39 protein-coding genes, 1 pseudogene and 1 riboswitch (1 of these 41 only partly in view) are annotated in these 44,201 nt (G+C 72.5%); of the genes and pseudogenes, 17 read left to right on the forward strand and 23 right to left on the reverse strand.

Translation table 11 applies throughout. The annotated features are described in order from the left end of the window. Positions 1-390: the final stretch of an 8-amino-7-oxononanoate synthase gene (locus ACZ4QV_RS36480; protein ID WP_361158683.1), read on the forward strand. The gene continues 867 nt to the left of window position 1, outside the view; only the last 390 of its 1,257 coding nucleotides appear in the window; its start codon lies beyond the left edge, outside the window; the stop codon is at positions 388-390. Positions 391-413: 23 nt separating this feature from the next. Here the strand turns inward: ACZ4QV_RS36480 and ACZ4QV_RS36485 are convergent, their stop codons facing one another. Further along, complete coding sequence (locus ACZ4QV_RS36485) at positions 414-665, reverse strand: DUF397 domain-containing protein (protein WP_361158680.1); 252 nt, start codon at positions 663-665, stop codon at positions 414-416. Between the two features lie 9 nt (positions 666-674). Continuing rightward, on the reverse strand, positions 675-1,568 hold the full coding sequence (locus ACZ4QV_RS36490) for a helix-turn-helix domain-containing protein (protein ID WP_361158677.1): 894 nt from the start codon (positions 1,566-1,568) through the stop codon (positions 675-677). A 310-nt stretch (positions 1,569-1,878) separates the two neighbouring features. Here ACZ4QV_RS36490 and ACZ4QV_RS36495 point away from each other — a divergent pair, with 310 nt between their 5' ends. After that, a complete protein-coding gene (locus ACZ4QV_RS36495; protein WP_467764031.1) occupies positions 1,879-2,307 on the forward strand; it encodes an ATP-binding protein in 429 nt (142 codons plus the stop codon). A 27-nt stretch (positions 2,308-2,334) separates the two neighbouring features. On the opposite strand, the gene ACZ4QV_RS36500 is transcribed toward ACZ4QV_RS36495, so the two are convergent. The 5 genes from ACZ4QV_RS36500 to ACZ4QV_RS36520 all read right to left on the reverse strand — a co-directional run bounded on the left by ACZ4QV_RS36500 (position 2,335) and on the right by ACZ4QV_RS36520 (position 5,914). Next, positions 2,335-2,934 carry a hypothetical protein gene (locus ACZ4QV_RS36500; protein ID WP_467764032.1) on the reverse strand — a complete coding sequence of 200 codons (600 nt, stop codon included), beginning with the start codon at positions 2,932-2,934 and terminating at the stop codon, positions 2,335-2,337. 177 nt (positions 2,935-3,111) lie between these two features. After that, positions 3,112-3,720: a DUF6328 family protein gene (locus tag ACZ4QV_RS36505; RefSeq protein WP_361158668.1), complete on the reverse strand. Its 609-nt coding sequence runs from the start codon at positions 3,718-3,720 to the stop codon at positions 3,112-3,114. Positions 3,721-3,852: 132 nt separating this feature from the next. Continuing rightward, positions 3,853-4,326, reverse strand: coding sequence for a C40 family peptidase (locus ACZ4QV_RS36510; protein WP_467764033.1), 474 nt, complete (start codon positions 4,324-4,326; stop codon positions 3,853-3,855). A 3-nt stretch (positions 4,327-4,329) separates the two neighbouring features. Beyond that, positions 4,330-4,494, reverse strand: a riboswitch (cyclic di-AMP (ydaO/yuaA leader). A 471-nt stretch (positions 4,495-4,965) separates the two neighbouring features. Next, positions 4,966-5,271, reverse strand: coding sequence for a hypothetical protein (locus tag ACZ4QV_RS36515; protein ID WP_361158663.1), 306 nt, complete (start codon positions 5,269-5,271; stop codon positions 4,966-4,968). A gap of 7 nt (positions 5,272-5,278) precedes the next feature. Continuing rightward, positions 5,279-5,914, reverse strand: a complete 636-nt coding sequence (locus ACZ4QV_RS36520; protein WP_361158660.1) for an ATP-dependent Clp protease proteolytic subunit — start codon at positions 5,912-5,914, stop codon at positions 5,279-5,281. A 481-nt stretch (positions 5,915-6,395) separates the two neighbouring features. Here ACZ4QV_RS36520 and ACZ4QV_RS36525 point away from each other — a divergent pair, with 481 nt between their 5' ends. The 8 genes from ACZ4QV_RS36525 to ACZ4QV_RS36560 all read left to right on the forward strand — a co-directional run bounded on the left by ACZ4QV_RS36525 (position 6,396) and on the right by ACZ4QV_RS36560 (position 12,341). Beyond that, positions 6,396-6,698, forward strand: a complete 303-nt coding sequence (locus tag ACZ4QV_RS36525) for a hypothetical protein (RefSeq protein WP_361158657.1) — start codon at positions 6,396-6,398, stop codon at positions 6,696-6,698. Between the two features lie 177 nt (positions 6,699-6,875). Continuing rightward, complete coding sequence (locus ACZ4QV_RS36530) at positions 6,876-7,229, forward strand: type II toxin-antitoxin system Phd/YefM family antitoxin (protein WP_361158654.1); 354 nt, start codon at positions 6,876-6,878, stop codon at positions 7,227-7,229. 370 nt (positions 7,230-7,599) lie between these two features. Beyond that, positions 7,600-7,902 (forward strand): urease subunit gamma, encoded by a 303-nt coding sequence (locus tag ACZ4QV_RS36535; RefSeq protein WP_030017664.1) that lies wholly within the window; start codon positions 7,600-7,602, stop codon positions 7,900-7,902. 17 nt (positions 7,903-7,919) lie between these two features. Continuing rightward, complete coding sequence (locus ACZ4QV_RS36540) at positions 7,920-8,231, forward strand: urease subunit beta (RefSeq protein WP_361158651.1); 312 nt, start codon at positions 7,920-7,922, stop codon at positions 8,229-8,231. Continuing rightward, positions 8,224-9,945: an urease subunit alpha gene (locus ACZ4QV_RS36545; protein ID WP_467764034.1), complete on the forward strand. Its 1,722-nt coding sequence runs from the start codon at positions 8,224-8,226 to the stop codon at positions 9,943-9,945. The genes ACZ4QV_RS36540 and ACZ4QV_RS36545 overlap by 8 nt, the downstream gene beginning before the upstream one ends. A 43-nt stretch (positions 9,946-9,988) precedes the next feature. Further along, on the forward strand, positions 9,989-10,663 hold the full coding sequence (locus tag ACZ4QV_RS36550) for an urease accessory protein UreF (protein WP_467764035.1): 675 nt from the start codon (positions 9,989-9,991) through the stop codon (positions 10,661-10,663). Positions 10,664-10,806: 143 nt separating this feature from the next. Further along, positions 10,807-11,508, forward strand: a complete 702-nt coding sequence (gene ureG / locus ACZ4QV_RS36555) for an urease accessory protein UreG (RefSeq protein WP_361158642.1) — start codon at positions 10,807-10,809, stop codon at positions 11,506-11,508. Then, the gene (locus ACZ4QV_RS36560; protein WP_361158639.1) at positions 11,505-12,341 is read left to right on the forward strand and encodes an urease accessory protein UreD; all 837 of its coding nucleotides are present in this window, start codon (positions 11,505-11,507) and stop codon (positions 12,339-12,341) included. The genes ureG and ACZ4QV_RS36560 overlap by 4 nt, the downstream gene beginning before the upstream one ends. Before the next feature lie 55 nt (positions 12,342-12,396). Here ACZ4QV_RS36560 and ACZ4QV_RS36565 read toward each other — a convergent pair whose 3' ends face one another. The 9 genes from ACZ4QV_RS36565 to ACZ4QV_RS36605 all read right to left on the reverse strand — a co-directional run bounded on the left by ACZ4QV_RS36565 (position 12,397) and on the right by ACZ4QV_RS36605 (position 29,020). Continuing rightward, complete coding sequence (locus ACZ4QV_RS36565) at positions 12,397-13,281, reverse strand: trypsin-like serine peptidase (protein ID WP_361591087.1); 885 nt, start codon at positions 13,279-13,281, stop codon at positions 12,397-12,399. Positions 13,282-13,494: 213 nt separating this feature from the next. Then, positions 13,495-16,476 (reverse strand): condensation domain-containing protein, encoded by a 2,982-nt coding sequence (locus ACZ4QV_RS36570; protein WP_467764036.1) that lies wholly within the window; start codon positions 16,474-16,476, stop codon positions 13,495-13,497. Next, a complete protein-coding gene (locus ACZ4QV_RS36575) occupies positions 16,473-18,437 on the reverse strand; it encodes a non-ribosomal peptide synthetase (RefSeq protein ID WP_467764037.1) in 1,965 nt (654 codons plus the stop codon). The genes ACZ4QV_RS36570 and ACZ4QV_RS36575 overlap by 4 nt, the downstream gene beginning before the upstream one ends. A 1-nt stretch (position 18,438) precedes the next feature. Then, positions 18,439-20,349 (reverse strand): non-ribosomal peptide synthetase, encoded by a 1,911-nt coding sequence (locus ACZ4QV_RS36580; RefSeq protein WP_361882161.1) that lies wholly within the window; start codon positions 20,347-20,349, stop codon positions 18,439-18,441. Between the two features lie 89 nt (positions 20,350-20,438). Then, positions 20,439-21,599, reverse strand: coding sequence for an acyl-CoA dehydrogenase family protein (locus tag ACZ4QV_RS36585; RefSeq protein WP_361158625.1), 1,161 nt, complete (start codon positions 21,597-21,599; stop codon positions 20,439-20,441). Beyond that, positions 21,596-24,787: a non-ribosomal peptide synthetase gene (locus ACZ4QV_RS36590; protein ID WP_467764038.1), complete on the reverse strand. Its 3,192-nt coding sequence runs from the start codon at positions 24,785-24,787 to the stop codon at positions 21,596-21,598. The genes ACZ4QV_RS36585 and ACZ4QV_RS36590 overlap by 4 nt, the downstream gene beginning before the upstream one ends. A gap of 137 nt (positions 24,788-24,924) precedes the next feature. Beyond that, the gene (locus tag ACZ4QV_RS36595; protein WP_361637964.1) at positions 24,925-26,436 is read right to left on the reverse strand and encodes a non-ribosomal peptide synthetase; all 1,512 of its coding nucleotides are present in this window, start codon (positions 26,434-26,436) and stop codon (positions 24,925-24,927) included. 272 nt (positions 26,437-26,708) lie between these two features. Next, entirely contained in the window at positions 26,709-28,046 is a 1,338-nt protein-coding gene (locus tag ACZ4QV_RS36600) for an MFS transporter (RefSeq protein ID WP_361591076.1), read from the reverse strand. Positions 28,047-28,312: 266 nt separating this feature from the next. Next, positions 28,313-29,020 carry a histone deacetylase gene (locus ACZ4QV_RS36605; protein ID WP_467764039.1) on the reverse strand — a complete coding sequence of 236 codons (708 nt, stop codon included), beginning with the start codon at positions 29,018-29,020 and terminating at the stop codon, positions 28,313-28,315. A gap of 259 nt (positions 29,021-29,279) precedes the next feature. On the opposite strand from ACZ4QV_RS36605, the pseudogene ACZ4QV_RS36610 reads away from it, so the two are divergent. Together ACZ4QV_RS36610 and ACZ4QV_RS36615 are read left to right on the forward strand one after the other, a co-directional pair. After that, a pseudogene (locus ACZ4QV_RS36610) lies at positions 29,280-30,857 on the forward strand (alpha/beta hydrolase). An 80-nt stretch (positions 30,858-30,937) separates the two neighbouring features. Beyond that, positions 30,938-31,489: a hypothetical protein gene (locus ACZ4QV_RS36615; protein WP_361158617.1), complete on the forward strand. Its 552-nt coding sequence runs from the start codon at positions 30,938-30,940 to the stop codon at positions 31,487-31,489. On the opposite strand, the gene ACZ4QV_RS36620 is transcribed toward ACZ4QV_RS36615, so the two are convergent. From ACZ4QV_RS36620 to ACZ4QV_RS36635, 4 genes are read right to left on the reverse strand one after another with little or no spacing between them, the layout of a single operon-like run. Next, on the reverse strand, positions 31,468-32,184 hold the full coding sequence (locus ACZ4QV_RS36620; protein ID WP_361158614.1) for a hypothetical protein: 717 nt from the start codon (positions 32,182-32,184) through the stop codon (positions 31,468-31,470). The genes ACZ4QV_RS36615 and ACZ4QV_RS36620 overlap by 22 nt on opposite strands. After that, a complete protein-coding gene (gene vanX / locus ACZ4QV_RS36625; protein WP_361591070.1) occupies positions 32,156-32,764 on the reverse strand; it encodes a D-Ala-D-Ala dipeptidase VanX in 609 nt (202 codons plus the stop codon). The genes ACZ4QV_RS36620 and vanX overlap by 29 nt, the downstream gene beginning before the upstream one ends. Then, positions 32,761-33,801 (reverse strand): D-alanine--(R)-lactate ligase, encoded by a 1,041-nt coding sequence (gene vanA, locus ACZ4QV_RS36630; protein WP_361591068.1) that lies wholly within the window; start codon positions 33,799-33,801, stop codon positions 32,761-32,763. The genes vanX and vanA overlap by 4 nt, the downstream gene beginning before the upstream one ends. Continuing rightward, positions 33,789-34,829 (reverse strand): D-isomer specific 2-hydroxyacid dehydrogenase family protein, encoded by a 1,041-nt coding sequence (locus tag ACZ4QV_RS36635; protein WP_361591066.1) that lies wholly within the window; start codon positions 34,827-34,829, stop codon positions 33,789-33,791. Before ACZ4QV_RS36635 ends, vanA begins: the two co-directional genes overlap by 13 nt. 511 nt (positions 34,830-35,340) lie before the next feature. On the opposite strand from ACZ4QV_RS36635, the gene ACZ4QV_RS36640 reads away from it, so the two are divergent. Beyond that, positions 35,341-36,723, forward strand: coding sequence for a UDP-N-acetylmuramoyl-tripeptide--D-alanyl-D-alanine ligase (locus ACZ4QV_RS36640; protein ID WP_361158602.1), 1,383 nt, complete (start codon positions 35,341-35,343; stop codon positions 36,721-36,723). Between the two features lie 8 nt (positions 36,724-36,731). Beyond that, complete coding sequence (locus ACZ4QV_RS36645; RefSeq protein WP_361591064.1) at positions 36,732-37,850, forward strand: lipid II:glycine glycyltransferase FemX; 1,119 nt, start codon at positions 36,732-36,734, stop codon at positions 37,848-37,850. Between the two features lie 99 nt (positions 37,851-37,949). On the opposite strand, the gene ACZ4QV_RS36650 is transcribed toward ACZ4QV_RS36645, so the two are convergent. Next, on the reverse strand, positions 37,950-39,209 hold the full coding sequence (locus ACZ4QV_RS36650; protein ID WP_361591062.1) for a sensor histidine kinase: 1,260 nt from the start codon (positions 39,207-39,209) through the stop codon (positions 37,950-37,952). Further along, the gene (locus ACZ4QV_RS36655) at positions 39,202-39,897 is read right to left on the reverse strand and encodes a response regulator transcription factor (RefSeq protein ID WP_361158593.1); all 696 of its coding nucleotides are present in this window, start codon (positions 39,895-39,897) and stop codon (positions 39,202-39,204) included. Before ACZ4QV_RS36655 ends, ACZ4QV_RS36650 begins: the two co-directional genes overlap by 8 nt. Before the next feature lie 86 nt (positions 39,898-39,983). Between ACZ4QV_RS36655 and vanY-N the strand changes: the two genes are divergently transcribed. Together vanY-N and ACZ4QV_RS36665 are read left to right on the forward strand one after the other, a co-directional pair. Then, positions 39,984-40,535, forward strand: a complete 552-nt coding sequence (gene vanY-N, locus ACZ4QV_RS36660) for a D,D-peptidase/D,D-carboxypeptidase VanY-N (RefSeq protein WP_361158590.1) — start codon at positions 39,984-39,986, stop codon at positions 40,533-40,535. 626 nt (positions 40,536-41,161) lie between these two features. Further along, entirely contained in the window at positions 41,162-42,631 is a 1,470-nt protein-coding gene (locus ACZ4QV_RS36665) for a chymotrypsin family serine protease (RefSeq protein ID WP_361591059.1), read from the forward strand. Here the strand turns inward: ACZ4QV_RS36665 and ACZ4QV_RS36670 are convergent. Continuing rightward, entirely contained in the window at positions 42,615-43,349 is a 735-nt protein-coding gene (locus tag ACZ4QV_RS36670) for a lysophospholipid acyltransferase family protein (protein WP_361158584.1), read from the reverse strand. The two genes, ACZ4QV_RS36665 and ACZ4QV_RS36670, sit on opposite strands and share 17 nt — an antisense overlap. 733 nt (positions 43,350-44,082) lie before the next feature. Here ACZ4QV_RS36670 and ACZ4QV_RS36675 point away from each other — a divergent pair. Continuing rightward, the coding region (locus ACZ4QV_RS36675; protein ID WP_361158823.1) for a glycosyltransferase at positions 44,083-44,201 on the forward strand (119 nt) is incomplete at its 3' end.

The raw sequence follows: 44,201 nt of genomic DNA on the forward strand, positions 1-44,201 counted from the left end.
ACCGCACGGACGTTCATCTTCGACACCGGCCTCGCCCCGGCGGCGGCCGGCGGCGCCCGGACGGCGCTGCGCCTGCTGCGGCGCGAGCCGGAACGCGCCACCCAGGTCCGCGCGGTGGCGGCGGAACTGCACCAGCGGCTCAGCGCCGCGGGGCTGACGGTCGTCCGCCCGGACGCCGCGGTGGTGTCCGTACGGGCGCCCTCGCCGGAACTGGCCGTCCGGTGGGCCGCCGACTGCCGGGACGCGGGCCTCGTGGTCGGCTGCTTCCGGCCGCCGTCCGTACCCGACGGCATCTCCCGGCTGCGCCTGACCGCCCGCGCCGACCTGTCCCCCCGGCAGGCGAGGGAAGCGGTCCGGACCGTCGTACGGACGGCGCCGGCCACCGGCTAGGGTCGGTCACCGGCTGGGGCGGGTCATTCGGGTCCGGCTCGTCCGACCTTGGCGAAGCCGCTGTCGGCCAGTCCGTCGACGAAGGACCTCCAGGCCGCCGTGGTGAACAGCAGCGCCGGGCCCGCGGTGTTCTTGGAGTCGCGTACGGCGAGCAGGCCGGAGCCGACGCGTGCCGTTTCGACGCAGTTGTTCATCGCGGTGCTGTGGCTGCTGCGTCGCCATAGCGCGCCGCGCGGCACGGTGCGGACCGGGTCGTGCCCGGGTGGAAGTGACATGGTGCCTCCTCAGACGCCGGAGCCGGCCCATGAGGTCTCGGCGATCCGGGCGATGAATTGCGCTGACTTGTCGCACGAGAGGGCGCGCCCCCGCAGCATGTCGAACGCATCGCTGTACGCCCTGAGGTCTGCTTTCTGCTCCAAGTAGAGGCTACTCGTCAAATGGTCGAGAACAACCACATCTAAGTCAGAAGTGAGCGGAAATGAGAAGATAACGAAAGGGCCGGTGATGCCGATGTGCACACCGGATGCGAAGGGCAGTACCTGGAGTCGCACATGCGGCAATTGCCCCACGTCCAGAATGTGCCGGAGCTGGGCGGCCATCACCCCGGGCGGGCCGACCTCCCGGCGCAGTACCGCCTCGTCCAGCACCGCGCACAACTCCAGCGGCCGCTCACCGCGCAGCACCTCCTGGCGGGCGACGCGCACCTCCACCAGCTCCTCGACCTGCTGCGCCGGCAGGTCCGACAGCGTGGCGCGGGTCACCGCCCGCGCATAATCCGGCGTCTGCAGCAGGCCCGGCACCACCGTCGTCTCCAGCGTGCGCGCCCGGGACGCCCCGTACTCCAGACTGATGAAGTCCCGGTACTCCGGCGGCAGCAGGTCGCGATAGGTGTGCCACCAGCCGTGCCGCCCGCTGTCGCCGTCGCCGTCCTGTCCGCCGTTCCCGCACAGCGCCGCCAGCAGCGCGCGCAGCTCGGTGTCCCGCACGCCGTACGCGTCCAGCAGCAGTTCGACGTCGGCCGGCCGGGCACCGCTGCGCCCGGTCTCGATGCGGCTGACCTTGGACTGGTGCCAGCCGACCAGCCGCGCCGCCTCGCCGCTGGTGAATCCGGCCAGTGTCCGCTGACGCCGCAATTCCGCGCCCAGCTTGCGGCGGCGCACCGCGGGCCCGTACCGCATACCGCTCCCTCCGTACTTCTCCCCGGGTGCGCCGCGGATGCGCCCGCTCCCAGATGGCCGGTTCCGATCCGACAGTGTGCCGCGCAAATACGGTCTCGCGTAGCAGAGTTCACCGCTTCGGGCGACAGATATATGCACTTCTTGGTGGATGACGCGTCACCGTCGCAGCAAGAGTGGCAGGCTGGCGCAGAGCAGCAGTCCGAGGCCGGAGCCGAAGGGACCGGAAAGGGCCCGGGAGGCCGCACGCGATGGCGGCTTCCTCCGGCGGCGGGCCGGAGTCGAGCCTCGGTGGGAAAGGGACGGCGTCGCGATGGCAGACCACCAGGAATCCTCACTCACTCTGCCCAGCGCACCGGCGTCGGTGGCGGAGGCCCGCAGGTACGTCATGGACGTCCTGGCCGAATGGGGCCTGCCGGACGGGACGGAGCCGGCCGACACCGTACGGCTGATCGTCTCCGAACTCGCCACCAACGCCGTGCAGCACACGTTCGGGCAGTCACCGGCCTTCACCGTCGACGTCCGGCTGGACCGCGACGAGCGGCTGTGGATCGGCGTCACCGACGATCATCCGCGCTGGCCGAAACGGCTGCCGGCCGCCGTGCAGCAGGACAACGGCCGGGGCATGGTGATCGTCCGCTTCCTCGCCGCCGAGTCCGGTGGGCAGGTGACGGTCGAACCCACCGCGGCCGGGGGGAAGACCGTTTGGCTCACGTTGCCGTGGAAGCCGTTCCTGCCCTGAAGAAGGAATCGGTCGGCGTCGGGTTCGTCAGGGCTTGGTGAGGAAGCGCGGTCTGCGGCGGCGGCCCGTACTGCAGGCGCAGCCCACGCCCTCGTCCCGCACCTGCCGGTAGGTGGGGCTGGTCGTACGGCCGCAGCGGGCACAGTGGCACGGCCACGGCTCGTAGGCGCCGGGACAGGGGCCCAGCGGGGTCAGCCCCGCGGCGTGCATCACGCGTTCGGCGACGGTGGCCGGGCCAGGGGCGTTCGGTGGCGGCTGGAGCGGCGGCGGGACGGCCGGGGGCAGGGATGCTGCGGGAGGCGTGGGAGGTGCCGGTGCTGCGGGGGTCGGGGGAGGTACCGATACTGCGCCGTTGGCGGGGGATGCCGGGCCTGCGGTCGCGGGGGCCTGCGGTCCCGCGGGGATGATCGTGCCCATGGGGGCGGCCGGGCCAGGGGTAGCCACCGAACCCCCGCCCGCCCCGGCGCCGAGGTCGCCGGGGTGCCACTGATGCAGGCAGGCGGCGCACCACCACAGCAGTTCGCCGGCGCCGTAGACACCCTCGTCCTCCCACAGCACGTCCGTGCTGCCGCAGGCCGGGCAGGGGGTGGCGGGGGAGCGGCGGCGCAGAAGTCCGCGCAGGTTCACGAGTCGGTCCTGGTGTGCGTGTGCTGGGGCAGGTGCCTGTGCATGGGTCTCCTCACGTGCTGAGGAGACTCCATCGGTTCTCCGTCGTCAAAGCAAGGACGACCAGGTCACAAAAGATCCCGACGGCGCCGCCCCCGGAGCGCCGCACCGGGAGGCCACCCCCGGGCCTCCCGGTGTTCAGGAGGACGCGTCGCGATCCGGCGGCTTGAGGTGCCCGTTCCGGTGACCCAGTACGCGGGGCAGCAGTGCCCACAGGCCGCCGCACGTCACCAGCGTCACCGAACCCGCCACCACCCCCGCCCCGCGCCCCAGTACGACGTCGACGACGAGGAGCACGGCACCGGCCAGCGCCAGTGCGAGGACCGCCATCCCGGCTGCCGTCAGCCGCGCGGAGACCTCCACGATCAGCCCCTTCGCGCGCCGCCGGAACAGCACCCGGTGCACCGCGGCGGGCGCGGTGAGCAGCAGCGTCGCCAGCACCGCCAGCAGTAACGTGCCCACGTAGAAGCCGCGTTGCGTGGTGTCCAGGGACACAAATCGCGGGGTGAACGCCAGGGTGAGCAGGAAGGCGAACAGGATCTGCACACCGGTCTGCAGGACGCGCAGCTCCTGGAGCAGTTCGCCGAAGTTGCGGTCGTAGCGTTCCAGAGGCGTCTCGTTGCGGTCCGCGTACCCGGTGTACCGGGCGGAACCGCGCGGCCGGGGCGGCTCGGACGTTTCGCTCGTTCCCGGCAGTTCGGGGTGGCCTGGCAGTTCGTCGCGGTGGTCGTCGGTGAGGGGGGCCATTGCGTGCGGGTATCCGCGGACGCGTTGATCACTCCTCGAAGGCGCACGCGTGTGCGCGAGTTCGCGCCCGCGTTCGCGCCCGCGCGCGGACGGTGCGGGGCTCGTGGCCGCACGGGGGCCCCTCGCGCGCGGTCAGCGCACCCGCCCGTACGAGACGCTGCGTGACCAGATGCGTTCCAGCCGCACCACGGTGCCGGGCTTGGGCGCGTGCCAGATCTTGCCCTTCCCCGCGTAGATGCCCACGTGGTAGATGCCCCGGCGGGAGTGGAAGAAGACCAGGTCACCGGCGCGGCGCGAGGACGCCGACAGGTGCCGGGTGCGGTTGTACTGGGCCGCCGCGGTGCGCGGCAGCCGCTTCCCGGCCCGCTTGAACGAGTACAGCGTCAGCCCTGAGCAGTCGAAACGGTGTGGACCGCTGGCTCCGAACTTGTAGGGCGCCCCCTTCTTGGAAGCGGCGATCTGCAGTGCCGAGGCCGAGGTGGACGCGGCGGCCGCGTCCTCGGTGGCTCCTGGTACGACCAGTGTCCCGCCGACCGTGGCGAGGGCGATGAAGGAGATCACTCCGGCCCGCGCCAGCAGAGGGGAAGCGGTGGTACGCGCAGTCATGCGCAACCCTTCGTCAGCCGCCTGCGAAGGAGTGCCTGTCGGGTTCGGGCAGGCGAAGATGCCCGGTCGTGTCGACGACTTCACCCCAAGGGGCCGTCCGGCCGTGGTGGCCGGCGGTCCCGTCGTGCTCGGGTCCTCCGCTCCTGCCGGTCCAGGCGCATCGACCAGACATCCGGTACGGCGGCAGGATTGGGCGTCCGCCCGGACCGCCCCACCGCTGTGGCGGGGGCTTGTCGTCGAAGCGATCGTTGCGCACCTCGCGCCCGGATTCCGAGCAGAAACGACTATATGTGACGTTGGTCACGCCTGCGCCATTCGGGTGGACGGGCGTCGTTCCGTGGGAGGCCCGCGACGGGTGAGGACCCGCGTACCAGCCCCGGAACGTCACGTTCCGGGCGACACGTACGTACGCCGCGCAAGCCGTGTGGCGCAGCACGCGGCCCGGTGGCTACGCCGTTCGGGCGAGCCCGATCGGGCTTCGTGTCGCCGAACGGGTGGGCCCTTGCGGTGCTCCGGCACCTCCTGGCCGCCCTGTCACCCTTGCCCGGCGCGTGTCGCGCGGGGCGGGTGGGGGTGCTGGTGCGCCGGAGGTGCGGAGGGAGAGCACTCGTGCCCCCGCCCGGGCGGGGGCACGGCGCGTCAACTTCGCGGCGGAGGTACGGAGATCAGCCGCGCGCGGCGCTCGCCGTCCAGTACGCGCAGGGCCTGCGCCAGGGTTCCCGCGTGCAGTTCGCTCTCGCCCCGGTCGTGCATCAGCGCCAACGCGTCCCGCAGTGCGGTGGTCTTGCCGACCAGGGCCTGTGCGGCACGGAGGCTGCCGTACGTGTCCGTGCCGCGGGCGGGGTTGATGCGGCCCAGCAGGTCCAGGACCGCCAGGTAACTGTCGACGACCTCGCCCTCGGCGCGCGTCAGCGCGGGCAGCGGCGGCAGTTCGGGTGGCCACATACCGGGCTCACCTCGCGCCCGGTGTCGCGGGGTGCTGCTTGCGGCTGCGGGTCAGCCCGTCGATGAGGCCGTACTCCATGGCGGCCTCGGCGCTGAAGACCTTCTCGCGTTCGAGGTCTTCGGTGATCCGCTCGGGGGACTGGCCGGTGTGCCGTACGAGCAGTTCCTCCAGCAGCGCCCGGGTGCGCAGCAGTTCGTCCGCCTGGATGCGGAGGTCGTCGGCCTGCCCCTGCACCGGCTCGTCGAACGAGGGCTGGTGGACGAGGACACGGGCGCCCGGCAGGGCGAGGCGCTTGCCGGGCGCGCCGGCCGCCAGCAGGACCGCGGCGACGGAGGCGGCCTGGCCCAGGCAGACCGTCTCGACGTCGCAGCCGACGAACTGCATCGTGTCGTAGATCGCGGACATCGCGGTGAACGAGCCGCCGGGGGAGTTGATGTAGAGCGAGATGTCCCGGTCGGGCGCATCGTGATCCAGGTGCATGAGCTGGGCGATCACGTCGTTGGCCGCGGCGTCGTCGACCGGGGTGCCCAGGAAGACGATCCGCTCGCCGAGCAGCTTGGAGTACGGGTCCATGGTCCGGGCCCCGTAGGAGGTGCGTTCGGTGAACTCCGGGAGGACGTATCGGGCCTGGGGGCCGTTCATGGGGAGCTCCTCTTCCCTGAGCGTCTGTAAAAAATGTACAGGACGTACGTAGGGCTAGATGGGAGCACGTTCCGCCGGGTGAAAGCAATGCCTTCGGTGGGTACGGATCGGGTCGCTCGCTGAGAGCGAAAACCCCATGAGGCGTCAGATACCCCCGCGGACCCGCAAGGTGACAGGACGTAAGGCCGCGTCTCCGGGGCGCGCCCGGGGGCGCGCCGCCGGTGCAGCGTTCCGGCCGAAGTTCCCCGGGCGCTCCGGTATCGGCCCGGCGTGCGGTGTGCCGGACCTCCTCCGCCGCCCCACGCGTCCGCTGCCGCAGCCCCATCGGGCAGCACGAGGCGACACCTGGCGCGCGGGTCCCTGGCCAAAGGGGCCCTTGCGGAATCCGCCCGTACGGAAAGCGCCGTTCCGCCCCGGACCGCCCGGGTACCCGCCGGGCGGACCCGAGCTCCTCGGGCCGAATCGAGTCCAGGAGGACGCGATGGCTACCGCTTCATCCGCCGGATATCCGGAATCCGGCCGCTCCCGGGCGGCCGGCGCCGAGCGGCACACGAGCGCGGAGACCAAGCCCGCGTTCAAGAGCACCGAGTTCTTCGTCTACGTCGCCGCCGTCGTGGCGGTCCTGGTCGCCTCCGCCGTCGTCGGCGGCGGCGACACCGGCGTGGATGTCTTCCCCGCCGATCAGGCGTGGCTCTATGTCACGCTGCTGACCATCGGATACATGATCAGTCGCGGCCTGGCCAAGTGCGGCAGCCGCGAACCCACCGACCACACCACCACCTGAGCGTCCCGGAGTGCAGCGATGGCCCGGCGTGCTGCCGGGCCATCGCTGTGCGTGGGGGCGGGTCTGCGCCGGGCCGTCGGGCGCAGGGGCGTCGGCCCCGTGCGCCGGGGGCGCCCATCGCGTCCGGCCGGTCGCGGCCCTGGCCGGGATGTCGTGGACGCGACCTAAGCTAGGACCATGGCTTATGAGATTCCGGTGACGCAGGCCCGGGCGGAGTTGGCGGACCTGATCAACCGCGTCGTCTACGGCGGCGAGCGGGTGGTCGTCACGCGCCACGGCAAGCCGCTGGTGGGGCTGGTGTCCGCCGCCGACCTGGAGCGCCTCGACGCGTGCCGGGAGGCGGAGGAGGCCGCGGCGGAGGAGCAGGTGATCAGTACGGTCTCCTCGGTACGGCCGTTCCCGGCCCCGTCCGGTGAGTGGGGCCGCTTCGGCATCGCGGCGGAACACCGTGGTACGGCGGGCGAGCACGGGGCGGCCGGCGGGCACGGCATGGTGGGCGAGCGCGGCGGCCCAGGCGCCACGGAGCGCTGACCGTGCGGCGCTGACAGCTCTGCGCGGGTCGGCCGCTGTTGCCCGCTGCCCGCTGCCGGGTGGACGGGGGCGGCCGGCCGGGGGCGGCGGCCCTTCTTTTTTGACATGAACATGAGGATCGTGCGGTACGGGCGGGCCCGCCCTGCGGTGCCCGCGGGGTCCATCTGTTGAAGTTCCGCGGCCGACCCGCCGCGTTAACGCCGGTGAAACGGCGCCGAACTAACCTGCGGCCGACGGGTCATTGATGGAGCGGAGCTGGAGAGCAGTTTGCTCCGCCTTTAATTACTGTGTGATACATCTGCTTTTGCGGGTGTATCGCCACCCGTGACCTGGGCGGATGCGCCCAGCTCGAAGACGGTGAGGTGAAGGTATGCAACTGACCCCGCACGAGCAGGAACGCCTGATGATCCACGTGGCGGCCGACGTGGCCGAGAAACGGCGCTCCCGCGGGGTACGGCTCAACCACCCGGAGGCCGTCGCGCTGCTGACCGTCCACATCCTCGAAGGCGCGCGGGACGGCCGTACGGTCGCCGAGCTGATGTCGACCGGGCGCAAGGTGCTCACCAGGGAAGAGGTCATGGAGGGCGTCCCGGAGATGATCCACGACGTACAGGTCGAGGCCACCTTCCCCGACGGCACCAAGCTGGTCACCGTCCACGAGCCCATCAACTGAGCACGGGGGCAACGACCATGATTCCCGGCCAGATCCTGCACGCCGACGACCCGGTACGCCTGAACCCCGGGCTCCCCGTCACCCGGCTGACCGTCCTGAACGCCGCCGACCGCCCCGTCCAGGTCGGCTCCCACTATCACTTCGCCGAGGCCAACCCGGGCCTCGACTTCGACCGTGCGGCCGCGCACGGCAAGCGGCTGAACGTTCCCGCCGGCTCCGCCGTGCGCTTCGAGCCCGGCATCCCCACCGAGGTCGAACTCGTCCCCGTCGGGGGCAAGCGGATCGTCGCGGGCCTGCGCGGCGAGACCGGAGGCTCGCTCGATGGCTGACCTGACCCGCCCCGCCTACACCGACCTGTACGGCCCGACCGTGGGCGACCGGGTGCGGCTGGCCGACACCGACCTCCTCGTAGAGATCACCGAGGACCGGGCGGGCGGCCCCGGCCGGGCCGGTGACGAGGCGGTCTTCGGCGGCGGCAAGGTGATCCGCGAATCGATGGGCCAGTCCCGCGCCACCCGCGCCGAGGGCGCGCCCGACACCGTGATCACCGGCGCGGTCGTCCTGGACCACTGGGGCGTGGTCAAGACGGACGTCGGTATGCGGGACGGCCGGATCACCGCGCTGGGCAAGGCCGGCAACCCCGACACCATGGACGGCGTCCACCCCGATCTGGTGATCGGCCCGGAGACCGAGGTCATCGCGGGCAACGGCAAGATCCTCACCGCCGGTGCCATCGACACCCATGTGCACTTCATCTGCCCCCAGCAGGTGGACGAGGCCCTCGCCTCCGGCGTGACCACCCTGGTCGGCGGCGGGACGGGCCCGGCCGAGGGCAGCAAGGCCACCACCATCACGCCGGGTGCCTGGCACGTGGCCCGGATGTTCGAGTCGATGGACGGGCTGCCCGTCAACGTGGGGCTGCTGGGCAAGGGCAACACCATGTCCGCCGCCTCGATGCGCGACCAACTGCGCGCGGGCGTCCTCGGCTTCAAGATCCACGAGGACTGGGGCGCCACCCCCGCCGTGCTCGACGCCTGTCTGCGCGTCTGCGAGGAGAGCGGCGCGCAACTGGCCATCCACACCGACACCCTGAACGAGGCCGGCTTCCTCCAGGACACCCTGGCCGCCATCGGGGGCCGCGGCATCCACGCGTACCACGTGGAGGGGGCCGGCGGCGGGCACGCGCCCGACATGATCGCCATGGTCTCCGAGCCGAACGTACTGCCCGCCTCCACCAACCCGACGCGGCCGCACACCGTCAACACCGTCGAGGAACACCTCGACATGCTGATGGTCTGCCACCACCTCAACCCGGCCGTGCCCGAGGACCTGGCGTTCGCCGAGTCCCGTATCCGGCCCTCCACCATCGCGGCCGAGGACATCCTGCACGACCTCGGCGCCATCTCGATCATGTCGTCCGACGCCCAGGCGATGGGCCGCATCGGCGAGGTCGTCCTGCGGACCTGGCAGACCGCGCACGTGATGAAGAAGCGGCGCGGCGCCCTGCCCGGCGACCTGCTCGCGGACAACGCCCGGGCCCGCCGTTACGTCGCCAAGTACACCATCAACCCGGCCGTCGCCCAGGGCATCGACCACGAGGTCGGCTCGGTCGAGGAGGGCAAGCTGGCCGACCTGGTGCTGTGGGACCCGGCGTTCTTCGGCGTCAAGCCGCAGCTCGTCCTCAAGGGCGGCCAGATCGCGTACGCGCAGATGGGCGACGCCAACGCCTCCATCCCCACCCCGCAGCCGGTGCTGCCCCGCCCGATGTTCGGGGCCATCGGCAGGGCACCGGGCAGCAACTCCGTCAACTTCGTGTCCGAGCAGGCCGTCGCGGACGGGCTGCCGGAACGGCTCGGGCTGACGAAGACCTTCCGGGCCATCCGCAGCACCCGCGGCGTGACCAAGGCGGACATGCGCAACAACGACGCGCTGCCCCGCGTCCACGTCGATCCCGACACCTTCACGGTCACCATCGACGGCGACGTGGTCGAGCCCGCTCCGGCCGCCGAACTGCCCATGGCCCAGCGTTACTTCCTCTTCTGAGCGGGCCGGGCATGAGCGAACGGCCGGAGCAGGAGGTACGGCGATGAGCAGGGCGGCGCTGCTGGTCCTGGCGGACGGCCGGTTCCCGGCCGGCGGGCACGCGCACTCCGGCGGTGCCGAGGCGGCCGTCGAGGCGGGGCGCATCCGGGACGCGGCGGGTCTGGAGGCGTTCTGCCGCGGCCGGCTGCACACCGCGGGGCTGGTCGCGGCCGCGCTGGCCGCCGCCGCGGCGGCCGGGTGCGACCCGCTCGCGCTGGACGAGGCGGCCGACGCCCGCACGCCCGTACAGGCGTTGCGGAACACGGCGCGCCGGCTCGGGCGGCAGATGATGCGGGCGGCCCGGGCCACCTGGCCCTCGGCCGAGCTGGACGCGCTGGCGGCCGCCCGGCCGCGCGGCGCGCACCAGCCCGTGGTGCTGGGGCTGGCGGCCCGGTCGGCCGGGCTGGACCCGCTGGACGCGGCCGGTGCCGCCGCCTACGAGAACGTCAGCGGCCCGGCCACCGCCGCCGTACGGCTGCTGAGTCTGGACCCGTTCGACGCGACGGCGGTCCTGGCCCGGCTGGCGGCGCCGCTCGACCAGGTCGCCGAACGGGCCGTCGAAGCAGCACGTCGGGTGCCCCTGGACGGCACCGGTGTACTCCCGGCGGCGTCCGCGCCGCTGCTCGACATCACCGCCGAGCAGCACGCGGCGTGGCCGGTACGGCTCTTCGCCTCGTAACCCTGCCCCTCGTAACTCCCGTCCCTCGTAACTCCCGCACCACGTAACCCCGTCCCTCGTAACGCCCGCCCCCGTCACCCCACCGCTCGTCCTCCCGCCACTCGTCCCGCTCAACCCGTACCGAAACGATTCACGGAGCCGACATGCATCTCGACCACGACCTCGACGAACGCTTCCCGCACCGGCACAGCTACAGCGCCGCGTCCCCCGAGCGTCCCGACGGCACCCGGCGTGCGCTGCGGATCGGACTGGGCGGTCCGGTGGGCACCGGCAAGACCGCCACCGTCGCCGCGCTGTGCCGCGCGCTGCGCGACGAGCTGTCCCTGGCGGTGGTGACCAACGACATCTACACCCGCGAGGACGCCGAGTTCCTGCTGCGCGAGGCGGTGCTGCCGGCCGAGCGCATCACGGCCGTGGAGACCGGTGCCTGCCCGCACACCGCCATCCGCGACGACATCTCCGCCAACCTCGAAGCCGTCGAGGACCTGGAGGACGCGGTCGGTCCGCTGGACCTGATCCTGGTGGAGTCCGGCGGCGACAACCTCACCGCCACCTTCTCCAAGGGCCTGGTGGACGCCCAGATCTTCGTCATCGACGTGGCGGGCGGCGACGACATCCCCCGCAAGGGCGGCCCGGGGGTCACCACCGCCGACCTCCTCGTGATCAACAAGACCGACCTCGCCCCGTACGTCGGCGTCGACCTGGAGGGCATGGCCCGTGACGCCAAGGCCCAACGCGGCGACCTGCCCGTCACCTTCACCTCGCTCAAGGGCGAGAACGGCGTCAAGCCGGTGACGGACTGGGTCCGCGCACGCCTGGCCGACTGGACCGCGGGCCCCGCATGACCCTCGCGCCTCCCGAGCGGACCCGGCCCCTGGACCCCGGGCCGCTCCGCGTGCCCGACCCCGCTCCGGCGGCGCACGGTCTGCGCGCCACGGCCCGCGTCACCGCGCGGACCGGCACGGACGGCACGACCCGCCTGCCCGTACTGGACGGCGAGGGGCCGCTCGCGCTGCGCCGCGTCCGCGCGCACGGGAAGCAGGCCCGGGTGTGCGTCGTCGGCGCCATGAGCGCCCCGCTCGGCGGTGACCGGCTGCGCATCGAGGCGACCGCCGAGGACGGCGCCGACCTGTGCGTCACGGCGGCCGCGGCGACCGTCGCGCTGCCGGGCCGTACCGGCGGACACGCCACGTACGACGTGGAGCTGACCGTCGGCGAAGGGGCCCGGCTGGAGTGGCTGCCCGAACCGCTCATCTCCGCCGAGGGCAGCGACCTGCGGATGACGACGACCGTGCATCTCGCGCCGACCGCGCGGCTCGTGCTGCGGGAGGAGCAGGTGCTGGGGCGCAGCGGGGAACGGACCGGACGGCTGAGCAGCCGCCTCACGGTCCGCCGCGCCGGGCGTACGCTGCTCGACCAGGAGACGGCGTACGGGCCCGGCGCCCCGGGCTGGGACACCGCCGCGGTCCTCGGCGGCAACCGGGCCACGGGCCAGCTCCTCGTCGTGGACCCGGCGTACGACGACCGGCCGGCCGAGGTGCTGCTGCTCGGCACGGGGCCCGGGGAAGGGCAGGGCGTTCGCAGCCCGCTGGCCGGGCCCGCCGCCCTGACGACCGCTGTCGCACCGGACGCGTTGCGGGTGCGGCGCCTCCTGGACGCGGCGGGTACGGCTCCGTGAGAAGCGGCCCGCCTGGCGGCTTCGGAGTGAGGTGCCCGGCAGGCCCGTCGTGGTGTCAGGCGTGCTGGGCCCGGTCGTGGACCTGCTGCGCGGTGACGCCGAGGACGGGTCCGTACAGCGTGGTGCTGTGGTCCAGCGCGTCGCCGTGGCTGTTGACCGAGACGAGCGTGCCCAGGCCGGTGCGCGGGTCGAAGTCCGCGAGCCAGGGACCGCCGCTGGCACCGCCGCTCATGTCACAGGGGATGCTCAGTTCCTGTCGCGGCGCGGCCTTCGAGGGGCCCGCGCAGTACAGCAGTTCCTCGCCGCGCTGCGGACGGGTGGCCGGGTAGCCGAACGCGGTGATCCGGCCGCCCGCCGGACGGCCGAAGGCCACCGGCTGGCCGCCGACCGTGTCGGTGAGCGAACGTCCGCCCACCGGGTCCACGGTGAACGCGGCGATGTCGTTCTCCCCGTCCTGTGCCCATGAGCGCGGGGTGACGGAGGCACGTACCGGGAAGACGCCGTACGGGCGGGCTCCCTGGTCGTACCCCGGGACGAACACCAGGTCGGTGTAGGTGTTGTCGGGGGAGGCGGGCAGCCGCGCGCAGTGGCCGGCGGCCATGACCACCGAGTGGTTGCCGCTCCTGACGGCGGTGGCGGTGCAGTACGTGTCGTCGCCCTTCTGGTTGACGAAGAAGAGCCGGCCGACGGTCCTCACCGGCGCGCCGGCCCACTTCTCGGTCAGTGGGCCGGTCGGCCCGAGACCGACGGCGCTGCCGACCTCCTTCATACGGGCCGGGGTCCAGTGGGCCAGGGCCGCCCGGCGTTCCTGCGCCGTGTAGGTGACCGTGTCGGTGACGTCGGGTGTGGCGGCCGTCGCAGGGGGCGCCGTACCGAGGGCCGGGGCTACGGCCAGGGCCAGGGCGGCGAGCGTACGGGGGAGGGCCGGAGCCACGCGCATAGGACGGTATCTCCTCAGGTGGGGCGGGCGCGGACGGTGCTGTCCGGGAAGGGCACGGCGCTGCTCCTAGGGGAGAGAGCAGCGCCGCACCCGAGAAGACGGCCGATGCACGGCATCGGTGCCGTCGGGGAGACAGGAACCTGTGAAAAGCGGGGAAAGCCCGCCCTCCCGACAACCCGTCAGCCCACCAGCCCCGACAGCCCCGCCGGCCTGTCAGGCCTCCAGCATCGCGGCGAGCACCGACCGCCAGTCCTCGCCCGGACGCTCCGTCAGTTCGTCCGCAAAAGCTCGGGCGGGACGGTAGCGGCGGCGGTGGTGCAGCAGGAAGTCCGGCCCGGCCGCCTCGCCGGTTCCGTTCTCCGTCGCGGTGTCCGCGCCCGGACCCGCGTGGGTGCCGTGGATCTCGCTGGAGCTGCCGAGCAGCCGGATCAGCTCGGCGGCGAAGTCACGCCAGTCGACGTGGCCGCCGACCGCGTTCACCACGCCGCCGGTCGGCCGTTCCACGCAGCTGACCAGCGCACGGGCCAGCGCCGCGCCGTGCACCCAGGGCGCGCCGTACCAGCCGCGCTCCCGCGCGGGCAGCTCGATCGGCTCGCCGTTCCGCGCGGCCTGGAAGAACTGGCCGGTGGCGCCCCAGCGCAACTGGTCGCGCAGCCTGGCGTGCGGACCCCACACGATGGGCACCCGCACCACACCGGCCGCGCCCCGCCCGCCGCTCCCGGCGGCCGCCAGCAGCATCCGTTCGCAGTCGAGCTTGGCCCGGCCGTACGCGGTGAACGGCCCGGCCGGCGCGGTCTCCTCGGTCACCTCGGTGACCGGCGGCTGCCCGTACGCGTCCACGCTGCTGACGAAGACGAAGGTGCCCCGCCGCCACCCGTCCAGCGCGGCGCGCATGGCCGCGAGGTCCACCTCGGGGGAGGTGAAGGTGCAGGCGGCATGGATCACCGCGTCCGCACCGGCGGCCGCCGACCGCAGGCTGTCCGGGTCGCCGAGGTCCCCTTCGCACACCTCGACGCCGTCCGCCGCGAGCAGGTGCGCCGATTCGGGCCGTACCAGCGCCCTCACGGGACGACCGCGTGCCGCCAGCTCCCGCAGGACGAAGGCGCCCACGCCGCCGGTGGCACCGGTGACCAGGACCGTTCCGGTGCGCGCCGCATAGGGGCGGGAGCCGCCGGGGGCCGCGCCCGCGGGCCGGGCCGCGCTCCGGACGGCGGCCAGTGCCGCCGCGCGCTCCTCGCCCCGCCCGTCCAGCAGGGCGGCGATGGCGCGCGGGCTGCGGTGCTCCATCACGTCCAGGCCGGTCAACGGCAGGCCCAGCCGTTCGCGCAGCCGGTCGGCCAGTTGTACCGCCAGCAGCGAGTGTCCGCCGAGCAGGAAGAAGTCGTCGTCCAGTGCGGGCCGCCGGCCCAACTGCTCGGTGAACGCGTCCAGTACGGCCTGCCCGCGTGCCCCCACGGTGTCTGCGGGCGCGGCCGTCGCCGGTGCGCCCGGCAGGCGGCCGCGGTCCACGGCACCGTCGGCCGTACGCGGCAGTACGTCCAGGACCGTCACCGCGGCCGGGACCAGCTCGGTCGCCAACCGCGTACGCAACGCGGCCCGCAGGCCCATGGGGTCGAGGGAGCCCGTGCGGCTCGGCACGACGTACGCGAGGGGCGACCGGCCGTCGATCTCCAGCAGAAAGGCTTCCGCCACTTCCGGTCGGTCGCGGAGGAACCGTTCTGCCGGGTGGACCGGCTCCGCACCGTCCGGTGCGCCGGTTCCGGACTGCGGCCGGGTCAGCGGACGGCCGGGGTCGGCGGCCACCGCCGCCAGCAGGTCGGCGAAGCCGCGCAGCAACTGCCGAGCCGTCCGCTCGTCGAGCCGCGCCCGGTCGTACTGCACCAGGCAGCGCGGCGGCGCGCCGTCGCTCCGGTCCTCCTCCACGTAGAAGCCGAGACCGAACTTGGCCGTCCCCAGATCGACCTCGACCGGTTCGCTCACCAGCCCGGGCAGGTCCAGGGCGGCGGGCGCCCGCAGCACGTCGGCCGTGACGTCCACCAGGGGTTGGCCGTCCGCCCCACGGGCCGCAGCTCCCAGCCGCTCGACGATCAGGTCGAACGGCACGTCCCGGTGCTGCTGCGCCTCCAGCAGCGCGTCCCGTACCCGGTCCAGCAGAGCGCCGAAGGTGCCCGTGCTCCGCGCGTCCACCCGGACGGGCAGGGTGTTCACGCACAGGCCGACCAGCTCCCGGATCTCCGCGCGGTCACGGTGGCTGCCCGCGCAGCCGAGCACCAGGTCCGTCCGGCCCGTCCGCTCCAGCAGGGCGGCGTACGCGGCGGCCAGGACGACGGTGAACAGGGTGCTCCGGTGTTCCCGGCCCACCGCGCGCAGCCCTTCGAGGACGGCGGGCGGCAGCGGCTCGGCGAGCAGTGCGGCCTGTCCGCGCCGGGCCGGGGCGCCGGAGTCCGCGGCCGGGGCGGGCAGCGGTACCGGCCGGGCGCCCGCGAGGCGCCCGAGCCAGAATTCCAGACCGTTCTCCAAGGCGTCCACGGCGGCGTGCTCATGGCGCGCGTAGTCCGCGTACTGCGGCGCAGGGGAGGCGAGCGCTCCGGGCAACTCCCCGGTCAGTGCGTCGTCACCGTCGCGCGCCGCCCCGTACAGCGCGCCCAGCTCGCGCGCGACGATGGCCAGTGAGCCGCCGTCGACGGCGATGTGATGCAGCGTCAGCAGCACGGTGTGGTCCTCGGCGGCATGCCGTACGGCCAGTGCGCGCAGCACCGGGCCGCTCGCCAGGTCGAAGGGCCGTGCCGCGGCCTCCCGCAGCAGTTCCGCCACGTCACCGTCCGCGGACACCACCTCGACCGGCACCGGCACAGCGTCCAGCGCCTCCTGGTAGGGCTCGCCGTCACGTTGTCCGTACCGCGTACGCAGCACCGCATGACGGCGTACGAGGGCGGTCAGCGCCCGGCCCAGCGCCTGCGGGTCGAACGGCCCGCGCACCCGGGTCGCGAACGGTACGTGGTACGCGGCGCCGCTGCCGCCGAGACGGTCCATCAGCCACATGCGGCGCTGAGCCGCGGAGAGCGGTGCCGGACCTTCCGTGGTCTTCGCGCCGACGGCGGCCGCACGGGGCGTGCTCCCGCGCTTGGCGGCCTGCCGTTGCCGGGCGATCCGCAGCAGCGCCGCCTCGCGGGCAGTGTCCGGAGCGGTGGTCATCGCAGATCCTCCAGAGCGGTTGAGGTGGCCGGTTCGTCGCCGGGCGCGCCCGGACCCTCGTGCAGATGCAGCAGGGCCCGCTCGACGTGTGCCGCCTGGGCGGCGACGGTGGGGGCGGCGAAGAAGTCGGCGAGCGACATCTCCACGCCGAGGTCCTCGCGAAGGTCCTCCACGACGCACAGCGCCAGCAGCGAGTGCCCGCCGAGCGCGATGAAGTCCGCCTCGGGGTCGTCCACCGGGTGGCCCAGGGCCTGGCTCCACAGGTCGGCGACGACCTGCTGGAGGGGCGAGAGATGGCCGGGCCCGCCGTCCCGAGCGGCCTGGGGGCCGCCGTCCGGAGCGGGCTCGGGCCCGCCGTCCCGAGCGGCCTGGGGGCCGCCGTCCGGGCCGGCCGCGGAACCGTTCACCGCACCGGTGCCGATGCCGCCCACCGGACCGGCCCCGCCCCCCTCCACCACCTGTTCGGCCAGCGCCCGCCGGTCCACCTTGCCGACACCGGTCATCGGGAGCGCGTCCACGAACGCCCACGCGTTGGGTACGAGGTAGGACGGCAGACGGCCCTCCAGGTGGGCGCGCAGCGCCGCCGCTCCGGCGGCCGCACCGTCCTCGCCGTCCTCCTGTACGACGAAGGCCACCAGCCGCGCGTCGTCCGGGGCCGGACGCTGGACGACCACGGCCGCGTCGGCGACCTCGGTGTGCTCACGCAGCGCGTGCTCGATCTCGCCCGGCTCGATCCGGAAGCCGCGGACCTTGATCTGGTCGTCGGTCCGGCCGTGGAAGTCCAGCGTGCCGTCGGGGCGCGCCGAGACCACGTCGCCGGTGCGGTAGAGTCGGCCGGCCGTCGGGTGGCCGACGAAGCGTTCCGCCGTACGCTCCGGCTGTCCGACGTAGCCGAGTGCCAGCCGGGGGCCGCCGAGCCACAGCTCGCCGCGCACGCCCGGCGCCACCGGCGCACCGTGCTCGTCCATGACGTACGCGGTCGTCCCGGCGATCGGGCGGCCGATGGGCGGCGGGGCGTCGCAGTCGGCGTCCGTCACACGGTGCGCGGTGGCGAAGGTGGTCGCCTCGGTCGGTCCGTAGCCGTTGACCAGTTCCAGCCAGGGGTGGGCGCGCAGCACGGAGCGCGCGTGCTGCGCGGACAGCGCCTCGCCGCCCACCAGCACGCCGCGCAGCACCCCGAAGAGCGGGGACCGCCGGGCGGCCAGGTGGTGGAAGAGCGCGGTGGTCAGCACGGTGACGGTCGCGCCGAGGCGCTCCGCGTCCCGCGCCAGCCCGGTCGGCGAGAGCCGGTCGGCGGTGGACACCGCGACCGCGGCGCCGTTGGCCAGCGCGGCCCACACCTCGAAGGCGGCGGCGTCGAACGTGACGGGGGAGTGGAACAGCACCCGGTCGCGGGGCGTGAGGGTCACGTACTCCGGCCGGTGCGCCAGGCCCGCGATGCCCTGGTGGGTGACGGCCACCCCCTTGGGCTGCCCGGTCGAGCCGGAGGTGAACATGACGTAGGCGACGTCGTCCGGGTCGTAGGTCCCCTCGGCGGGCGCGGGTGTGCCGTCCCCGGTGTGCTCCGCCGCGCGGGCGGGTGGCGGCAGCGCCCGGTCACCGGGGATGCCCGCCGCCTCCACCAGGTCCTTGTCACCGACCGTCAGCACCGCTCCGGCCGTCTCCAGCATCGTCGCGATGCGCGGCGCGGGATAGTCGGCGTCCAGCGGTACGTAGTGCCCGCCCGCCCACCAGACGGCGAGCTGGGTGACCACGGTGGGCACCGAGTGCGGCAGCAGGACGCCGACGGCGGCACCGGGGCGCACGCCCCGGTCCCGCAGCACCCGGGCGAAGCCGCCGGCCGCCGCGGCGAGTTCCGCGTACGTCAGAAACGTTTCGCCGTCGGTCACGGCGAGCGCGTCGGGGGTGGTGCGGGCGAAGTGCGCGACGCGTCCGGGCAGGCCGGTCGTGAGGGCGGTCATCTTACACCCCCGCCAGGTCGGCGGCGGCGCGCCGGGTGTCCACCAGGGCCGCCAGCGCCCGCAGGTCGGGCTGCCGCAGCACTTCGGGCGCCCGCAGCCGGACGCCGCAGTGCTCCTCGATGCCGGTGAGCAGCCGGGCGGTGGACAGGGAGTTGCCGCCGGCCGCGGCGAAGTTGTCGCCGGTGCCGAGGGTCCGGCTGCCGAGCAGGTCGCGGCAGAGCCGCAGGACCAGTTCCTCGGTCGGCGACTGCGGTGCGCCGTCGCCCTCCGGGGCCGTGGCGCCGCCGGCCGCCGCCTCTTCGGCCGCCAGGAGCGCGGCCCGGTCGACTTTGCCGTTGGCGTCCAGCGGGAAGCTGTCGAGGAACCGTACGACGGCCGGTACGGCCTGTTCGGGCAGCCAGCCGCGGGCTTCGCGGATCAGCTCGTCCGCAGCGGGCACCGGCTCACCGGGGACGGGCAGGACGAAGGCGACGAGCCGGGTGACTTCACCCGCGGCGGTCCGAACGGCGACCGCCGACCGCCGTACGCCCGGGTGGTGCTCGAACGCGGCCTCCACCTCGGCGAGTTCGACGCGGACGCCGCTCACCTTGACCTGGTCGTCCAGCCGCCCGAGAAAGTCCAGCACCCCGTCGGGCCGCATCTGTACCCGGTCGCCGGTGCGGTAGACCCTTGCGGTCCCGGTGACACCGTCCGGCGGAGCCACGAAACGGGCCGCCGTCAGGTCCGCGTCCAGGTAGCCGAGGGACAGCACGTCGCCGCCGACGCGCAGTTCCCCGGCCTCGCCGCGCGGGACCACCCGGCCCGCCTCGTCGGTGACGCAGACGACGGCGCCGTCGACGGGCGTGCCGATCGGCGGGGGAGCGGTGTCGCCGCCGTCCGCCTCGACATGGTGCACCGTGGTGACGACGGTGGCCTCGGCGGGGCCGTACGCGTTGTGCACCCGGGCCGTGACCTGCGGCGCGGGACGGCGGCGCAGCCGGTCGCCGCCCACCACCAGGTGGCGCAGGTCCGGAAGGGCGGGCCAGGGCCGTTCGAGGACGGTCTCGGCGAGCGGCGTGGGCAGAATGGCGACGGACACCTTGGCCCGCCGCCACCAGCCGGTGAGGGCGTCCGGGTCCCAGCGCACCTCCTCGGGCGGCACGCTCAGCGTGCCACCGGAAGTGAGCGCCGCCCACAGCTCCTTGAGGTGCGGGTCGAAGGAGACACCGATCAGCAGGCTGTGCCGGTCCCCGGGCCGGGCCCCGGTGTACGCGTGGTACCAGTCCAGCAGCGAGCCGAGCGACGAGCGGCCCACCGCGACGGCCTTGGGGGTGCCGGTGGAGCCCGACGTGAGTACGGCGTAGAAGGTACCGGGCGGAGCGGTCGGCGCGGTGGCGGGCCCGGCGCGGAACGCGGCCACGACGCTGCCGGCCGCGTTGGCGCCCTCGGCGGGCAGCGGCAGGGACACGGCGCTCGTCCCGGTACCCGTACGGTACGCCGCGGGCAGCAGCGCGGGGTCGCCGACGAGGCAGGCCACGCCCAGGCGCTCGGTCACCGCCGTCAGCCGGTGCTCGCCGGGGCGCGGCCCCAGCGGCAGGTAGACGGCGCCGAGCCGGGCGAGCCCGACCGCCACCGCGACCAGCGCGGCGGAGCGGTCGAGGCACACGCCGACCAGGTCACCGGGGGACACCCGGCCGCGCAGCGACTCGGCCACGACGTGCGCCAGGGAGTCCACCTCGGCGTAGCTCCAGGACAGTTCGCCGTCCTCGACGGCGGGCGCGTCGGGGGTGCTGCGCACCCAGTGCTCGTACCGGGCGAGGATGTCGGACCGGTCGGCGGCCTCCGACGCGGCGGTCGGCGTGCTGCCGTACGCGATGCTGAGCCGGTCGTCCTGCGCACTGCTGCCGGGACGCTCGTGGACTGAAATACTCATGATTCCTCTGCGGTTCGCGAGTTCACGCATTCGTAAGGGGCGGGGCCGGGGGCGGTGGTCCGGCCCCCGGGCCCCGGAGGGCGGACGGCTCAGCCGAGACCCATGGACCGGGCGACGATCACCTTCTGGATCTCCGAGGTTCCCTCAATGATCGTCATCATCCGGACATAGCGGTACAGGAACTCCAGCGGATGCCCGCGCACCCACCCCGTGGCGCCGTGCACCTGAAGGGCCCGGTCCACCACCCGCACCGCCGTCTCCGACGAGGTCAGCTTGGCCAGCGCGGCGTTCTCCGGCGCCTCCGTGCCGCCGTCCACCAGCCGCGCGCAGGCCAGCGTCAGCAGCTTGGCCGCCTCGATCTCCGCGCGGCTGGTCACCAGGTGCTCCTGCACATGCTGGTACGCGCCGATGCGCTCGCCGAAGGCCCGCCGTTCACGGGCGTACGCGATGCCCTGCTCCAGCGCGTACTCGGCGATACCGTCGCACATCGCGGCCACCACCAGGCGGCCCCGGGACAGGCTGTCCATGCCGTTGCCGAGCGCCTGGCCGACCCCGTCGGGGCCGCCGATCACCGCGTCCGCCGGCACCCGCGCGTCCTCCAGCAGCAGTTCGTACAGCGGCTCGCCCGACATCCCGTCGTACCGCTGCCCGATCCGCAGCCCCGGGTTGCCCGCCTCCACCACGAAGGCCGTCGGCTCACCCCCGGCCGAGGCGACGACCAGGGTGAAGTCCGCCCGGTCGGCGTTGCTCACGAAGGTCTTGCGGCCCTTGAGGACCCACTCCCCGGTCGCCTCGTCCCGCACGGCCGTGGTGGTGAGCTGGAACGCGTCCGAGCCCGCGTGCGGTTCGGTCAGCGCCAGACAGCGCACCGCCTCGCCGCGCACCAGCGGCTTGAGATAGCGCTCGATCTGCTCCTTCGTGCCGTGCCGCAGCAGCGGACTCGGACCGTCGGAACCCGCGAGGGCGTACGGCGCCAGCGGGCAGCCGCTGCGGCCCGCCGCGTGGTGCAGCAGCACCACGGCGGTGAACGGCATACCCGAGCCGCCCAGCTCCTCGGGATAGTCACCCGCGTAGAAGCCGAGGGCCGCCGAGCGACGGCGTACGTAGTCGCGCAGCTCGGCCGGGGGCAGGTCGGCGTCCTCCGGCAGGTCCGCCGCCAGCGGCACCAGCTCCTTGCGGATGAACGCTTCGAAGGAGGCGGTCAGTTCCCGGTGGTCGGCCTCCAGGACCGACGAGGGGTAGCTGTTCACGCCGCCACCTCCCGCACCGCACGAGCCTGGTCGGCCAGCACCGGGTTCTGGAAGAACAGCCGCAGCGGCGGCCGGCTGCCGAGCCGGGGCTCCAGCCAGGCGGCGAGCTGCGCGGCCAGCAGGGAGTGGCCGCCGATCTGGAAGAAGTGCGACGCCGGGGTGAAGTCGTCGTGTCCCAGCACCTCGCGCCAGGCCTCGGCGAGCAGCGCCACCTGCGGGTCGGCGGGCTCGCCGGACGTCCCGGCCGCGGCGTGCCCGGCCGCCTCCTCGGGCGGCAGCTCGGCCACCCGGCGGGCCAGGGCCGCGCGGTCGGGCTTGCCGCCCTGGAGCGTCGGCATGGCGTCCAGCCGTATCCAGCGGCCCGGCACGAGCGCGGTGGGCAGCCGGCGGGACAGCGCGGCGTGCAGTTCCTGCTCGTCCGGGCCGGCACCGTCCCCGGCGCGGGACTCCAGGAAGCCGATCAGCCGCGGCCCGGCGGGCCCGCCCGGGTCGAGCACGACGGCGGACGACCGGCCGCCCAGCTCGGCGGAGGCGGCGGCCTCCACCTCCTCCAGCTCGATGCGGTAACCCCGCAGCTTGACCTGGTTGTCGCGGCGTCCCAGGAAGCAGAGCCGCCCGGTCAGGTCCCGGTAGCCGAGGTCACCGGTGCGGTACACCCGCTCGCCGCCCAGGGCGTTAGGCGTCACGAAGCGCTCGGCGGTGGCCCGCGCGTTGCCGAAGTACCCGTCGGCCAGCCCGGCGCCCGCGACGGCCAGTTCACCGACCGCGCCCGCGGGCAGCGGCCGCAGCCCGGCGTCGAGCACGTGCACCCGGGTGCCCGGGAGTTCCGCGCCGAGCGGCACCTCGGCGCCGTCCCGCAGGTCCGCGCGGGTCACCTCGTGCACGGTGCTGGTGATCGCCGCCTCGGTCACGCCGTACGCGTTGAGCACGGCGACCGACGGCGACCCGGCGGCGGCGTCCACGGCGTCGAACAGCTCGTGCAGCGCACCGACCGGCAGCCGCTCACCGCCCAGGACGATCGTGCGCGGGGCCCAGCGGCCGTCCCGCAGCGCCTCGCCCAGCTCCTGCCGTACCGCGAGGAAGTAGCTGGTCGGCAGGTTGGCGACGGTGACCCGACGGGCCGCGAGGACCGCGGTCAGCTCGTCCGGGGTGGGCACCTCGCGTTGCGGCAGCACCAGGCAGGCACCGGCCAGCAGCGACGGCAGCACCTCTTCCAGCGCCACGTCGAAGGAGGGCTGGGCGAAGAGCAGCACCCGGTCCCGTTCCGTCAGGCCGTACCGGTCCGCCGTGGCGCGGGCGTGCTGCGCCAGCGCGGCCCGGCTCACCACGACCGGCTTGGGCAGGCCGGTGGAGCCGGAGGTGTGGATCACGTAGGCGGCGTCCTTGAAGGCGTCCGGGCCCAGGTCCTGGGCAGGGGCCGCCGCCTCCGGGAACGCGGGGCCGTCCAGCAGCGCCACCGGCAGCCCTTCGGCCGGGAGGGACAGCGCGCTCTCCCGGGTGGCCAGCACCAGCGCGGGGTTCAGCCGCTCCAGCAGCGTCGTCAGGCGCGTGGCCGGGTCGTTGGGGGAGAGGGGGCAGTACACGGCGCCGGTGCGCAGGCAGGCGAGCAGCGTGACGACCGAGTCCGTACCGCGCGGGAGGACGGCGGCCACCGGGCGGCCCGCTGTCACTCCGGCCGCGCGGAGCCGGCGTGCCAGGTCGTCGACCCGGGCGCCGAGCTGACCGTACGTCAGGCTCTGGGCGCCGCCGACGAGGGCGGGGCGGGCGGCGTCCTGGCGGGCGACCGGGTCGAGCACCTCGTCGGTGGGGAGGGACGCGAGGGCGTCCGCCTCCTCCGGGCCGGTGGCGCGGTCCGCGGTCACCGCGGCGGCTCCCAGCGAGGCCAGCGGTGCGTCCGGGGTCTCCAGATAGGCGCGCAGTACGTCGAGGAAACGTTCCGACAGGAGCCGGACCACGTCCTCGCCGAACAGGTCACGGTCGTAGTCCCACACCAGCGTCATCCCCGCGGCGCCCTGCCGCGGGCCGACCGTCCGCCGGTCGTCCGGCATCAGCACCAGGTCCAGGTCGAAGCGCGTGGTGCCGGTGTTGAAACCCTCGTACAGCGCCACCTCCAGCTCCGGCACCTCGATCTCCGGCAGCGCCGCGTCGTGCGCGCTGAACATCACGCTGAACAGCGGGTTGTCCGCGCCGGAGGTGTGCCGGCCGAGCGCTCGCGTCAGCTCCTGCACCGGCACCTCCTGGTGCGGCAGGGCCCGGATCAGCGTGTCGGTGACCTCGTCCACGGTCTCCAGCGCCGCGGCGGCCGGGTCCGGCCGCAGGCGCAGCGGGATGGTGTTGACGAACATGCCGACGGTGCCCTCGAAGCCCACCGGACGGTTGCCCACCGCGGTACCGACAACGATGTCGGTCCGTCCGCTGTGCCGACGCAACAGCTCCGCGAACAGGCTCAGCAGCGTGGAGAACGGCGTGTGCCCCTGGGCGCGGCTGCTCTCCCGCAGCCGCTCGGCCAGGTCGGCACCGATGGCCTGGCGCAGTTGCCCGCCCGCGTGGCGGCGCTGCGCACCGGGCCGGGCGAGGCCGGGCAGCGGCAGGTCGAAGGTGGCGTCCGACAGCTCCCCCGTCCAGTGCGCCAGGCTCGCCTGCCGGTCGGCGACGGCCGCGGCGCGCGCGTGCTCCTCGTACGAGCGTGCCGCCGACAGCTCCACCGGCTCGCCCAGCACCTGACCCCGGTACACGGTGAACACGTCGTGCAGCAGGATCGCGAAGGAGTGACCGTCGTGGATCAAGTGGTGTTCGACGTGCACGACACGGTGGTGCCGCTCGCCCAGCCGGGCCAGGCACCAGCGCAGCAGCGGTGCCTCGGTGGTGTCGAGCGGCGTCTCGGCCTCGGTCCGCAGCAACTCCTGGAACGCGGCCTCCGGGTCGGCCTCCTGGGAGAGGTCCACGGTGCGTATCCGTGGCGCACATCGTTCGCGTACCCGCTGTTCGGGCACCTCGCCCGGCCGCTCGACGAGTTCGAGGCGCAGGCCGGCGTGCCGGTCGAGCGCGGCGCCGAGCGCGGCGCGCAGGGCCGCCTCGTCGAGTCGGCCCCAGAGGTCGATCGACGCCGTGAAGTTGTAGGCACGGCTGCCCGGCAGCATCTGCTCGTGCAGCCAGACGACGTCCTGGGACGGTGAGAGTCCGAACATGGTCCATCCTTCGGGTGGTGGATGAGGGTGGGCACGGCCCGGCGCCCGCTGTCGGTCGGACGCGGGGGCGGGTGGGGTGGTGCGGTACGCGGAGCCGGGGCCGGCCCTGGGTGGGGGCCGGGGGCCTGGCGTGCGGGTCAGGCCACCGGCGTGGCGGCAGTGGTGCGCGCCGTGCCGGACGGCTCGGCGGGTCCGCCGGACAGCTCGGCGGTCAGGGCGGCGAAGGCGTCGTGCACGAGGCCGTCCGGGAAGGCGTCCCGGTCCCAGGCCAGCCGTACGAGCAGATCGCTCCCGTACGAGACGGAGACCGCGAACGGCGCCTGGAGCGGCCGCCCGTCGATGTGCACCTCCCGGCCCGCGACGCCGTCCAGTTCCAGCGGCGGGCGGCGGTGCAGGTCCTCGAAGGTCAGCAGACCGTCCAACTGCCCCGTCCAGGGGACGGTGGCCGTCCGGGCCGCCCGGACCACCTCGTCGAACGGGGCGTCGGCGTGGTCGAGGTCGTCCCACCAGGTGGTGGTCAGGTCGTCCGGGCCGCAGGCGAAGGCCGGGTGCACGACGGTGTTGAGGAAGCAGCCGAGGACGGGCGGCGCTGCGGCGGGGCGGCCGCCCCAGGGGTAACCGAGCAGCGGCGTACGGCCAGGCGCGCCCGCCTCGACCAGAGCGCGCGCGACACCGCCGCACGCCCCGAGCAGCACGGGGAAGGCCGTGGCCCGCCCGTCACCGCCGCGGACCGGCAGGCGCGCCTGGAGTGCACCGGTGGGCCGCGGCGCATCCGGTACGGACGCCTGTCGGGCGGTGGGCTGCCCGGGAGCCGCGCTCGTGCCGCTGCCCGCGAGCGCCGGGGCGATCCTGCGGGCCCAGTACGCGAGCGCGCCCGGCCCCGACGCCCGTTGTTCCGCGTCGAGTTGCAGGCGTACGGCCTCCCGGTACCCGGCCACCTCCACCGTGGCTCGGTCCTGCGGCACATCGCCGGGACCGAGCCCGTGCCCGTACGCCTCGCCGAGGTCGGCGGAGATCCGGCCGAGCGACTGCTCGTCGCACACGGCGTGGTCCAGGGCGAGGGCGAGAATCTCCACGGGGCCCGTGGCGCCGTCGGCGCCGTCGGTGTCGGTGCCGCTGTCTGCCTGGGCATCAGCGTGGGCGTCGGCCAGGAACAGCCGCAGCGGCGGGCCTTCGGCCGACCAGGCCGACAGCGTCCGGCGCAGGGCCCCCGCCGCGCTTTCCCCGGGGCGCGGAGTCACCCTGTTCACCTGCGCCTCGGGCGCACCGAGCCGCTGGACGGGCGCCCCGCGCAGGACGTCGGGCCGGGTACGCAGCGCGGGGTGCGCCGCGGCCAGGTAGCCGGCGGCCGCACGCAGCCGCTCCAGGTCGATCGTGCCGCGCGGGAAGGCGAAGAACAGCGGTACCACGTCGGGCCGGCCACCGGGCGCCAGCCGCCGGGCGAGCAGGAACCGCCGCTGCGCACCGGTGACGGGCAGCAGCGCCGCCGGGTCGCTCACCCCGGCGGCGGCCTTCTCGTAGCGGGCGAGGTACTGCTCCGTGATGTTGACGGTGGCCCGGTGGGCACCGGTGCCGGTGGTGAAGCGGGTACGGATGCCGGTGCCGGCCGGTTGGCCGGTGCTGAGACCGACTGTCGTGCTGGGGTCCACGATGACCTCCTTCGCGCCGCCGCGGACGGGGCGTTGCGTACGAGACGTGCAGGACGTACGAGACGTGTAAGACGTACGAGACGTGTAAGACGTACGAGACGTGCGGGACGTAGCGGCCGCGTACGAGGCATATGAGCCGGTCGCGACGTACGAGGCGGATGGGTGGCGTGAGGCGTGCGGCCGCAGCCGTGCACGCGGGAACCACGCGGCAACACGGCGGCCGGATCGCAGGCACCGGCCCACCGGCCGGCTGACCCACGTCGGCGGGTGGGTCAGCCGGCCGCTCCGGGCGCATCAACTGCCTCGGAAGCCGCCCCGGTTCCCGCTCCGTGCGCCGCCTCGCCGTGCGCCTCTCCGGCGGCCGGCAGGTCCCGCAGCTTGCGCAGCGGGGACAGCAGCAGGGGGATCGGTACGAGCAGGAACCCGACCGCGCACACCCATACGGCGGCCCGTGGACCGGCCGCTCCGGCGATGGAACCGCCGGCCAGCGCGCCGAGCGGCATGGTCCCCCAGACCATGAACCGCAGCGTGGCGTTCATCCGGCCCAGCAGCGCGTCGGGACAGAGCAGTTGCCGGAAGCTCACCTGGGCCACGTTGTAGACGACCGCGCCGAAGAAGACGGCGCCCGAGCCGAGCGCGAACCAGCCGGCGGCGGCCCCGTGCCCGGACAGCGGCCACAGCAGGGCGAACGGTCCGGTGACCAGGGGCGCGAGCCAGATGATGCGGGCCTGCCCCAGCCGCCGGGCCACCGTTCCGGCGCACAGGGCCCCGCTCAGGCCGCCGACGGCGGAGGCGGACAGCATCAGCCCGAGCACGCCGGGCGGCAGGCCCAGTTCGCGGGTCAGGAACACGGTCTGTACGGCGACGAGCATCGCCGAGAAGAAGTTCGCCACCCCGGTCGTCAGCGCGATCATGCGCAGTACAGGGTGCCGCAGTACGAAGGCCAGGCCCTCCTTGACCTGCGCCGACAGCGACACCCCCGGCGTGACCTCGGGCTCCGGCTCCCGGACGCGGATGCCGCGCAGGAACAGGGCGGACGCGAGGTATCCGGCCGCGTTGGCCAGTACGGCCACCGGCGGTCCGAGCAGTTGGACGATGCCGCCGCCCAGTCCGGGCCCGGCCACCTGCGCCGCCGAACGCGCGGTCTCCAGCGCCCCGTTGCCCGCCACCAGCCGGGGGCCCGGCAGTACCCTCGGCAGGTAGCTCTGGTGGGCGACGTCGAAGAACACGGTGGCGACGCCGGTGACGAAGGCCACCACGTACAGCTGGGCCATCGTCAGAGCGTGGCACGCCGCGGCGAGCGGCACACTGCCCATCGCCACCGCGCGCACCACATCCGTACGGATCAGCAGCGGCAGCCGCCGGACCCGGTCCACCCAGGCGCCCGCCGGCAGCCCGATGAGCAGGAACGCGGCGGTCTCGGCCGCGGTGAGCAGGCCCACTTCGAAAGCCGAGGCGTGCAGCCCGACGACAGCCACCAGGGGCAGGGCCACGAGGGCCACTTGGGTGCCTGCCTGGCTGGCCGCGGCCCCGGCGAGCAGCAGCCGGAAGTCGCGATGGCGGAGGAGCCCGTCACCGGCGCGGCTGCCGGAGGCTCGTGAGGTGGTCACATGGCTGACATTTGGTGATGAAGAGGGGGCGGGTCAAAACGACCGTAGGTTTTCCGGACAGCTTGATCCGCATTCCGGACGCTGTACGAATGTTTTGTCGTAAACCGTCCGTTCTCTCCGGTCCACCCTGCCCTGAGGTGACCTGCTACATCCTCACCAAACGTTCACTCGGCGACCATTTTTTCGGCCGTCGAGCGAATGTCCGGTTAGTGCGGCTGGGTGTGTTCAGAAACCGTAAGGACTGCTGACGGACGGGGCGAAATGTGTTACGAGCCGTGAACCCAGCGTGTCCGCGCGCCGCCGGCCTCCGGCTCCGGCACCCGGCGGTCCACCTCCAGGGCCCGGCAGGCCGGCCCCGTGCCGCGCCCGGAACGCCCGCGCCGCCCGCCCGTCCCGGGGTGCACGGTCAGGCCCAGCCGGCACCGGTCCAGGTACTCCGTGATCTGCTCGTCGTCCCACCCGCCCGCCTCCCGCAGCCCTGACGACAGGTGCGCCAGGTAGGCGTCGGTCGGCTGCGTACGCGGGATCTCGCCCGCGCCCCACGGCGCCGTGAAGGTGAGCAGCGGCAGCCCGTCCAGCGTGCCGGGATGCACCAGCGTCTCGTAGCGGCCGGGGCCGAACTGCGCCCGCCCCCGGTCCAGCACTTCGGTCAGATCCAGGTCCGCCGCCGGGTCACGGTGCATCTCCTGTGTGGCGATGTCGGAGAACTGGCCCCGCGTCACCAGGTGGGCGCGGGCCCACACCTCGCCGGGCCCTTCCGGGTCGTAGAACGCCACGCCGCCCGTCCAGTTCAGCGACTCCAGCGCGAAGTACATGGTCCCCGGCAGCACGACCGGCACGGAACGGGCGGGCGGCCTGGGGTCACGGCATCCCGGACACGTCCGCAGGCCGCCCGGCGGGCGCCCGCCCGTCAGGTAGTGGCGCAGCCGTGCGCCGTGCATGTTGGAGCCGTACGACACGTACCAGACGTGCACCGCATCATCCCTTCGCCGACGCGCCGCCCGAGCCGGGCGGCCTCCCGGGCCGAGCCGTATGTCAAGCCGTACATCCGGCCACAAACCGGGTCGTAAGCCATGGTGCGCCCGTCGATACCACAGATCGCCGAGCGAATCCTGCGGTTTGGTAAAGAGATGGAGGTGAGCCCTGTTCACAGAGGGGGGCAGGAGACAGGAACCCCGTGCAGCTCTGTGATCACCGCCGCCTCGCGCGGCGCTTTGTACAGGGGGACCCCACATGAGACGAACAGCAGCGCTCGGCGCCGCCGGCACCCTGGCGGCCGGCACGCTCATGGCCGGAGCGATATCCGCCACGCCCGCAGGTGCGGGCCAGCAGCTCCACCGTGGTTCGGCCGAGGGCCGCGGCGTGCGGGCCGCCGCCCGCGCGGCCGAGCGGGGCATCGACTGGCAGGCCTGTCCCGCCGACTGGGACCTGAAGGTTCCCGTCCAGTGCGGCTACGTGACCGTCCCGGTCGACTACGCCAAGCCCGACGGCCGCACCATCAAGATCGCCGTGGACCGGATCGGCAACACCGGCGGCAAGAGCGAGCGGCAGGGCTCCCTCCTCTACAACCCCGGCGGCCCCGGCGGCTCGGGCATGACGTTCCCGACCCGTGCCACCGGCAAGAACGCGGTGTGGGCGAAGACCGCGAAGGCGTACGACTTCGTCGGTTTCGACCCGCGCGGCGTCGGCCACTCCGCCCCCCCGTCTCCTGCGCCGACCCGCAGGAGTTCGTCAAGGCACCCAAGGCCGACCCGGTGCCGGACAGTGAGGCCGACAAGCGCGCCCGGCGCAGACTGGCCAAGGAGTACGCGCAGGGCTGCGAGGAGCGCGGCGGCGCTCTGCTGCCGCACCTGACGACGCCGAACACGGCCCGGGACCTGGACGTCATCCGGGCCGCTCCCGGCGAGAAGAAGCTCACCTACCTGGGCGTCTTCTACGGCACCTACCTCGGCGCCGTGTACGCCACGCCCTTCCCGGACCATGTCCGCCGGATGCTCGTCGACCCGTCGCGCGAGAAGGTCCGGTACCAGGCCAACCTCGACCAGGACCTCGCCTTCGAGACGCGCTGGAGCGACTGGAAGAAGTGGGCCGCCCGGCACGACGCCGTCTACCACATCGGCACCACCGAGGCCGAGGTCCAGGTGAAGTGGGAGGAGCTGCGCGCCACCGCCAAGAAGGACCCGATCGGTGGCGTCGTCGGTCCGGCCGAGCTGACCGGCTTCTTCCAGAACACGCCCTACTACGACTCCGCGTGGGCCTCGACCGCCCAGGTGTGGAGCGCGTACCTCTCGGGTGACGCGAAGCCGCTGATCCAGAACGCGGGCCCGGGCCTGGACGACAAGGCGGGCAACGCCGCCTCCGAGAACAGCAACGCGGTCTGCACGGCCGTGGAGTGCAGCGACGGCACGTGGCCCGCCGACTGGCGCGAGTGGGACCGGGACAGCACCCGCACCCATGCGAAGGCCCCCTTCATGACCTGGGCCAACGCCTGGACGAACCTGCCCTGCGCGACCTGGCCGGAGCAGCAGCGGACCCCGGTCGAGGCGCGGACCGGCAAGGGCCTGCCCAGCGTCCTGATCGTGCAGAGCACCCGGGACGCGGCGACTCCGTACGGCGGTGCCGTCGAGCTGCACCGGCGTCTCAGGGCTCGCGTCTGATCACCGAGCAGGGGGCCGGCTCCCACGGCGTGTCGCCGGTCTGGTCAACCCCTGCATCAACAACCGGGTCGACACCTACTTCCTGACCGGGAAGACCGACTTCAGGGACGTGACGTGCGCACCGCACGCGGCCCCGGAGCCGGGCACGGCGTAACCGGCCCCGCCGACACTGGTCAGGGGGAATGTGGTGCCGCCCGGGGAAAAGTGGCGCCACACGTGTGCCACCATGGCGTTATGGACCTCACGCCCTACGTCGACAACCTCCGGCACGAGCTCGCGGTGGCCGCGGACGCGGGGGGAGACGAAGCGCGTGCCCTCGCCGAGCGGCTCACCGCGCCGCTGGAGTCGGCCGCCCGCCTCACCCTGCTGAACGCGCTGTCCGCCGCGATGGGGGAGGTCACCCGGGACCTGGCGCCGGGGTCCGTCGACGTACGGCTGCGCGGACTCGATCCCGAGTTCGTGGTGACGGCGCCGCCGGCCCCGCAGCCGTACGAGCAGGACGAGCCCGGGAGCACACCGGGCGGCGCCTGGACCTCCGCGCCGGCCGCCCCTGCCCCAGCCCCCGCCTCCCTCGACGGGGGTGACGGCGGCACGGCGCGGATCAACTTCCGGCTGCCCGCCCACCTCAAGGCCCGGGTCGAGGACGCGGCGGGCCAGGAGGGACTGTCGGTCAACGCCTGGCTCGTACGGGCCGTCGCCTCGGCACTGGAACCCGGCGAGCGAAACCGCCCGTCCGGCCACCAGCGGCACGGGGGCCGGCAGAGTTATACGGGCTGGGTCCGCTGACCGGCACAGGCGGCCGGGGAAGTCAGCGCTGTCGCGCTGACCAGGATCCCCCGTCCCGCATGGAACCGCTCGAAGACGCGCATGGGCAGCGCTGCGGAGTCTGCGTTGTGGGAGTAGCCCGACGGATCGTGGAACCGCACCATCCCGCCCTGGGCCGCATGGATCAGCACCAAGTGCCCTCCCCGGCTCGGTGCACAGGTTCCCGGATCACGGATCTCAGGAGAGACCGACGCGATCAGGACTTGCCCGGGGCGCACCGCTGGGGCGGAGGCGTGAATCGGTGTGTTCTCGACCAGTTGGCAGGTGAATCCGAATTGTGCGCCGACCCAGGCCATGAAGGGCCGGTAGATCAGTCCTCGGACCTTGCCCCGGGGCTCCACCACGTAGCAGCCCCGGTCGAGGGCCAGCGCGACGAGTTCACGCATCGACAGGCGGATGTCCGTCCAGCCATGAAGCAGGGACTGCAAGCAGGCCAGGCCGCAGACTTTGCGGGACCAGAACAGGTACTCCTCGCGCGAGTGGTAGCCGTCGGAGGCCCAGTCGTGCAGGTGCGTCGGATCGGTGCGCCGCAGGAAGACGTCGAGGCCCGAGGGAGCGGCACGCCGCATGACGACCTCGTCGTTGCGGTCCAGGCTGCCCCACTGGGAGACGTACGGGAGCCTTCCGTCATGTGAGGGGAAAGTCGAAATAGACATCTGCATAAGGCTCGCTTTTCAGCGTGTAGTGCCACCACTCGCAGGCGTAGGGGACAAATCCGCAGTTCTCCATGAGGGAGCAGAGGCGCTCGCGGTTTTCCGCTTCGGTGGGTGTTATTCCGCTTGCTCCATGATGGGAGACCGGATCCATGAGGTCGTGGTCGCCGCCCATGCGGACCTTTTCTCCGGTGCCGAGGGCGTAGAGCGTCAAGTCGACGGTACTGCCGCGACTGTGGTGGGACTTGGCGGCCACGTATCCCTTGTCGAAAAGCTCGGACCTGTCGATATTGGGATAGTGGCGCTGCTTGGTTCGGCCGTCCTCCGGCTGTTCTGCCCAGCGTTTGAAGCAGTCGACGGCGCGTTGCGGACGGTATCCGTCCCAGACCAGCAGGCCGAAGCCGAGAGACGCGGCTTCTTCGTGCGCTCGTCCCAGGGCCGTGCACATAGCTCTGGTGCCGACGATCCGGTTGACCAGGTATCCGTCGACCGGCGCTCCGGTGAAGTTGTCCCCGGTGGCGTACTTGGCGTCCCAACGGATGCCGGGGACCAGCTCGTCGAGGTACACGAAGTCGCCGTTCACCGCTTTTCCTGGCGCAGCGTCACGGACACGAGTCGGTCGATCACGTCGGAGAGCGGCAGTCCCGCGGCGGCCATCATCCGGGGATAGCGGCTGTAGGAGGTCATGCCGGGCAGGGTGTTGACTTCGTTGAGCACCACCTGGCCGTCCTCCTTGAGGAACAGGTCCACGCGGGCAAGGCCCTGGCAGCCCAGTGCGCGGTAGATGGTCTTGGCGGTCTCCTGGACGAGCCGGCGCGAAGCTTCGGGGATGTCGGCGGGGACGATGAACGCCGAGTTCTCCGAGCCGGTCTCGGGCGCGTCCTCCTGGTGGATTCTGAAGAATCCGTGTGAGAGGGCTACACGGTCCACCTCGCCCGCGATCGGATCGGCGGGGTCGCCCAGGAGGGCGCAGCCGACCTCGCTGCCGGCCACGGCCTCCTCGATCAGGATCTTCGCGTCGTACTGTCGTGCCGCGTCCAGTGCGCCGGGCAAGGCCTCTTTCCCCGCGACTTTGCTGACTCCGAAGGACGAGCCCGAACGGGCCGGCTTCACGAAGACAGGGTAAGGAAGCCGGTCGGCGTCGACCTTCTCGTTGTCCGCGACCACCCGGAAATCAGGCGTGGCGACACCCGCGCTCCTGGCGACGGTGTAGGTCAAGGATTTGTCCATGCAGAGGGCAGAGCTCTGAACGTCGCAGCCGGCATAGGGGATGCCGGAGAGTTCCAGCAGGCCCTGGAGCACACCGTCTTCGCCGAGTGTGCCGTGCACCACGGGCAGCACGACATCCAGGCGGACCACTTCGAAGCGTTCCCGTTCCAGGACGAGCAGTCCATGGACGCTTCGGTCGGGTGACAGTACGACCGGACGGGCGCTGTCGTTCTCCCAGTCTGCGCCGGGGGCGTCACAGAGCTTCCAGACGCCGGACTGCGTAATGCCGATCCAGTACGGTTCGTAGGTATCGGTGTTGAGGTTCTTCGCGACCTCCTGGGCGGACTTGACGGAGACGGGGTGTTCTTCGGAAGAGCCCCCGAAGATGACGCCGACCTTCAACCGGTCCATGTTTTCCCGCTTTCGAAGTCGAGGCAGTTGACGAGGCTGTGGGTGACGGTGTCCCGCAGCGCGTGGTCGGTGTAGTAGGCCGTGTGCGGGCTGATGAACACATTCGGCAGCTCTTGCAGTCGCAACAGCGAGTGGTGGTCGAGGGGCTTGTTCCGGCAGTCGGTGTAGAAGATGCCTTCCTCGCCGTCGAGGACGTCCAGCGCCGCGCCGCCCAAACGGCCGCTCTCCAACGCCGGAAGAAGGGCTTCGGTGTCGATGAGTGGCCCGCGTCCGGTGTTGACGACGAACGCGTCAGGTTTCATCTGCCCGATACGCCGGCGATCGAGGAGATGGTGTGTTTCTGCGGTGAGCGGGGTGTGGAGCGTGACGATGTCGCTGTGCCGGAGCAGCTCGTCGAGCGGCACGTGATCGGCGCCGGTCCCGGGGCGGTTGTCGCAGGCCAGCACGCGACAGCCGAAGCCCTGCAACCGATCGATGACCGCTGAGCCGATACGCCCCGTGCCGACCACTCCGACCGTCAGATCGCGCAGCTCTTTGCCGCGTGTCTCACTCAGCCGGTAGTCATGGGCATCGGCACGGCGGAGAGTGGCCTTCGCGTGACGCACGGCCATCAGCATCAGCATCAGCGTGTAGTCGGCAACGCTGTCGGGCGAATACGCCACGTTTCCGACGGAGATACCGATGCTCTGCGCGTAGCTCACGTCGATGTGGTCGCGGCCGACGCTTCGTGTGGAGAGATACTCCACCCCGGCGCGGCCCAGCGCCGTGAGGGTGGCACGGGTGACGCGCGTCTTGTGGCCGATGCTGACGCACCGGTTCCCGGCGGCCAGAACGCTGTTGGCTTCGCAGACCGCTGCCTTCGTGATGGTCGGCACCACACCCAGGCGAGGCGCCATTTCCCGGAAGAGACGGGCCTCGTCCGGCTCGCACCCGTAGACCGTGATTCCCGTGGTCGAATCAGCCCGTGAGGGTGGCACCGGCGCTCGGGTGCGGCACGCCGCCGCTCGTGTGGGTCCGCTGGAATTCATGCCCGTCAGTCAAGAGAGCATGGTGTTGCCGACGCGTATGCGTTTTTCGATACGCCGACGATATGGTGCCGGCCGCTGCCGCGCAGGGCGATGTCCGCCTTGATCGTCACGGGCGGGTCCCGGCCCGAGGGGATGCTGCCGGGGCGCCTGCGCTACCCGGTGCCGTGTCGCCTTCGCAGCTCCGGCCGCCCCGAAGCGGCGCTCGGGCGGGCCGGCGACGCCGCGGGCGAACCGGGGGCTCAACCTGTCGGGTGCTCCGGCCGGTCCCACGGACGAAGCCGACGCGGCCGACCGACCGCCGCCACGCTCGCGCGGGGTGGTGGCGGGCACCATATCGTCGGCGTATCGAAAACTGCATACGCGCCGGCAACACCGCGCTTACTTGACTGAAGGACATGAGTTTCAGCGAACCGGCCTGTGCCGTCCTCTGCCTTGTCAGCCCGCCTGCGCCCGCCCTCACCACGACGGGCCGGTCACTGCTGCGCAGCGCCGCTCCTTGCGCGGTCGAGGCGTGATCCCCCTCAGCCTCGGCGAGCTCGCCGCAGTGGTCGGCGGGCGGGTCGAGGGCGACGGCGCCGTGACGGTGAGCGCGCCGGCCGTGCTCGACGGCCGGCGGGCCGAGCCGGGTGGTCTCTTCGTGGCCTTCACCGGCGAGCACGTCGACGGCCACGACTTCGCCGTCCAGGCCGGCCGGGCCGGCGCGGTGGCCGTGCTCGGCTCCCGGCCCACGGCGCTGCCGACCGTCGTCGTCGAGGACGCCGAGGCCGCGTTGCAGGCGCTCGCCGCCCACGTCGTGGCACGGCTGCGGGAGGGGCTGACCGTCCTCGCGGTGACCGGGTCCCGCGGCAAGACCAGCACCAAGGACCTGCTGGCGGCCGTGCTGTCGAGCGCCGCGCCGACGATCGCGACGACCGGCTCGCTCAACAACGAGCTCGGCGTGCCGCTGACCATGCTCCGATGCACCGAGGCCACCCGCTTCCTCGTCCTGGAGATGGGAGTGCGCCGCATCGGCGACATCGCCGAGCTCACCAGCCTGGTCGCGCCCGATGTCGGGGTCGTCCTCAACGTCGGCCAGGCCCACCTCTGCCATCTCAAGTCGCGCGCGGCGATCGCCCGGGCCAAGGGGGAGCTGGTGCAGGGTCTGGCGCCCGGCGGCACCGCGGTTCTGGGCGCCGACGATCCGCGGGTGGCCGCGATGCGCTCGCTCACCGACCGAGCGGTGCTGACCTTCGGCCGGGCCGAACACGCCGACGTCCGCATCCTCGACGTGGTGCTGGACCGGCTCGCCCGGCCGTCCTTCACCCTGCGGACCGCCGCCGCCCGGGCCACGGTCGCGCTGCCGCTCGTTGGCGCTCACCAGGCGCTCAACGCCTCGGCTGCCGCTGCGGCGGGGCTGGCGGCCGGCGTCCGTCTCGATGCTGCCGCGGCGGCGCTGCCCACCGTCTCGCTGTCGAAGTGGCGCTTGGAGCTGCGTGACCTCGCCGGCGGCGCGACGCTGCTCGACGATTCCTTCAACGCCGATCCCGACTCGGCCCGAGCCGCCCTGGACGCGCTGGCGGCCATCGAGGGCAAACGCCGCATCGCCGTCCTCGGCCAGATGCTCGAACTTGGCGACGGCAGTGAGGCCGAGCACCGCGCCGTCGGGGCGTACGCCGCTGCCCGGGCCGACGTGGTGCTCGCGGTCGGCGCCCGGTCGCTCGCCGACGGTGCCGGGCCGCGGGCGGTGGCGCTGGCCGACAACGCCGCGGCCGTCCAGTGGCTGCGCGGCCGGCTCACGGTCGGCGACGTCGTGCTCGTCAAGGCCTCCCGCGGGGCGCGCCTGGACGAGGTCGCCGCCGCGCTCGCCTGCGGGCCTCCCGACGGGTCGGCGGACCGGCTCATGGACGACAGGTAGGAGCGGTTGTGGCTTTTCGGGTACGGACCATCACGACGGACGATCATGCCGCGTTCAACGCGTCGCAACCTGCGGTGAGTTTCCTGCAGACCCCGGCCTGGGCGTCGGTGAAGAGCGAGTGGGTATCGGAGTCTCTGGGCTGGTTCGACGACCGCGGTCGGCTGGTCGGCGCGGGCCTGGTGCTGTATCGGCGGCTACCCGGGGCCAAGGCGTCGCTGGCGTACCTGCCCGAGGGGCCGGTGATCGACTGGGCCTCGGATGATCTGGCCGGCTGGCTCGGCCCGTTGGTGGAGCACCTCAAGCGCTCCGGTGCCTTCGCCATCCGCATCGGGACGACGGTGGCGGCCCGCACCTGGAGCGCGGCGACGGTCAAGGCCGCGATGGCCGACCCGGGGGCCACCAGGCTCAGCGAGGTGCCGCCGGACACGGTCAACGACATTGCTGTCCGGGCGCGCGTCCAGCTACGGCGGCTGGGCTGGCGCCCGCCGAAGGAGGACGACGGGTTCTCCGCCGGGCAGCCGCGCCGGGTCTTCCAGGTGCTGTTGGCCGGCAAGGACGAGCAGCAACTGCTCCAGGGGATGAACCAGATGTGGCGGCGCAACATCAAGAAGGCCGACAAGGCGGGCGTCGTGGTGACCCAGGGCGGTGTCGGGGACCTGCCCGACTTCTACCGGGTCTACCTCGAAACCGCTAAGCGTGATCACTTCATCCCGCGGCCGTTCGGTTACTTCCCGGTCATGTTCGAGGCGCTGCTGGCCGAGGACAAGGACCGGATCCGGCTCTACCTGGCCCATCACGAGGGTGATCTCGTGGCCGCCACCATCTGGATCCGGGTCGGAGAACACGCCTGGTACAGCTACGGCGCCTCGGCCACGGCCAAGCGGGAGGTGCGCGGGTCGAACGCCGTGCAGTGGAAGATGGCCACCGACGCGCTGGCTGCCGGGTGCACGGTCTACAACCTGCGCGGTATCACCGACACGGTGGACGAGAACGACCCGCACCTGGGCCTGATCCAGTTCAAGGTCGGTACCGGCGGCGAAGCCGTGGAGTATCTCGGTGAATGGGATCTGCCGCTCAATCGCCTGCTGTACAAGGCCTTCGACGTCTACATGTCCCGTCGGGGCTGAGGCAGCCTGCCGGTGGCGGGCCTCGGTGGGTGCGAGGTGACGGGGCAGGAAGCGGCCACGCGCGTCGTTCGGGAGCGTGCCGGCCGGTTGCACGGGGGCTCAACGCTCCGCAGGCCGGTCGACGGCCGTATCGGGCCGCTCGTTCGCCTCGCCCCTGGAGCCGGCCGGCCGCCGGATCCCGCGTGGTCGCTCCGGCCGTGAGCGGGCAGCGGGGTGGCCCGGTGCGGTGCGGGCGTTGGCCGGGCCCGTCCGGTCTGGTGGTGTGTGCGCCGGCGCGGCGGGGAGCCGCACCGTGACGCGGAGCCCGCCGGCGGGGCGGGGGGCCAGGGTGAGGGTTCCGTCGTGGGCCTGGGTGATGCTGTTGACGATGGCCAGGCCGAGGCCGACGCCGGCGTGGCCGGTGTGCAGGCGTTCGGTGCCGCGCTGGAACGGCTCGGTGAGGGTCGAGACCGACTGTGCGGTGAGCTGCTCGCCGGTGTTCTCGACGGTGAGCGCCACAGTGTCCGGGCGGGCGCTGGTGGTCACCCATACGGTGCCCGCTTCCGGCAGGTTGTGGCCGATCGCGTTGTGCACCAGGTTCGTGGTCAGTTGCAGCAGGAGGGCCGGTGAGCCGAGGGTGGTGCTCGTCCCGCCGGAGGTTTCGAGGGTGACGCCGTGCTGTTCTGCCAGGGGCAGGAGCGTTTCCGTGGCTTCTTCTGCCATGAGGGACAGATCGACGCGTTCTCTGGTGAAGGACCGCTGGTTGGCGCGGCTGAGCAACAGCAGTGCTTCAGTGAGGTCGATGGCGCGGGTGTTGACCACGCGCAGGCGCTCGACCAGCTCACTGGTGTCGCGGTCGGGGTCGTTGCGGGCCACGTCGAGAAGCGCCTGGGTGACCGCCAGCGGGGTGCGCAGTTCGTGGGAGGCGTTGGCCGCGAAGCGCTGCTGCTGGGCGACGTGGGCTTCGAGCTGGGCGAGCATGGTGTCGAAGGAGTCGGCGAGTTCGCGGAATTCGTCTCGGCGGCCCGGCAGGCGGATCCGGTGGGAGAGCGGTCCGTTCGCCACCTTGCGGGTGACGTCGGTGATGCGGATCAGCGGGGTGAGCATCCGGCCGGCCAGGATCCACCCGCCCACGAGACCGAACACCAGCAGGAACGCCAGCACCAGGATGCCCGCCGGGACGAAGACGACGGGACCGAAATTGCTGGGGTCGAAGACGCGCAGGAAGTCGGACGGTTCGGGGATCTTCGGGCTTGTCGAGCGTCCTCGCAGGAGGAAGGCCCACACGGCGGCGAGCAGCAAGGCGCCCGCGATCACGAGGAACCCGGCGTAGCTGAGGGTGAGCTTGAGGCGCACGCTGAGCCCTTGACGCCTATCCACGCCGCGCTGCCCGTCCCTCGGCGTCTGCTCCGGTGTCGATGCGGTAACCGACGCCGGGCACGGTGGCGATCAGCCAGGGCTCACCGAGGCGTTTGCGCAGGGCCGAGACCGTGATACGCACGGCGTTGGTGAACGGGTCGGCGTTCTCGTCCCACGCCCGCTCCAGCAGCTCTTCCGCGCTGACCACCCCGCCTTCGGCGGCGGCGAGGACTTCGAGCACGGCGAACTGCTTGCGGGTCAGAGCGATGTAGCGGCCCTCGCGGTAGACCTCGCGGCGGAAGGGATCCACGCGCAGGCCCGCGAGCTCGCGCACCGGCGGCCTGCTGTGGGCGCGTCGGCGGTCGAGTGCTCTGAGCCTCAGCACGAGTTCTCGCATGTCGAAGGGTTTGGTGAGGTAGTCGTCGGCGCCGAGTTCGAACCCGCTGGCCTTGTCCTCCAGCCGGTCGGCCGCGGTCAGCATGAGGATCGGCATGCCGCCGCCGCAGGCGACGATGTGCCGGGCGATCTCGTCACCGGTCGGTCCGGGGACGTCCCGGTCCAGGACGGCGATGGCGTAGGCGTTGGTGCTCAGCAGTTCCAGGGCGGTATCACCGTCTCCGGCGATGTCGGCCGCGATGGCTTCCAGGCGCAGCCCGTCGCGGATGGCCGCGGCCATGTAGGGCTCGTCCTCGACGACTAACACACGCATGGACAGATCCTACGAGCCGGGGCATATCGCCGGTGTATCGAAAAGCGGATACGCGCCGGCAACACACCGCCCTCTTGTCTGGGGGCATGAACGAACCTCACGTCATCCCCACCGGGCCCCGGGACCGGGTGTTCGCCGTCCTGGCGGTGGTGCTCGCCGTGCTCCTGCTGCCCGTTGCGTTCGTCTGCCGTCCCGGCCGCGCCCGCGAGCTGGCCTGCTGCTGGGCGTTGGGGTTGCGGTTTCCTGCCGAGGACCTCAGCGGGCTCACCGACGGTGCCAGGACGGCGTTCAACGCGGCACGCACTGAGGCGCTGTGGCGCCACGGGCAGCTCATCGGCCTCACCTCGGGATACCGCGACCCTTTCGTGCAGCAGCGGTTGTTCGACGCGGAGGTGCGGCGCGTCGGCTCGCCTGCCGCGGCCCGGAGACTGGTGCTGCCGCCGGCGGAATCCAGGCACGTCAAGGGCACCGCGCTGGATGTGCGCCCGTTCGAAGGCGCGCGCTGGCTGGAGGAGCGCGGTGCCCGCTACGGCCTCTATCGCATCTACGACAACGAGTGGTGGCATTTTGAGTACCACCCGCACACCGGAGTGCCGTCAACGCCCCAGGAGATCCGTGATGCTGTGCACGCGCGTTGACGGGGGCAGAAGGCCGGGCGCCTGAAAGGGCGTCTCCGGGGCGTGCGGGGCCGTGCCTTCGTCGGACGCGAGGAAGAGCTTGCCACCTTCGACGAGGCCCTGTGCGCAGGCGGCGGTGCGCTCTTCGCTCAGAGCTCGGGAGCTGACGAAGGGCGCCTCACGGTCCTCAAACGCCAGGAGAGGAGGTCGGCCGACAGCGCCGGGACGCCGTTGCTCTGTCGACACGTCGCCCTCTCGGAAGCGGACCAGGTCGTCCTCGCTGTCCCGGGATCGGGAGCGGACAGCAAGGAGCCACCGGCCTCCATCCGACCTCACCGTCAGGTGAACCGTCGCACCGGCTCAGGCGCCGGCAAGGGGACTGTCTCAAGATCTTTGACAGTCCAGACCGACTCGGCGCCACCGACCCGCCAGACCGTCGTCCACCGGCCGGCCCCCTCAGCCAGCCGCAGACAGCCCCGCGTCCCGTCGCTGACGGCGTACGGCGAGACCGTCTGGTCCGGTCCGCACGTATCCGACGTCACCACAGCCGGGCTTTGGACACCGTTCATGCCGACAGCACATCGACAGGTCGACCGGCGGTCGACGTCACAGCGGCTTTCCGTTGTCGGCCCCAGGGCGCCGAACGTGTGTTCTCGTCGCTGCTATATGCTCCCGCTGCCACACGCGATCATTTTGGCCCCAGCCGTGACACCACTGACGCCGGGCCGCGCGGTGCGTCGGTCAGATCACGTCAACCAACTGGGGGGCCAGTGCAGATACCCGTGCAGACGACCGCGAAGACCGCATCGGTGCTGGGGGCGGCCGGACTCGCGCTGCTCACCGCCATGGCGCCCGGTGCCCATGCCGGGCCGGTCGCGCCGCAGCCGCACACGCAGCACACCGAAGCCGAGACAGCGGCGATGGCTCCGGAGAAGCAGGAGAGACTGCTCGCGCCGCTCCGCGCCCTGGCGGACGCTGTGGAACGTGTGGGTTCGGGCGGCAAGGCGGCGGACATTTACGCGGGAGTACGCATCGACGCGCCTCGCGGCACCGTGCAGGTCCAACTGACCGATCTTTCCCGGGCCGCCGCATTCCGCGCAGCCGTATCGGCGGCGGACCGCCGCGCCGACGCCGGAAAACTCGTCGCGGTGCAGGCGAGCCACACCCGCCGGGCGCTGCACGAGGCGCGCGACCGGCTGTTCGCCCGGGAGAAGGCCGGCGAACTGCCCTACACCATCCGCACGGTGGCTGTCGCGGCCGATGCGTCGTCCTTGGAAATAGCCGTGGACAACCCCGATGCGGCGGCCAAGGCGGAGGCGATGGCGCGTCGGCATCCGGGCGCGCGCAGTGCCGCACCGGCGCACGATGTGCCTCTCGTCTTCAAACAGGGGCAGCGCATATCCTCCGCCGCGAAAACCTGGGCCGACGTGAAGTGGAAGGACGGTACGCCGTTCATCGCGGGGGATGTGCTGACCGACGGCGGGCAGTACTGCTCGGCGGGCCTGCCGGCCGTACGTAAGAAGGACAACAAACCCGTCATGGTGACGGCCGCCCACTGTTTCGCCAACGGCACCAAGATATACACCGGTTCCGGCACCGCTCCCGCGTTCGGCAGATTCTACGACGGGCTCAACGGGCTGACGGGCAACTACACCGGTACGGTGAACGGCATGGCGACCGGCTGGGACGCCGAACTGCTCATCGGGGCCGACAACAACGCCGATGTGAGCGAGACGACCAGTTACCGGCCCCTCACCAGCGTCGCCTATTCGCACAACGGCGACTTCGTCTGCCACAACGGCGCCGCCTCGTTCTTCATGAAGCGGGAAACCGTCTGCGGTATCAAGGTCACTCACGACGACATCACCTACAAGCTGGACACCGGCTGGAAGGTCCGGGGCGTCGAAGGAACCAGGCTGCCGGGCAAACCGTGGGCCGCCGCGCACGGAGACAGCGGCGCCCTGGTGTTCACCCCGAAAGGCTCCGTCCGCCAGGCGCGCGGGATTGTCTCGGCGCTGTCGGGGTCGTACCAGACCAACGCGGGCAACTATCTGTACTGGACCGAGGCGACGGACATCCTCAACCACTTCGGTTTGAAGCTCAATCCGAAGACCTGACACCCCGGTCGGGGCGCAGGCGCCGGCCGAGACCGCGTGGCGCCTGCTGCTGCGCCTTCGCCTCGTTCGCGTACATGTCCACGTACTCCTGCCCGGAGAGCCGCAGAATCTCGTACATGATCTCGTCGGTGACGGCGCGCAGCGCGGCGTGCTCGCCGTCCAGCCCGGCGAACCGTCCGAATTCCAGGGGCTTGCCGAAACGGATCGTGATGCGCATCGCGCGCGGCAGCCGCCGCCCGGTGGGCTGCGCCTCGAACGTGCCGATCATCGCGCACGGCACCACCGGCACCTGGGCCCTGATCGCCATTGCCGCCACGCCCGTGCGGCCCTTGTACAGCCGGCCGTCGTGCGACCGCGTCCCCTCCGGATAGATTCCCAGCACCCTGCCTTTTCGCAGCACCGCCAGCCCGGATTTCAAGGCGGCCTGCGCCGCCTTTCCGCCGGAGCGGTCCACCGGAATCTGCCCGATGCCCCGGAAGAACGCGGCCGTCAACCGGCCCCGCAGCCCAGGGCCGGTGAAATACTCGGCCTTCGCCAGAAAAGTGACCCGGCGCGGCACGATCACCGGCATCACGAAGTGGTCCGAGAACGACAAATGATTTCCCGCGATGATGGCCGCCCCGGCCGGCGGCACATTGTCCAGCCCTTCCACATGCGGCCGGAAGAGCAGTCTCAGCAACGGCCCCAGAAACACATACTTGAGAACCTGGTAGAACACAGGGCTTCCCCCTCACGCTCCGGAACCGGCTCGCCGTCGTCGCTTGGTTGCATTGTTTTCGCAGGTCAGGCGAGGTGCGAGAAGGAATAGTGTAAGTGCGGACACGGGCAGTCCGTAACCACCCGTCCGGGTCCGGACATGACCGAAGAAGATCATTTTGGCGGACAGTCGGATGATCGATGATCTTCTGGCCGATATCCGCCACCTGGCCATGTGTACGCACTGCGTGGCCGCGCGGTGACGGACGGTCCTGTTATCCGATCGTTCCGTCACAGGTATTCACCTCATACCCGGCAATCGGCCGACTGGCGGTATCGTCCCGGAAAGCGGCTGATGCCGTCCGTCTTCCGGACATGCGGGGCGGGTGGCGCTCTTCACAGGGGGGAACCGGGTTGCGAACGCCTCGCGCACGTCGTCACGCACGTCTCACGCCGACCGCCACGCGGCGCCCGGCGGGCCGCTGCGGAGCGCCGCGGTGCCGCGCGGGCGGGCGTGTGCCCGGGGTGCCGTCCCACCCGGCGGCTCCGTACCGTCCGGAGGGGGCTGGTCCACCCGTAACCAGCTGTTCTGACCTTGTGACCTTTTGACCGGGTGCGCCCGACGCGGCGGTCGACCTGCGCACGGGCCGCTCGCGTCCGTGCGCGGCGCCCTTTCGGCACGGCCCTCGCGTCCGCCCCTTCGGTGAGGCGTCCACGCGGCCCCGGGGATCTGTTTACTTCAGAGATGGTGTTCTGTGACTGAGATATCTGTAGTTGTCATCGTCTACAACGATGCCGAGCGGTTGCCTGCTGCGGTGCAGTCGGTGCTGGATCAGTCGTTCGGTGATGTTGAGGTGGTGATTGTCGATGACTG

The sequence above is a fragment of the Streptomyces sp. NPDC026394 genome, assembly GCF_055567735.1.

Coding starts and splice junctions, on each gene's coding strand:
- ACZ4QV_RS36485 (WP_361158680.1), bottom strand. CDS start 665: ATGTCACTTCCACCCGGGCACGACCCGGTCCGCACCGTGCCGCGCGGC.
- ACZ4QV_RS36490 (WP_361158677.1), bottom strand. CDS start 1,568: ATGCGGTACGGGCCCGCGGTGCGCCGCCGCAAGCTGGGCGCGGAATTG.
- ACZ4QV_RS36495 (WP_467764031.1), top strand. CDS start 1,879: ATGGCAGACCACCAGGAATCCTCACTCACTCTGCCCAGCGCACCGGCG.
- ACZ4QV_RS36505 (WP_361158668.1), bottom strand. CDS start 3,720: ATGGCCCCCCTCACCGACGACCACCGCGACGAACTGCCAGGCCACCCC.
- ACZ4QV_RS36510 (WP_467764033.1), bottom strand. CDS start 4,326: ATGACTGCGCGTACCACCGCTTCCCCTCTGCTGGCGCGGGCCGGAGTG.
- ACZ4QV_RS36515 (WP_361158663.1), bottom strand. CDS start 5,271: ATGTGGCCACCCGAACTGCCGCCGCTGCCCGCGCTGACGCGCGCCGAG.
- ACZ4QV_RS36520 (WP_361158660.1), bottom strand. CDS start 5,914: ATGAACGGCCCCCAGGCCCGATACGTCCTCCCGGAGTTCACCGAACGC.
- ACZ4QV_RS36525 (WP_361158657.1), top strand. CDS start 6,396: ATGGCTACCGCTTCATCCGCCGGATATCCGGAATCCGGCCGCTCCCGG.
- ACZ4QV_RS36530 (WP_361158654.1), top strand. CDS start 6,876: ATGGCTTATGAGATTCCGGTGACGCAGGCCCGGGCGGAGTTGGCGGAC.
- ACZ4QV_RS36535 (WP_030017664.1), top strand. CDS start 7,600: ATGCAACTGACCCCGCACGAGCAGGAACGCCTGATGATCCACGTGGCG.
- ACZ4QV_RS36540 (WP_361158651.1), top strand. CDS start 7,920: ATGATTCCCGGCCAGATCCTGCACGCCGACGACCCGGTACGCCTGAAC.
- ACZ4QV_RS36545 (WP_467764034.1), top strand. CDS start 8,224: ATGGCTGACCTGACCCGCCCCGCCTACACCGACCTGTACGGCCCGACC.
- ACZ4QV_RS36550 (WP_467764035.1), top strand. CDS start 9,989: ATGAGCAGGGCGGCGCTGCTGGTCCTGGCGGACGGCCGGTTCCCGGCC.
- ureG (WP_361158642.1), top strand. CDS start 10,807: ATGCATCTCGACCACGACCTCGACGAACGCTTCCCGCACCGGCACAGC.
- ACZ4QV_RS36560 (WP_361158639.1), top strand. CDS start 11,505: ATGACCCTCGCGCCTCCCGAGCGGACCCGGCCCCTGGACCCCGGGCCG.
- ACZ4QV_RS36565 (WP_361591087.1), bottom strand. CDS start 13,281: ATGCGCGTGGCTCCGGCCCTCCCCCGTACGCTCGCCGCCCTGGCCCTG.
- ACZ4QV_RS36570 (WP_467764036.1), bottom strand. CDS start 16,476: ATGACCACCGCTCCGGACACTGCCCGCGAGGCGGCGCTGCTGCGGATC.
- ACZ4QV_RS36575 (WP_467764037.1), bottom strand. CDS start 18,437: ATGACCGCCCTCACGACCGGCCTGCCCGGACGCGTCGCGCACTTCGCC.
- ACZ4QV_RS36580 (WP_361882161.1), bottom strand. CDS start 20,349: ATGAGTATTTCAGTCCACGAGCGTCCCGGCAGCAGTGCGCAGGACGAC.
- ACZ4QV_RS36590 (WP_467764038.1), bottom strand. CDS start 24,787: ATGTTCGGACTCTCACCGTCCCAGGACGTCGTCTGGCTGCACGAGCAG.
- ACZ4QV_RS36615 (WP_361158617.1), top strand. CDS start 30,938: ATGGACCTCACGCCCTACGTCGACAACCTCCGGCACGAGCTCGCGGTG.
- ACZ4QV_RS36620 (WP_361158614.1), bottom strand. CDS start 32,184: ATGTCTATTTCGACTTTCCCCTCACATGACGGAAGGCTCCCGTACGTC.
- vanA (WP_361591068.1), bottom strand. CDS start 33,801: ATGGACCGGTTGAAGGTCGGCGTCATCTTCGGGGGCTCTTCCGAAGAA.
- ACZ4QV_RS36635 (WP_361591066.1), bottom strand. CDS start 34,829: ATGAATTCCAGCGGACCCACACGAGCGGCGGCGTGCCGCACCCGAGCG.
- ACZ4QV_RS36655 (WP_361158593.1), bottom strand. CDS start 39,897: ATGCGTGTGTTAGTCGTCGAGGACGAGCCCTACATGGCCGCGGCCATC.
- vanY-N (WP_361158590.1), top strand. CDS start 39,984: ATGAACGAACCTCACGTCATCCCCACCGGGCCCCGGGACCGGGTGTTC.